Annotated in this window: 36 protein-coding genes (1 of these 36 running past the window's edge); 15 read left to right on the top strand and 21 right to left on the bottom strand. The window is 69.0% G+C overall.

The annotated features are described in order from the left end of the window. Nucleotides 1-158: 158 nt before the first annotated feature. The 4 genes from EIZ45_RS32155 to EIZ45_RS32140 all read right to left on the bottom strand — a co-directional run bounded on the left by EIZ45_RS32155 (nucleotide 159) and on the right by EIZ45_RS32140 (nucleotide 2766). Nucleotides 159-1478, bottom strand: coding sequence for an amidase (locus EIZ45_RS32155; RefSeq protein ID WP_134667446.1), 1320 nt, complete (start codon nucleotides 1476-1478; stop codon nucleotides 159-161). 11 nt (nucleotides 1479-1489) lie between these two features. After that, nucleotides 1490-2125, bottom strand: coding sequence for a response regulator transcription factor (locus EIZ45_RS32150; protein WP_037816759.1), 636 nt, complete (start codon nucleotides 2123-2125; stop codon nucleotides 1490-1492). Between the two features lie 102 nt (nucleotides 2126-2227). Continuing rightward, nucleotides 2228-2491 (bottom strand): hypothetical protein, encoded by a 264-nt coding sequence (locus tag EIZ45_RS32145; protein ID WP_134667447.1) that lies wholly within the window; start codon nucleotides 2489-2491, stop codon nucleotides 2228-2230. Next, nucleotides 2488-2766 carry a WXG100 family type VII secretion target gene (locus tag EIZ45_RS32140; protein WP_134667448.1) on the bottom strand — a complete coding sequence of 93 codons (279 nt, stop codon included), beginning with the start codon at nucleotides 2764-2766 and terminating at the stop codon, nucleotides 2488-2490. Before EIZ45_RS32140 ends, EIZ45_RS32145 begins: the two co-directional genes overlap by 4 nt. A gap of 320 nt (nucleotides 2767-3086) precedes the next feature. Between EIZ45_RS32140 and EIZ45_RS32135 the strand changes: the two genes are divergently transcribed. The 3 genes from EIZ45_RS32135 to EIZ45_RS32125 all read left to right on the top strand — a co-directional run bounded on the left by EIZ45_RS32135 (nucleotide 3087) and on the right by EIZ45_RS32125 (nucleotide 11159). Next, nucleotides 3087-6326 carry a BTAD domain-containing putative transcriptional regulator gene (locus tag EIZ45_RS32135; RefSeq protein WP_134736092.1) on the top strand — a complete coding sequence of 1080 codons (3240 nt, stop codon included), beginning with the start codon at nucleotides 3087-3089 and terminating at the stop codon, nucleotides 6324-6326. 63 nt (nucleotides 6327-6389) lie between these two features. Then, nucleotides 6390-10010: a BTAD domain-containing putative transcriptional regulator gene (locus EIZ45_RS32130; protein ID WP_205670188.1), complete on the top strand. Its 3621-nt coding sequence runs from the start codon at nucleotides 6390-6392 to the stop codon at nucleotides 10008-10010. Between the two features lie 69 nt (nucleotides 10011-10079). Then, a complete protein-coding gene (locus EIZ45_RS32125) occupies nucleotides 10080-11159 on the top strand; it encodes a dienelactone hydrolase family protein (protein WP_134667450.1) in 1080 nt (359 codons plus the stop codon). Here the strand turns inward: EIZ45_RS32125 and EIZ45_RS32120 are convergent. The 4 genes from EIZ45_RS32120 to EIZ45_RS32105 are packed head-to-tail and all read right to left on the bottom strand — an operon-like array spanning nucleotide 11145 to nucleotide 14732. Further along, entirely contained in the window at nucleotides 11145-11969 is an 825-nt protein-coding gene (locus EIZ45_RS32120; protein WP_043828178.1) for a carbohydrate ABC transporter permease, read from the bottom strand. The genes EIZ45_RS32125 and EIZ45_RS32120 overlap by 15 nt on opposite strands. Further along, the gene (locus tag EIZ45_RS32115) at nucleotides 11969-12853 is read right to left on the bottom strand and encodes a carbohydrate ABC transporter permease (RefSeq protein WP_205670189.1); all 885 of its coding nucleotides are present in this window, start codon (nucleotides 12851-12853) and stop codon (nucleotides 11969-11971) included. Before EIZ45_RS32115 ends, EIZ45_RS32120 begins: the two co-directional genes overlap by 1 nt. A 5-nt stretch (nucleotides 12854-12858) precedes the next feature. Next, on the bottom strand, nucleotides 12859-14124 hold the full coding sequence (locus tag EIZ45_RS32110) for an ABC transporter substrate-binding protein (protein ID WP_134667452.1): 1266 nt from the start codon (nucleotides 14122-14124) through the stop codon (nucleotides 12859-12861). A gap of 14 nt (nucleotides 14125-14138) precedes the next feature. Then, nucleotides 14139-14732 carry a LuxR C-terminal-related transcriptional regulator gene (locus tag EIZ45_RS32105; protein ID WP_037816773.1) on the bottom strand — a complete coding sequence of 198 codons (594 nt, stop codon included), beginning with the start codon at nucleotides 14730-14732 and terminating at the stop codon, nucleotides 14139-14141. 402 nt (nucleotides 14733-15134) lie between these two features. On the opposite strand from EIZ45_RS32105, the gene EIZ45_RS32100 reads away from it, so the two are divergent. Next, nucleotides 15135-16106 (top strand): glycoside hydrolase family 3 N-terminal domain-containing protein, encoded by a 972-nt coding sequence (locus EIZ45_RS32100; RefSeq protein ID WP_037816775.1) that lies wholly within the window; start codon nucleotides 15135-15137, stop codon nucleotides 16104-16106. Nucleotides 16107-16301: 195 nt separating this feature from the next. On the opposite strand, the gene EIZ45_RS46555 is transcribed toward EIZ45_RS32100, so the two are convergent. Next, nucleotides 16302-17714, bottom strand: coding sequence for a tetratricopeptide repeat protein (locus EIZ45_RS46555; protein WP_205670190.1), 1413 nt, complete (start codon nucleotides 17712-17714; stop codon nucleotides 16302-16304). Between the two features lie 99 nt (nucleotides 17715-17813). Here EIZ45_RS46555 and EIZ45_RS32090 point away from each other — a divergent pair, with 99 nt between their 5' ends. Beyond that, nucleotides 17814-18734 carry a PHB depolymerase family esterase gene (locus EIZ45_RS32090; RefSeq protein WP_134667453.1) on the top strand — a complete coding sequence of 307 codons (921 nt, stop codon included), beginning with the start codon at nucleotides 17814-17816 and terminating at the stop codon, nucleotides 18732-18734. A gap of 70 nt (nucleotides 18735-18804) precedes the next feature. Here EIZ45_RS32090 and EIZ45_RS32085 read toward each other — a convergent pair whose 3' ends face one another. Beyond that, nucleotides 18805-19956 carry an NAD(P)/FAD-dependent oxidoreductase gene (locus EIZ45_RS32085; RefSeq protein ID WP_134667454.1) on the bottom strand — a complete coding sequence of 384 codons (1152 nt, stop codon included), beginning with the start codon at nucleotides 19954-19956 and terminating at the stop codon, nucleotides 18805-18807. 209 nt (nucleotides 19957-20165) lie between these two features. Between EIZ45_RS32085 and EIZ45_RS32080 the strand changes: the two genes are divergently transcribed. Further along, on the top strand, nucleotides 20166-21530 hold the full coding sequence (locus EIZ45_RS32080) for a cytosine permease (RefSeq protein WP_134667455.1): 1365 nt from the start codon (nucleotides 20166-20168) through the stop codon (nucleotides 21528-21530). Here EIZ45_RS32080 and EIZ45_RS32075 read toward each other — a convergent pair. The 5 genes from EIZ45_RS32075 to EIZ45_RS32055 are packed head-to-tail and all read right to left on the bottom strand — an operon-like array spanning nucleotide 21499 to nucleotide 27787. Further along, on the bottom strand, nucleotides 21499-22371 hold the full coding sequence (locus EIZ45_RS32075; protein ID WP_134667456.1) for a hypothetical protein: 873 nt from the start codon (nucleotides 22369-22371) through the stop codon (nucleotides 21499-21501). The two genes, EIZ45_RS32080 and EIZ45_RS32075, sit on opposite strands and share 32 nt — an antisense overlap. Beyond that, nucleotides 22371-24857 carry an Hsp70 family protein gene (locus tag EIZ45_RS32070; protein ID WP_134667457.1) on the bottom strand — a complete coding sequence of 829 codons (2487 nt, stop codon included), beginning with the start codon at nucleotides 24855-24857 and terminating at the stop codon, nucleotides 22371-22373. The genes EIZ45_RS32075 and EIZ45_RS32070 overlap by 1 nt, the downstream gene beginning before the upstream one ends. After that, nucleotides 24850-25356, bottom strand: coding sequence for a hypothetical protein (locus EIZ45_RS32065; protein WP_134667458.1), 507 nt, complete (start codon nucleotides 25354-25356; stop codon nucleotides 24850-24852). Before EIZ45_RS32065 ends, EIZ45_RS32070 begins: the two co-directional genes overlap by 8 nt. After that, complete coding sequence (locus tag EIZ45_RS32060) at nucleotides 25356-26699, bottom strand: hypothetical protein (protein ID WP_134667459.1); 1344 nt, start codon at nucleotides 26697-26699, stop codon at nucleotides 25356-25358. Before EIZ45_RS32060 ends, EIZ45_RS32065 begins: the two co-directional genes overlap by 1 nt. A gap of 50 nt (nucleotides 26700-26749) precedes the next feature. Next, a complete protein-coding gene (locus tag EIZ45_RS32055) occupies nucleotides 26750-27787 on the bottom strand; it encodes a LacI family DNA-binding transcriptional regulator (protein WP_167756613.1) in 1038 nt (345 codons plus the stop codon). A 154-nt stretch (nucleotides 27788-27941) separates the two neighbouring features. Between EIZ45_RS32055 and EIZ45_RS32050 the strand changes: the two genes are divergently transcribed. The 5 genes from EIZ45_RS32050 to EIZ45_RS32030 all read left to right on the top strand — a co-directional run bounded on the left by EIZ45_RS32050 (nucleotide 27942) and on the right by EIZ45_RS32030 (nucleotide 32779). Next, entirely contained in the window at nucleotides 27942-29240 is a 1299-nt protein-coding gene (locus EIZ45_RS32050) for an ABC transporter substrate-binding protein (RefSeq protein ID WP_037816897.1), read from the top strand. Between the two features lie 2 nt (nucleotides 29241-29242). Continuing rightward, nucleotides 29243-30205, top strand: a complete 963-nt coding sequence (locus EIZ45_RS32045; protein WP_134667460.1) for a carbohydrate ABC transporter permease — start codon at nucleotides 29243-29245, stop codon at nucleotides 30203-30205. Further along, nucleotides 30202-31026, top strand: a complete 825-nt coding sequence (locus tag EIZ45_RS32040) for a carbohydrate ABC transporter permease (RefSeq protein WP_134667461.1) — start codon at nucleotides 30202-30204, stop codon at nucleotides 31024-31026. Before EIZ45_RS32045 ends, EIZ45_RS32040 begins: the two co-directional genes overlap by 4 nt. A 2-nt stretch (nucleotides 31027-31028) precedes the next feature. Continuing rightward, nucleotides 31029-32411, top strand: coding sequence for a GH1 family beta-glucosidase (locus tag EIZ45_RS32035; protein ID WP_134667462.1), 1383 nt, complete (start codon nucleotides 31029-31031; stop codon nucleotides 32409-32411). A 134-nt stretch (nucleotides 32412-32545) separates the two neighbouring features. Continuing rightward, nucleotides 32546-32779: a hypothetical protein gene (locus EIZ45_RS32030; protein WP_134667463.1), complete on the top strand. Its 234-nt coding sequence runs from the start codon at nucleotides 32546-32548 to the stop codon at nucleotides 32777-32779. A gap of 605 nt (nucleotides 32780-33384) precedes the next feature. Here EIZ45_RS32030 and EIZ45_RS32020 read toward each other — a convergent pair. Beyond that, nucleotides 33385-34233 (bottom strand): ion transporter, encoded by an 849-nt coding sequence (locus EIZ45_RS32020; RefSeq protein WP_134667464.1) that lies wholly within the window; start codon nucleotides 34231-34233, stop codon nucleotides 33385-33387. 729 nt (nucleotides 34234-34962) lie between these two features. On the opposite strand from EIZ45_RS32020, the gene EIZ45_RS32015 reads away from it, so the two are divergent. Further along, nucleotides 34963-36168 (top strand): glycosyl hydrolase family 8, encoded by a 1206-nt coding sequence (locus EIZ45_RS32015; protein ID WP_134667465.1) that lies wholly within the window; start codon nucleotides 34963-34965, stop codon nucleotides 36166-36168. 21 nt (nucleotides 36169-36189) lie between these two features. On the opposite strand, the gene EIZ45_RS32010 is transcribed toward EIZ45_RS32015, so the two are convergent. The 4 genes from EIZ45_RS32010 to EIZ45_RS31995 all read right to left on the bottom strand — a co-directional run bounded on the left by EIZ45_RS32010 (nucleotide 36190) and on the right by EIZ45_RS31995 (nucleotide 39346). Further along, nucleotides 36190-36726: a M15 family metallopeptidase gene (locus tag EIZ45_RS32010; RefSeq protein WP_134667466.1), complete on the bottom strand. Its 537-nt coding sequence runs from the start codon at nucleotides 36724-36726 to the stop codon at nucleotides 36190-36192. A gap of 84 nt (nucleotides 36727-36810) precedes the next feature. Then, nucleotides 36811-37608 carry a family 1 encapsulin nanocompartment shell protein gene (locus tag EIZ45_RS32005; protein WP_037816798.1) on the bottom strand — a complete coding sequence of 266 codons (798 nt, stop codon included), beginning with the start codon at nucleotides 37606-37608 and terminating at the stop codon, nucleotides 36811-36813. Beyond that, nucleotides 37605-38636 carry a Dyp-type peroxidase gene (locus EIZ45_RS32000; protein WP_134667467.1) on the bottom strand — a complete coding sequence of 344 codons (1032 nt, stop codon included), beginning with the start codon at nucleotides 38634-38636 and terminating at the stop codon, nucleotides 37605-37607. Before EIZ45_RS32000 ends, EIZ45_RS32005 begins: the two co-directional genes overlap by 4 nt. A gap of 95 nt (nucleotides 38637-38731) precedes the next feature. Continuing rightward, nucleotides 38732-39346: a TetR/AcrR family transcriptional regulator gene (locus EIZ45_RS31995; protein ID WP_134667468.1), complete on the bottom strand. Its 615-nt coding sequence runs from the start codon at nucleotides 39344-39346 to the stop codon at nucleotides 38732-38734. A 78-nt stretch (nucleotides 39347-39424) separates the two neighbouring features. Between EIZ45_RS31995 and EIZ45_RS31990 the strand changes: the two genes are divergently transcribed. The 3 genes from EIZ45_RS31990 to EIZ45_RS31980 are packed head-to-tail and all read left to right on the top strand — an operon-like array spanning nucleotide 39425 to nucleotide 42984. After that, nucleotides 39425-40273 carry an SDR family NAD(P)-dependent oxidoreductase gene (locus EIZ45_RS31990; RefSeq protein ID WP_235146591.1) on the top strand — a complete coding sequence of 283 codons (849 nt, stop codon included), beginning with the start codon at nucleotides 39425-39427 and terminating at the stop codon, nucleotides 40271-40273. Between the two features lie 28 nt (nucleotides 40274-40301). Then, a complete protein-coding gene (locus tag EIZ45_RS31985) occupies nucleotides 40302-41423 on the top strand; it encodes a DUF5938 domain-containing protein (RefSeq protein WP_134667469.1) in 1122 nt (373 codons plus the stop codon). Nucleotides 41424-41439: 16 nt separating this feature from the next. Further along, nucleotides 41440-42984, top strand: coding sequence for a long-chain fatty acid--CoA ligase (locus EIZ45_RS31980; protein WP_134667470.1), 1545 nt, complete (start codon nucleotides 41440-41442; stop codon nucleotides 42982-42984). On the opposite strand, the gene EIZ45_RS31975 is transcribed toward EIZ45_RS31980, so the two are convergent. After that, nucleotides 42981-43652, bottom strand: the 3' portion of a protein-coding gene (locus EIZ45_RS31975; protein ID WP_134667471.1) for an SDR family oxidoreductase. It continues 66 nt past the right edge of the window; only the last 672 of its 738 coding nucleotides appear in the window; its start codon lies beyond the right edge, outside the window; it ends in the stop codon at nucleotides 42981-42983. The two genes, EIZ45_RS31980 and EIZ45_RS31975, sit on opposite strands and share 4 nt — an antisense overlap.

Genomic DNA, 43652 nt, shown 5'->3' with positions numbered 1-43652 from the left:
GGTCACGCGGCCCGGGCAGCCACGACTCAACCGCACCCGAAACCTCGCCTTAGTGGCGCGAATCGATCATTTCGGCGTCGCTGGCGTCTCTTGCGGACGGTCAGCAAGCCGAATCGGCGGCTTAAGTTCCTAGCAGTGGCAGTTCAGGCAGGCGAGTCCTAAACCGTCCGCGGCCAGGGATTCGCCGATTCCAGTTCCGCCGCCAGCCCCAGCAGCACCGGTTCCCCGCCGGGGCGGGCTACTAGTTGCACGCACATCGCCAGGTCATGGACGGGGTGCCGGGCCACCGGGACCGAGAGCGCGGGGTATCCGGCCAGGTTCCACGGGCCGGTGAATGACGCCACCCTCGAGGACGGGACTGCGTTCGCCAGCCACGGCTCGCGGTGCCAGCGGCGGGCTTTCAGCGGCAAGGTCGCCAACGTCGGGGTCACCAGCACGTCGTGGGACTCGAAGAACTGCTCCGCGATCGCCTCCCATTCGTCGCGGGCTCGGTCGTTGACCAGGCGTGCCGTCAGGCGGCCGAGGCGGACGTGGACGCGAGTGCGGGGTTGCAGGCGCGACAGGTCGAAGCTGCCCGCGGCCTGCTCAGCCGGACCGGCGAACCAGCGGGCGACCAGGCCGCCTAGGGCGCGGAGTGGGTAGGCGGGGGTCGCGGAAGTGACCGTGTGGCCAGCCGAAAGGAGCGAAGCGGCCTGGTCGACGGCGGCGCGGAGCGGGCGCGGCAGGGGAGCTCGGGTGAACGGGACCTGGGTGGACGTCGCGATGCGCAGGGAACGCGGGGGCGTCAGGGTGGCCCATTCCGGGCGGTCGGCCAGGACGGACATCAGGAGGGCGGCGTCGGCGACCGTCGTGGTCAGTGGGCCGTGGGTGGAGAGGCCGAACCAACCTGGAGCGTCTTCGCGGACCACGTCGCGGCCGGGTTTCAGGCCCACGATTCCGCACATTCCGGCGGGCAGGCGAATGGATCCCAGACCGTCGGTGCCGTGGGCGATCGGGACCAGGCCCGCGGCTACCGCGGCCGCGCTGCCGCCCGAGGAACCGCCTGCGGTGAAGGCTGGGTTGCGGGGGTTGCGGGCGATCCCGGAAGGGTCGTCGCTGGTCGGGAAAATGCACAGCTCCGGCACGCGGGTCAGGCCGACGATGACCGCGCCGGCTGCGCGCAGGCGGGTGGCGATCAGGCCGTCGGCGGTCGCCAGGTCGCGGGGGCCTGCTTCTGAACCCCAGCCCTGGTATTCGCCAGCGACGTCGGTGACATCTTTGACCGCGACGGGGACGCCGGCCAGCGGCAGCGAAGCGAGGTCCGGGCGGGCCGCGACTTCGGCGGCTTCGGCTCGGGCCTCGGCGAAACGCACGCGGCGGAACGCGCCGACGACGCCGTCCGCTGCTGCGATCCGGGCGAGGGCTTCCTCGGTCACCTGGACCGGGTCCAGCTCCCCTGCCCGCACTCCGCGAGCGATCTCTACCGCCGTCTGTGCCATGGGTCAGAAGACTAGATCGCGCCGGCGCGCAGGGCATAGGCCACGGCGTGCGCACGGTTGTTCAGACCGCAGCGGGTCATCAGGCCGTACAGCACGTTCTTGACCGTCCGCTCCGAATAACAGAGCTTCGTCGCGATCTCCTCGGTGCCGTAGCCCTCGGCGACCAGACGCAGCACGTCGCATTCGCGCGACGCCAGGCCGGACAGCGTGAGGCCGTTCGGCTCCAGCACGTCGCGGCGCATCCGCTGCACCTGTGCGAGCAGCGCGCCCTGCAGCCGCGGCGGGAGCGTCGCCGTGCCGTCGCCCGCGGCCAGCACTGCCGCGACCAGTTCGCCGCCGCCGGTTTCGCGGCGCGGCAGGATCGCGACGACCCCGCATTCGACGGCCGTCATCAGGTCGCTCTCGCGGAAATGGTCGACCACGATCACCAGATGCGGTCCGGTCAGCTGCTCGGACTGCCTGCCGAGGTCCCGCACCTGCGACAGCACCCGGTCGGTCACGTGCTCCTCCATCACGAGGACCACGTCCGCCTGGCTCGCCGCGTCCTGGCCGAGCAGGACCAGTTCCGGGCGCGAACCCAGCAGGCTCGCGGCTCCGGCCCGGGTGATCGGGTCCGAGGCGAGCACTGCGACCTTGACGAGCTTCACGGTTACCCCCTTCACATTGCCTGGACGCAGTGTGGCGGGCGAGACTTCACGTTTTCTGGCGCGCTCGTGAAGGCCGGTGGAGAAAACCAGGGTTTTCCCTGCTCAGCGGCCTCTTTTCGGGTCTGGAGACGAGATCTCGCGGAAGGCTTGCGCCGCCCGGTCGAGGCATTCGGGCATCCGGTCGAGCGCGGCGGCCCACTCCCGTTTGGCCTCCCGGTAGCGGGCGCGCGCCGCGGCGGGCCAGGCGGCCACCTCGGGTTCCACCGCCGACTCCAGTTCCGCCAGCACCGCGCCGAGGTCGCCGGTCGTGCGGCGGATCCGGGACAACACTTCGGCGGCCTGCTCGAAGCCGGGATCGCCGCTCATCGACGATCAGGGCACCGCACGCGCTCATTTGAGCACTGTGCGGTGGTGGACGCGGCCGTACCGCGCGCGACGTCCACGAGATCTGCCAGACTTGCCAGAATGCGATCGAACTGCTGCTCCCAATCGTTCATCGCCTGGCCGAAGCGCACCGCCGCCTCGCCGCGCCACGACGCCTGCAGCGCCGCCATTTCGCTGTTCACCGTGCCGAAACAGGCGTTCGCCGCGTCGATCGCCGCCGCGAACCTCGCCCCCGCCGGGGCCGGAACCGGGTCCACGCCTCCTCCTCACCACCGCCGCGCCGAAGCCGCGAATCGAGCGCGCGGGTTCCTCATCGAGGCTGCCGCAGGGATTCCCGTCCGGAAACCGGGGAGCGCGGCCGATGCCCCTTTGTCGCGGCAGGTGTGCCTGCCGGACCGCCCGGCCGGTTTGCCCGGCGTTCACCGGCGGGCCTCTCCCCTGACCATGTCCACCGGACAATTCGCTGGACAAGACCGGCAAAAGCAACCCGGGGCGGTCCCGCGACGTCACCTTTTCGGCGTAAGCTCACCAGTGGCATCCGGCGTGTGACGATCCGTCAGCGCGTGAAGGGAGACCGATGTCGGCATCCGGCGGCGTCCCGGCGCCGGAAATCCAGCTGCTCGGACCGGTGCGAGCCTGGCTCGGCGACCGGCAGCTCGACCTCGGTTCCGCTCATCGGCGCACAGTTTTCGCAGTACTGGCCTTCTCGCCGAACCGCACCGTCTCCCGCGAAGTGCTCATCGACGCGGTGTGGGGCGACTCGCCCCCGGCCAGCGCGCAGGGGAGCATCTACACCTATATCTCCGGGCTGCGCCGCGTCCTCGAACCGGGCCGCCGCAAAGGCGCCGAATCGCGGCTGATCGCGTCCACCGGATCCGGCTACTCGCTCTGTGTCGAACCGGAGCAGATCGACGTCCACCGCTTCAGCGCGCTGCGCGACCTCGGCAACCGGCTGCTCGCCGAGGGACGCCGGGCCGAGGCGCGGAGCGTGCTCGACGAGGCTCTCGCGGAGTGGGACGGCACGCCGTTGCAATGTCTCTCCGGGCATTACGCGACCGCGCAGCGGGTGCGGCTGGAGGAACTGCGACTGGCGACCGTCGAACGCCGGGCCGAGCTGGCGATGGACTCGGGCGAATCCGCCGGGCTCGTCACGCAGCTCGGCGAACTCGCCGCGGAACACCCGTTCCGCGAGCCGCTGCACGGACTGCTCATGCGAGCACTCGACCAGGCTGGCCGGCATCACGAGGCGCTCACCGTCTATACCGAGCTGCGCGAGCGGCTGGTCGAAGCGTCCGGCACCGAGCCGGGTCCCGCGCTGCGGGAGTTGTACGAAAAGCTGCTGGCCGTCAACGATGCGGTCACGCCCGCGCCGGTCACAAAGGTCCCCCGCTTCCCGCTGCCGGTGCTGCCGCCGCGTCCGGCGACGTTCGTCGGGCGGGAAGACGAACTGCAGCTGCTCAGCGAGGCCGTCGCCGGTCTCGGCGGCGGCCTCGGCCGTTCGGTGTGGGTGAAGGGCGAACCGGGAATCGGCCGGACCGCGCTGCTGGCCGAAACCGTCGCGCTGGCACACGAAACCGGTTACCCGGCGCTGTTCGCCGCCGCGGACTCGCTCGACCAGGGCTTCGCGCTGCGTCCGCTGCTGGACGCGCTCGGCGTGCACCCGCGCGCCTCGGACCTACGCCGCGCGGAACTGGCGGTGGCGCTCGCCGAGAACCCGGACCTGGACCCGGTGCAGGGCATTCTCGGACTGGTCCGGCAGCTGTGCGCGGACGGCCCGCTCGTGCTCGTGGTCGACGATCTGCAGTGGGCGGACGAAACGACGTTGCAGGTGTGGCAGCACCTCGCTCGCGAAACCCGGCGGCTGCCGCTGCTGCTCGTCGGAGCGAGTCGTCCGCTCCCCCGCTCGGCCGCGCTCGAAGCGCTGGCCGCGGACCTGTCGTCCGGCGCGACCTCGCTGCTGCGGCTGGAACCGTTGCCGGACCACGAGATCCGGAAGATCGCCGCGGATCTCACCGGCGCGCCGCCGAACCGGATGTTCTCGGTGCTGCTCGGCCACGCCGCCGGAAACCCGCGCTACGCCACGGAAATCGTCGAAACCCTGCTCGCCAATTCGATGATCCTGCTCGACGGCGCGCACGCCATTGTGGACGGTTCGTCGTGCCGCTCGATCCCGTCGCCGCTCGGCTCGCGGGTCACGCTGTATCTGATCTTCCTCTCCAGCTCCGCGCGAGACCTGTTGCGCTGGGCCGCCTTGCTGGGCAAGGAATTCTCGCTCGCCGACATCGCGATCGCCACCGAACGCGCGCCGACCGCGCTCGTCGCCGCGGTCGAGGAGGCGCTCACCGCGGGAGTGCTGGTCGAGTCCGGCGATCTGCTCGCGTTCCGGCATCCGTTGCTGCGCCGCGTGTTGTACGAAAAGACGCCAGCCGCGATGCGCGTCGCGCTGCATCGGCAGCTGGCCGAAGCGCTCGATGGTGCGGGAGCGGGTGCGGAACGCGTCGCCGAACAACTGGCGGCCGCGCCCGCGCAGGTGGATCCGTGGATGGCGAACTGGCTGGTCGAGCACATCGGCACGGTCGCCGCGCAGTCGCCGCAGGTCGCGGTGGATCTGCTCAAACAGGTGGTCAAGCAGGCTGTGCTGCCCGCCGAGGCCCGCGAACCGCTTACCGCCACGCTCGCCCGGCTGCTGTTCTGGCTCGGCCGGGAGCCGGAGGCGGAGGCGCGTTCGGTCGTCGCGCGCACCCAGGACAGCAGGCAGGCCGCGGAAATGCGCTGGATCCTCGCCTACATCTATTACCGGCGCGGCGAATTCGCCGAAGCCTCGGCGGAAGTCCGTCGTACGCTGGCCGATCCGAAGGTGCCGGAGATGTGGCGCGGGCGGCACGAAACCCTGCGCGTGACCATCGAGCGGTTCGCCGTCGACCATCGGGCAGCCGCACCGGATCTGTCCGAACTGGGTGTGCTGGACGGGCTCGACAACGACGCGGACCTGAGCACCGCGCGCCGGCTGGCCGCGACCCGGGCGGTGCCCGGCGAAATGCACCTGGCCGGTGCGGTGCACTACTACTGGCGCGGCCGGTGGGGCGAGGCGCTCGCCGAACTCGACACGGTGATCCGGGGCGGTGCGGAAACCGCGTCGTATGTGTTGCGCAGCCCGGGATCGGCGTTGCTGGTGCACGGCGTCGGCGCGCTGATCGCAAGTCACCGCGACGAACCGGACGAGGCGCGCGCACATCTCGACGCGGCGGCCCGGCACCAGTTCCCGCACGGTCTCGAGCCGAACGGCGGCGACTACCTGCTCGCCGCGCGCGCCCAGCTCGCCGAACTGGAAGGCGATCCGGAAGCCGCGCTCGCCGCGCTTCTCCCGTTGCTGGGCCAGAACTATCCGCCCGCCGCGCGTCAGCAGTGGCTGCCCGACCTCGCCCGGCTCGCCATGCAGCTCGGCGACCAGCCGCACGCGTTCCGGGCGCTGCGGCTGATGGGCGACACCAGCGGGTACGACACTCCGCCGTCGCACACCGCGGCGACCGCGCACTGCCGGGGCCTGGTCACCGCGGATCCGGACGCGATCCTCGGCGCCGCCACGCACTACGAGGCCGCCGGACGGATGCTCAAGCACGCTCGGGCCAGCGAGGACGCCGCGATCCTGCTCGCCGAGTACCGCCGTCTCGACGAGGCGCGCACGGCTTTCCTCGCGGCACTCACCAGCTACACCTCGGTCGGCGCGGCTTGGGACGTGCGGCGGGCCGAGACGCGGATGCAGCCGTACGGCATCCGGCGGGCCAGTCCGGTCCGCGCGCGTGCGGCAGGAGAGTGAACCGGGGTGGACTCGCGTCCATGATCGACCGGTAAACTCGGTCAACACGGCGAATGGAACGGCATGCCAGGGGATTTGCGGGTGACGGCGCTCGGCCCGTTGCGCGCCTGGCGCGGGACGACCGAAATCTCGCTCGGACCCGCGCGGCAGCGGGCGGTCTTCGCCATGCTGGCGGTCGCCGCCGGACGGCCGGTGCCGCGCGCGGAACTGATCGCGGGCGTGTGGGGCGAGTCGCCGCCGGCCAGTGTCGAAGGCAGCGTGCACACCTACATTTCCGGGCTGCGCCGCGCGCTGGAGCCGGAACGCACCCGATGGTCCGCGTCGACGGTGCTCGGGTCCGGCCCGGCTGGCTACACGCTCGACCTCGCGCCGGAAGCGCTGGACTCGGCGAAGTTCGAGCAGCACCGGGAGAACGGCAAACGCGAGGCTGAGGCCGGGGCGCACAACCGGGCGGTGGCTGAATTCAGTGCCGCGCTCAAGCTCTGGCACGGCGAAGCGCTGTCCGGCGTGCCCGGCAACTTCGCCGAGCGGCATCGCGCATACCTGGCCGAGCTGCGGCTGGACACCCTGGACCGAGCAGCCCGCAGCAGGCTGGAAATGGGCGGCCACCAGGAGATCATCGCCGAACTGACCGCGCTCACCGCCGAGTATCCGCTGCGCGAATCGCTGCGGGCCTCGCTGATGCTCGCGCTCTACCGCAGCGGCCGGCATTCCGACGCGCTCGACGTGTTCCGCGACGCACGCCGCACGATCCGCGCCGAGCTAGGCGTGGAGCCCGGTCCGGGGCTGCGCGAACTGCACCAGCGCGTGCTCTCCGAAGACCCGGCGCTGGACCTGCCGCGGCCCGAGGTGCCGGAGCCGGTCGTGCGGGTGCCGCAGGACCCGTTGCTCGGCCGGGAAGCCGAGGTCGGCAAGCTGCGCAAGCTGCTCGACGGCGTCCGCGCGGGCCGCGGGCGGGCGGTGTGGATCGAGGGCGAGGCCGGGATCGGGAAGTCGGAGCTGCTGGCACACGCGTTCGGCGACGCCGGCGGTCTGCAGGTCGCCTGGGTCGCCGCGGACGAGCTGAGCATGCGGTTCCCGTTGCAGGTCATGCACGAATGCCTGGCGATCGACGCGCATTCGCCGGATCCGCGCCGCGCGCGCGTCGCGCTGAGCAGCGAGGAACCGGTGCGGCGCGTCGGCGACCCGGTGCTGGATTCGGTGGACCGGCTGCTCGCGCTCGTCGACGAACTCTGCGCCGAATCGCCGCTGTTGCTCGTGGTCGACGATTTGCAGTGGGCGGACGAGTCGAGCGTGCTGGTGTGGCACCGATTGTCCGCGGCTGCCCGGCAGCTGCCGTTGCTGCTGGTCGCCGCGACACGACCGGCACCGGAGCGGCCGGAAATGACTCAGCTGCGCCGCGGCGTCGAGACCCGGGACGGCATCGTGCTCGACCTCGGTCCGCTCGGCGAGGACGACGTTCTGTGCCTGCTGCAGCGGCAGATCGGCGCGGATCCCGGGCCGCGGCTGCGGGACCTGACCGCTCGTGCCGGCGGTAATCCGTTGTACCTCAAGGAAATGCTGGACGCGCTGGTGCACTCGGGCGCGGTCAAGCACCTCGACGGGCTCGCCGACGTCCCGGATCCGCTGCGGTTCGAGCCGCCGGAATCAATCGTCGCGGCGGTCAACCGGCGGCTGGAGCTGCTGCCCGACCAGACCCGGCAGGTGCTCGGCTGGGGCGCGATTCTCGGCATGGAGTTCGCGGTGGGCGACATCGCGGCGGTGCTCGGACAGCGTCCCTCGGACCTGCTCGGCCCGCTCGAAGCGGCCTTGGCGGACAACATCCTGCTCGACACCGGAACCCAGCTCGCGTTCCGGCTTCCGTTGCTGCGCCAGACGTTGTACCACCATCTGTCGCCGGAAACGCGGGCCGCGCAGCATCGGCAGGCGGCCGAAGCCCTGGCCAAGATCGGCGCGCCGGTGAAGCGGGTCGCCGAGCAGCTCGTGGCCGTTCCGTCCACTGTGGACCCTTGGGTGCTCGACTGGCTCGTGGAACACCAGAGCGCGGTGTCGAACCGGGCCCCGCTGATCGCGGTCGAGCTGCTGGAGCGCGCGCTCGCCGTGGTCGAGGACGACGATCCGCGCCGCGAACCGTTGCTGGTCGCGCTGGTGCGGGTGTTGTTCCGGCTCGAACGCAGTCCGGAAGACCTTGCGTTGCAAGCACTTGCGGTGTCGCGCGATCCGGACAACGCGGCGGAGATGCGCCACGTCGTGTCCGCGATGCGGTTCCGCCGCGGGGACGTGCAGCTCGCGGTGGAGACGCTCGGGAATCCGGCAGAGGATCCGGGAGTGCCGGAGCTGTGGCGGGTCCGCGGCCGCCATTTGCTCGCGAACTTCCGGCGCGGCGGGCTCGACGACCTCGACGTCGCGGAGAAGACCGCACATCGCGCGCGGGCCGAGGCGGACGGCGACCGCTACCTCACCGCGCATGCGCTGCAGACGTTGTGGCTGGTCGATTCCGTGCGGCGGCACCACGCCAGCGCGCTGAAGCACGTGGACGAGGCGATCGCGGCCGTCGGCGACGAGCACGAATTGGCTGACCTGCACCTGGATCTGCTGGACAACCGGGTCTTCACGCTGCAGAACCTCGACCGGCTGGACGACGCGAACCGGACGCTGCAGGAGGCCGCCGAGGTGACGCGGCGGCACAGCATGCCGAGCGGGTTGCAGGTTTCCGTTGCGGTGCACCGGTATTGGGAAGGCCGGTGGGACGAAGCGCTGGTCGAGCTGGACACGGTGACCGAGGACGGTCCGGCGATCACCTTCTTCGGCCTGCGCGAACCGGGTGCGGCGGCGCTGCTGCTGCACGGGGTCGCGGCGCTCATCGCGGCGCGGCGAGGCGAGCACGCGCAGGCGGCGGCGCTGCTGGACGCGGCGGAGGAACACGCGCCCGCGACCAGTGCCGAGCGGGAGAGTTTCGACTTTTTGCTTGCCGCGCACGCGCTGGTCGCCTATCAGGAGGGTGATCTGCAGAAGGCGATCACGGTGTTCGAGCCGATTCTGAATCCGACTTACGCGCAGATGATGTTGCGGCATCAGTGGTTGCCGCAGTTCGCGCAGATCGCGCTGGCAGCGGGCGACCGGGCCGCGGCGGAGCGGGCGCTGGCGGTGTGTGTCGAAGAGGCAGAGAAGGAACTCGAACCGGCGCGGGCGTTCGCGGCCGCGGAATGGTGCCGGGGGTTGCTGGGCGAGGATCCGGAGCCGGTGCTGCGGACGGTGGAGCATTTCCGCGCGGTGGGGCGGAAACCGGAGCTGGCCAGCGCGTTGGAGGACTCGGCGGTGCTGCTGGCTCGGGTGGGTCGGCTGGACGCCGCGCAGGCTGCGTTCGATGAAGCGGCTTCGCTGTACACGGAGCTTTCCGCGGCGTGGAATCTGGAGCACGCGGAGACGCGGTTGCAGGCGGTCGGCGTGCAGCGTGGGGCTTCGCTGACGTCGGCGCGGCCGGAGCACGGGTGGGAGTCGCTGTCGACGCTGGAGGTCCGGATCGCCCGGCTCGTCGCGGCTGGGCGGTCGAATCCGGAGATCGCGACGGAGCTGCGGCTGCCTCGACGGACGGTACAGGCGCACGTCGTGCGGTTGCTCGGGAAGTTGGATGCGCCGTCACGCAGCGAGCTCGCGACCGCTGTGGCGCGCCGGACCGGTTGACGAAAGTCGGGGGTCGCCCGCGACGGTCGGCAGGCGCGAGCAGCCCGGCCGGAACGGCAGAGTTCCGGCATGCGCTTCCGAACAGTCCTCGCCGCTGCCCTCCTCCTCACCGTCTTAGGGGCCGCCCCCGCCGCGGCGGAGACCACTTTCGAGCTGCCTACCCCAACTGGCCCGCACGCGATTGGCGAGCGCGATGTCCATCTCGTCGATTCGGCGCGGGGCCGGGAGCTGATGATCAGCGTCTGGTACCCCACTCGGCCCGGCGCTGGGCCGAAGGCGCCGTACCTGCCCGCAGCGGCCGCGGCGTACTTTGACCAGGGGGCGGCACCAGCGTTGGGGCTGCCGACCGGCAAGGTCGGCTGGGCGGCCGTCCGGACGCACGCCCGGGCGAACGCGCCGGTGCAGGGGCGGTGGCCGGTGATCGTGTACTCGCCGGGTTGGGCATCGCTGCGGGCGCTGGGCAGTGCGACAGCCGAGGATCTCGCCAGTCGTGGGTACATCGTGGTGACCATTGATCACACCGGTGAGGCACCGTTCGTCGTGTTTCCGGACGGGAGGGTGGTGTTCTCCCAGCAGAGCAAGGACCTGGTGGCGGGGATGCGGACGCGGGTCGCGGATGTCCGGTTCACTCTTGACCAGCTGCCCGGCATTCCCGGGCTCGGCAAGGCGATGGACCTGAGCCGGGTCGGGGTGATCGGGCATTCGTTCGGCGGGGATACCGCCGCCGAAGTGTCCACGGTGGACTCCCGGGTGGACGCTGCGGCCGATCTGGACGGGTGGCTCGCTTACGACGTCGACGGCAAGCAGCTCACTCGTGCTGGCGCGGACGGGGTGACGCGGCCGGTGCTGCTGATGGGGTCGTCGGGCAGCACCAGCGACGGTCAGGCGCGCAGCCATCGAACGTCACCGGCGTGGAAGTCGTTGTGGGAGCACACTTCGGCACCCAAGCAGGACATCACGCTGGCGACCGCGATGCATTACAGCTACACCGATGTCCAGTGGTTCCTGCCGAAGCTGGCGCAGCAAGTGCCAGTGGATCCGAAGGTTCAGGAGACCCGGATCGGGACGATTGATCCTCAGGTGAGCATCACCGTGCAGCGGTCCGCGATCGCCGGGTTCTTCGGACAGTACGTCTCACGACGTCCGTAGGCCGGTCGAGATGCTGCGCACCAGGTTTCGGCCGAGGAGCAGGAACAGGATGATCACCGGCAGGACACCCAGGGTCGCGCCGGTCAGCATCAGGGCGTAGTCGGTGAAGTAGCCGCTGGCCAGCTGGGACAGGACGACCTGCACGGTCGGCGTTTGCGCCGGGTCCAGGACTACCAGCGGCCAGAAGTAGTCGTTCCACGCACCGAGGAAGGTCACCATCGCTAGAACGGTCGCTTGTGGACGGATCGCCGGGACTGCCACGTGCCAGAACGTGCGCAGGATCGACGCTCCGTCCACAGTGGCCGCGTCCACCAGGTCCTGGTCGATCGAACCCTCGCACGCCTGGCGCATCCAGAACACCCCGAACGCGCTCACCAGCGCGGGCACGATCACCGCCTCGAGCCGGCCGTACCAGCCGAAATCGCTCACCACCAGGTAAAGCGGCACGACGCCCAGCTGTGCGGGCACCATCGCCGAGCCGACCACGATGAAGAACAGCGTGTTGCGGCCGCGGAACCGGAGCCGGGCGAAGGAAAATCCCGCGAAGCTGGACAGGACCACATTGGACACCATCACCGTCGTCGCGACGATCAGCGAATTGCCGATCGCGAGCCAGAAGTCCACCGTGGTGAAGACGCGCTGGATGTTGTCGAAGAGATGGCCGCCGGGCAGCAGCAGCGGAGAGGTCTCGCCGATCGCCGCGTTGTCCCGAGTGGACACCACGAACGACCAGTACAGCGGGAACAGCGAGGACGCGACCAGCCCCACCAGCACCGCGTACACCCAGCCCCCGGCCCGGCCCCGGCGGATCACGGCGCACCCACGAACCGGCGCACCAGCCGGTAGTTGAAGATCGCGAACACCAGGCAGATCACGAACATCACCCAGGACAGCGCCGCCGCGTATCCGGCGTCGAATTTGCCGAAGCCCTTTTCGTACAGATACATCGTGAGCGTCTGGAACTGCCGGTCATTGCCGCCCGCACCGCCGTTGCCGGTCGCGTCGAACAGCTGCGGCTCGGCGAACAACTGGAGCCCGTTGACCGTCCCGGCGACCGCGGTGAACGCGATCGTCGGGCGGATGCCGGGCACGGTGATTGACCAGAACGACCGCCAGCGCGAGGCACCGTCGAGCGCGGCGGCCTCGTACAGATCCTGCGGGACCGCTTGCATCGCGGCCAGATAGATGAGCGCGTTGTACCCGGTCCAGCGCCACATCACCATGCTCGCGACCGCGAGATGCGACGACCATTGATGCGACTGCCACGACACCGGCGGCACCCCGAACCAGCCGAGCACCTCGTTGACCACGCCGTAACCCGAGCTGTACAGCTGCGCGAACACCAGCCCGACCGCGACCACGGATACCAGGTTCGGCAGCAAAAGCCCGGCCCGCCACCAGATCGCCGCGCGCAGCGGCCGGTTCAGCAGCGCGGCGATGCCGAGTGCGAGGAAGAACTGCGGAATCGCGGCGAGCAGGAAGATGCTGACGGTGTTGAAAAACGCGTTGTAGAACCGCGGATCGCTGAACAGCTCCGCGTAGTTCGCGAGGCCGAGGCCGCCTTCCGGGCCGGACAGCAAATCCCAGCGATGCAGCGAAACCCACGACGTGTACAGCAGCGGGAACGCGCCGAACAGTCCGAAAAGGACAAAGAACGGCAGGATGAAGACGTAGGGGGTGAGCTTCCGGTCCACGACAGCTACTTGATCGCGTCGCGGCCCATCCGGACCGCGTCGGCCCACGCCTGCTCGACGTTCTCCGTCCCGTCCTCGATCCGGCCGAGCGCGCGGCCGAATTCGGGACGCACGTCCGCGTCGTGCAGGCCGCGGTAGTTCGGCCGCAGCCGGTCCGCCGACGCCGCGTAGATCTGGCCGACCGGCGCGTTCGAGAAATAGGGATCGGTGTGCGCGACGACCTGCGGATCCTGGTACACGCTCGGTTCGCTCGGCAGGATTCCGTCGGAAAGGAAAAGTCGTTTCTGCTGCGTGGGCGCGGTCAGCCACTGCGCGAGATCGTAGGCTTCCTTCGGGTGTGCGCTTTGCTTCGGCACGGCTAGGAAGGAACCGCCCTGGTTGCCGCTGTTGCCCGGCACCGTGGTGACGTCCCATTTGCCGCTGCCCGCGTCGCCGCCCGCTTCCTTGATCTGCGCGAGCATCCACGCCGGGCACGCGATCGTGGCGAAGGTGCCCTGTTTGATCGCGACGTTCCAGGCCTGGGTATAGGTGGTCGCGCCGGCCGTTTCGTGGGCTTGCGCGAGGCCGCCGGACAGCTGGAAGGCATTGCGCACACTGGGATTGCGGTCGGCGATGTAGGAATCGTCCTTGGCGGAGAAGTAGTTCTCCGGCGACTGGTTGAGCATCGCGGTGTAAACGGTGCCCGCCGAATCGGCGAACTTCACCTTCGGCAGCTTTTCGGTGAACCGGGCGGCGGCGTTCGCGTACCCCTGCCAGTCCGGCATCAGCTCGGCGACAGCCTTGCGGTCGGTGGGCAATCCGGCCTGCTGGAACAGATCCCGGCGGTAGCACATCGCGAGGCTGCCCATGTCGGTGCCGAGTCCGAAGACGTAATCGCCCGCGGTGCCCTGCGCCCACTTCCACGGCGCCCATTGCTGTTTGAGCTTGTCCGCGCCGTAATCGGCCAGGTTGACGAATTTGTCCTTGGCCCGGATGTACTTCGGGATGTACTGCTCCTCGACCGCGACGACGTCGGCCGCGCCGCGACCGGCCGCCAGCTGCGTGGCGAGGCTCTTGAAATGCGTGTCGAAATCGGTGACCCGGCTGCGGATCTCGATGTTCGGATGGTCCTTCTGGTACTGCTCGAACAACGGCGCGTAGCCGAACTCGCCGAACGTGGCCACGCTCAGCGTGATCTTCCCCGAGGACGCGGCGGAACCGCACGCGGCCGCCAGTAACAGGAATGCGGCGGCGAGCGCGGCAACGGCCGGGCGCCGGGTCAGCTTTCGCACGTGGTGAGCATCCTTCAAATCACTCCGGCGCGCAGCGCGTAGGCGACGGCGTGCGGACGGTTCCGCAGCTTGAGCCGGTTCGTCATTCCGTAGATCACGTTCTTCACGGTCCGCTCCGAGTAGCAGAGCTTGTTCGCGATTTCCGCGGTGTCCCAGCCCTCGGCCATCAGCCGCAGCACGTCGACCTCTCGCGGCGACAGGTTGGTGCGGTCGCCGCCCCGGCGCAGGGTCTCCGCCTGCTGCAGCAGGTCCCGCATCGAGGTCTCGCGCCCGGAGGCGGCGGCCACGATGCTGCGCACCAGCTGGTCGCCGCCGATCGCGTCGCGGGGCAGCACCGCGGCGACGTGCCAGGCGGCCAGCTCGGCGAGATCGTCGGCGTCGACGTATCCGGCGACGAACACGATGGCCGCGGGGGTCTCCGAGGCCGCGGCCCGCAGCGCCGCCTTCACCTCGCGGGTGACGCGGTTCGCGGCGAACACGAGCACCGCGGCTTCACCGCGCTGCTGGCCCGGCATCACCCGCACCTCGCGGCGCGTGCGCAGATGGTCGATGAGGCCCGCGAGGGTGATCGGGTCCGAAGCCCATGCCGCAACCTTGACCTGATTCATCGCTGCCTCCCCGGTGCAGAGCCTGTGCTTGTCGTGTGCCGGTCAGTGTGCCCACCGCGGCTTCACGAAATCTCTAGTCGGGACGCGCTCATTCTTCACAGCGTGAAGTTGGGCCCGCCGGTGGGGTTCCGTTACCGTCACGGAGACCTGTCCAGACCAGCAGAGGAAATGATGAAGGCGCACGCACGACCCCGCTGGAGCACCGCAGGAGCCGTCAGCGCGTTGACGCTCATATGTGCGCTTTCCGCGTGCTCCGGGGATCGTTCCGCTTCCGGAACAGCAACGCCCACCGCGCTCACCCCGCCGAGTGCGGGGAGCTCGCCGCAAGCCGCTCCACCTGCGTCAACCTCGCCGGCGCAGACTGTGCCGGGCCGGGGGTCGTGCGCCTCGGCGGTGTCGGCGATGGATCCGCGGGCACGCGTGGCGCAGCTGGTGGTGCCGGGCGTCAACGCGGGCGATCCGGCGGGCGTCGCGAACCTCGTGCGGACGCAGCAGGTCGGCGGGATCTTCGTGGGAGACAAAAAGACCACGCTGTTGCAAAATGGCGCGCTCGACGGGGTCCAGCGGGCGGCGAAGATCCCGGTTTCGGTCGCCGTCGACGAGGAGGGCGGCCGCGTGCAGCGCATCGACGACCTCGACGGCTCGCTCCCGAGCGCCCGGCAGCTGGCGGCCTCGAAGACGCCGGACGAGGTGCGCGCGATCGGCGAGCAGCGGGGCAAGCAACTGCGGGCACGCGGGGTGACGGTCGACTACGCACCGGACGCGGATGTGAGCGACGAGCCCGACGACGCGGTGATCGGCGACCGTTCTTACAGCCCGGATCCGGAAAAGGTGCGGCAGTACGCACTGGCGTTCGCCGAGGGCCTGCGCGCGGCCGGGGTGCAGCCGGTGCTGAAGCATTTCCCCGGCCACGGCCACGGTTCGGGCGACTCGCACCGGGGCACCGTCGTCACACCGCCGCTGGATCAGCTGCGCCGGGTCGATCTGGTGCCTTACCGCGACATCTCGGAATACGGACAGGTCGCGGTGATGGTCGGGCATCTCGAGGTGCCTGGGCTGACCGGGGACGAGCCCGCGTCGCTGGCGCCTGAGGCGTATCGGTTGCTGCGCAACGAGTTCCACTTCACCGGGCCGGTGATCACCGACGATCTCGGCGGGATGAAGGCGATCACGGACCGGTTCGCGCTGCCGGACGCGGTGCTGAAGGCGTTGCAGGCGGGGGCGGATCAGGCGTTGTTCTCCTCCGGGCACAACGACGTGGGGGCGGTCGTGGACCGGCTCCAGCGGGCGGTGGAGAGCGGGGAACTGTCCGGGGCACAGGTGCAGGCGTCGGTGGAGCGGGTGTTGGCGGCGAAGGGGTTTTGCCGTCCTTGACCTGGCGAGGGGGCTGGGTAGCGTCGGAAGACTGGGGCGGCGAGCGTGGCTCAATCCGGCGTTGCTCGCTCTCGCCGAGCGGAATTGCGCTCGGCGACCCCGGGCTTTCCCCGATCCCGGTACATCCGGCCAAGGGCATAGGCCCGAACCACCTCACCGCGGCGGAAACCGCCCTGCAGCAAGGCAAACCCTGACTCACTCCTGGATCTGAGCCAGCTCCGCAGCAGCGTTCACCGTCAGGGGATGGTCCTCGCCCAGCACCCTTCGGCACCTCGGCAGCAGGTCGGCCAGCACCTCAAGCGCCGCGGCCCGGTCGTCGAGGCGGAGGTGGATCCGCACCAGGTTCCCGGTAGTCCGCAAGGTGCCCAGTGCGTCCGGGCCCAGGGCGCGGCGGGTTCGGGCCAGGACGTCCTCCGTCTGGTCGCGGGCGCGTTCGTATTCGTTCAGCCCCATGTACGCCACACAGAGGTTGCTCGCGACGATCAACGTCAGCGGATCCTCCTCGCCCAGGACGCGGCTCGCCCGGGGCAGCAGGTCGGCCAGCAGGTCGCGCGCCTCCGCGTGTTCGGTGGTGCCGATCAGGCATCCGGCCAGGCGGTTGGCGGCGGCGAGGGTGTCCGGGTGGTCCGCGCCCAGCGCCGTGGTCCATTCGGCGTGGATGAGCCGGCCCAGGGCGGCGCCGGGATGAGCTTGGCCGGAGACGAAGAGGTAGCGCAGCACTCGGATGAGCAGCGCGCGGCGCTCCGGCAGCTCGTGGCCGCGCAAGTCGCCCGAGGCGGCCGCCATTCGGATGGCGTTGGCGACGCGGCGGTATTCGGGCCACGATTCCTTCAGGTCGGGATCCAGGTCCACGGAGGCCGGGGCGTCCGCGAGCGGAGCCAGCACGGGGTAGGACGAAGGCTGGTCCCAGAGCGAAACGGGTGCACCCGACGCGGCGAGCAGGTTCGACGGGCACCCGCGTTCGTGGAAGAGATCGCAGCCGGAGCTGAGCACCGTATGCGAGCGGCCGGAGTAGAGCGCCGGCACCGGGTACGCGTGGAACGGCTCGCCGTGGTTGTCGATGACCGTGGTGCCGTGGCGGCCCGCGCAGGTCCAGTCCACTTCCAACCGCCAGGCGACCTCGTGGGTGGTGGTGATCGGTTCGATCTCGAACTGCTCGACATCGGTGGCGCTGACGGTGAACGGGAAGTCCGGGCCCTCTGCGACGAGCCGCGGCGACGGGGCGTCGAAGTCGGTCGTGAAGGGGCGCGGTTTCAGGTGCCCGCCGACCCGGACCACCAGGCACGCCGGGCGCGGCGGGGTTCGCGAGACGACCGCGATCCGTGCGGATTGCAGGACGACGGCTCGGTTCGTTCTGGCTTCCACCGTGATGACGTGGACCGTCCCGCCGGGCACGGCGACCTGCGGCGGATCGGTGTCGAGCACCAGGTCCGCCAGTGTTCCGCCGGGTTTCAGGCGGACCGAGGCGATGAGCGGGTCGGCCAGGTCCGCCGGGCTGTCGCCCGACCGGCCGACGTTGATGTCGCCGTGCACCGCCCCGGCCATCACGACCTTGTCGAACTGGCCGCCGGTGATGCGGTTGACAGAGGACTCTTCCGCGTCCGTCACGGGAACGAGCCTAGCCGTTAACTCAATGAACGAAAGGTTCGTCCGGGGCCGATGCGGGGTGACTATTGTCGCGCTCGCCCGTCGATCGAGGAGGATCGGATGTCCGGACGTTTCCGTGCAGGCGTTGCCGTACTAGCGGCGGCGATCGGGATCGGGGTGCTCGCCGCGCCGGCATCGGCCGAAGCGGCATCGCCGACGACCGGGTGCGGGCAGGCGGTCGCCCGTCCCGGCGCCACGACCGTCGAGCATCTGACCTCCGGCGGGGTCGATCGCGAGTACCGGATCTACGTGCCCGCGCGGTACGACTCGCACCGGCGGTACCCGGTCGTCCTGTCCTATCACGGGCACGGCCGCACGGCGGAGTACCAGGAAGAACTGTCCGGCTTCTCCGGCTCGGACGTGATCGCGGTGTACCCGCAGGGCGTCACCGGCACCGACGGCAAATCCGCCTGGACCGGCGCGCCCTACTCGGCCCCGGTCGACGACGTCCGCTTCACCGCCGACCTGCTCACCTCGCTGCAGCACCGGATGTGCGTGGACCCGGCCCGGATCTACGCGGCGGGCAAGTCGAACGGCGGCGGGTTCGTCGGCGTGCTGGCGTGCCGGATGGCCGACCGGATCGCCGCGTTCGCCCCCGTTTCCGGCGCGTTCTACCCCCAGGGCGGCGCCTGCCAGCCGAGCCGGAAGGTCGCGCTGCTCGACTTCCACGGCACCGCCGACACCACCATTCCCTATACCGGCAATCCGGCCAAGGGACTGCCGTCCATTCCGGACTGGTTGAACGGCTGGGCCGCCCGCGACCGGTGTTTCCCTTACCCCGTCTCGGTTTCTCCGACGCGGAACGTGGTGAAGGAGTGGTGGCCCGGATGCTCGCTGGCGCATTACCGGATGGAAGGGGCCGGGCACGTCTGGCCGAGCACTCGCCCGAACAACGACTCCGACACCCCTACCGCCATTGACGCCACCCCGGTCATCCTTCAGTTCTTCAAAGCGCACCGCCTCGCCGGCGCCGCCCGCTGAGGTACGTGAGGGCCACCCTGAGGGAATCTGATTCCGTCAGGGTTCCCCTCACGTACGTTCACCGCGCGCCTCAACTGGCCGGTTCCCGCTTCTTGGCGAGCATCCGGCGGAACCCCTCGGCGACCACCTTCGCGGTGTCCTTGCCGTTGTCGGCGGTGATCCGCTTGACCATCTCCGCGGACTCCGCGGCGACCTTCTCGCTGCGGGCGAACATCCGTTCCTCGTGCCGGGCCAGCGCGGTCTCGACGTCGCCGGGATGCGCGGCGAGCAGTTCGGCGAGGTCGGAGCCGTCGAGCATGGCCAGGTTCGCGCCTTCGCCGTTCGGCCCCTGCAGGTGTGCCGCGTCGCCGATCAGCGTCACGCCAGGGGTTCGCTCCCACCGGGGCACGACCGGCAGCTTGTAGTGCTTGCGCACGATCGGCGCGGTGTCGCTGCCGGAGATCAGCTCGCGGATTTCCGGGGCCCAGTCAGCGAACTCGGCCGCGATCCGGGCGAGAGCGTCCGAGGTGTCGAGGCCTTCAAGCGCGTCGAACCACTCGGCCGGTTTCTTGAGCATCGCGTAGGTGTGCAAGGCGTTGCGTTCGCAGTGCACCATGATGCGCCGGTCCGGTCCCGGCGAGCCCATCCCGCCGCCGCCCACGACCTTCGCGGCCTCCGGATGCCGGTTCTCGGCGTCGTACAGGTACGTCTCGACAAAGGTGAGGCCCATGTACTCCGGCACCACGTCGGACAGCAGCGGCCGCACCCTCGACCACGCGCCGTCGGCACCGACCAGCAGTTTCGCGACAACCGAACCCCCGTCGGCGAAGGACACCTCGTGGCCGCCGTCAACCGTGCGGACGCCGCTGACCTTCCGGCCCCACTGGACGGTGCCGTCCGGAAGCGAGTCGAGCAGCATCTGCCGCAGTTCGCCGCGCAGCAGTTCGGGACGGCCGCCGGTGCCGTCGTCGGGATGGTCCAGCAGGACGGTGCCGTCGGGATCGAGGACCCGCATCTGCTGGCGGCCTTCGAGGATCAGGCCGCGGAACTCGTCCATCAGCCCGGCCGCCTCGACGGCGATCTGGCCGTTGTAATCGTGAATGTCGAGCAGTCCGCCCTGGGACCGCGACATCGGCGACGACTCGGCCTCGTAGACCGTGGCCGGGATCCCGTGCAGGTACAGGACCCGGGCCAGGGTCAGTCCGCCGAGGCCGGCGCCGATGATGGTGACTGGAGTCTGCATTGTTCTCCCCTGGTGAGCTGGTGACCTCCGAAGAGTGGCGGCCGTCGCTGGCACCGGCCGCACACTTCGCTGGCAGTCCGCTGCCAGGCGCTGACAGCTGGTCAAGGTCTGGGATCCGAGACAGAATCGTCCGGCGGCTACTTGGCCGCAACGGCACGCTGACGTTGAGTTCGTCCAGCGCATTCACCGAAGAACCGCAGGAGGGGCACGTGGCGGCCACACTGGAGCGACGCTCGATCGACCCGGTCCCGGAGTCCGAGCGGCACGGGCACCCGCGCAGCCTCTTCACCCTGTGGTTCGCCGCGAACACCCAGATCACGTCGGCGGTCACCGGCGCGCTGACCGTGCTGGTCGGCGTGCATCCGCTGTGGGCGATCGTCGCGGTCGTGGCGGGCAACGCGCTCGGCGGCATTCCGATGGCGCTGCACGCCGCGCAGGGGCCGAAGCTCGGCATTCCGCAGATGATCCAGTCGCGGGCACAGTTCGGGGTATACGGCGCGGCGCTCCCGCTGGTGCTGGTCGTGGTGATGTACCTGGGCTACTTCGCGAGCGGTTCACTGCTCGGCGGCCAGGCCGTCGCCCAGATCACGCACCTGCCGACGGACGCCGCGATCGCGGTCTACGCGCTCGCCTCGGCGCTGATCGCGATCGTCGGATACCGGCTGATCCACCGGTTCGGCTGGCTCGCGTCCGCGCTGTCCGTGATCGTCTTCCTCTACCTGACGATCCGGCTGATCAGCGGGCACGACCTCGGCGCCGTGCTCGCCGCGCCGCACCTGGACTTCCCGAAGTTCCTCCTCGCGGTCTCCCTGACCGCGTCGTGGCAGCTCACCTTCGGCCCGTACGTCGCCGACACCTCGCGCTACCTGCCCTCGGCGACGTCGGTGCGCGCGACGTTCTGGTGGACCTACGGCGGCACGGTGCTCGGCGCGGTGTGGGCGATGTCGTTCGGTGCGCTGGCCTACGCGATTGCCGGGAAGGCGTTCAAGGGCCATGAAGTCGCGTACGTCGTCGGCCTCGGCGGTGAAGCCCTGCTCATCCCCTTGCTGCTGGCCATCGCGCTCGGCAAGTTCACGGTGAACGTGCTGAACATCTACGGCGGCTACATGACCGTCGCGACCGCCCTGACCGGTTTCGGCCGCCGCGCCGCGCTCTCCCAGGCGACGCGGATCGGCTACATCGCAGGCGTCGGCGTGGTCGGCGCGGTGATCGCCATCCTCGGCCGCGGGCAGTTCCTGTCTAACTTCGTGCTGTTCCTCGACTTCCTGCTGTACTTCCTGACGCCGTGGAGTTCGATCAACCTGGTCGATTTCTATCTGCTGCGCAAGGAAAAGTACGACCTCGACGCGCTCTACGACCCGAACGGCCGTTACGGTCGCTGGGCCTGGCCCGCGCTGGCCGCGTACGTGCTCGGCATCGCGGTGCAGATCCCGTTCGCCAACGTCGAAGGCATTTTCGTCGGGCCGATCGCTCCGTTGCTTGGCGGTGCGGACATTTCGTGGTTGCTCGGGCTCATCGTCCCGGGCGCGTTGTACGTGGCGTTCATGCGCCGGTCGGTCGCACTTCGAGTGTGACCGTCCGGGCTGAGTCCGCGCCTTGATCCGCGCTGGAGACGGCGAATGCGGTCAACGGCAATCCGCTCTCCGCGGCCAGTACTCGGACCGCCGAGGACGCGCGAGCCAAGGAGACCGTCGAACCGCCGCTTGCCGGGCCGCCGGGGACTGCGACGCCGTGGCCGATCACGGTGACGCGAATGGACTGTCCCTTGAGGACAGGAGCCCAATCGGTCAACGCCGTTCGCCCGGCTGCGTTCGGAGTTGTCGCGTTAGGACTGAACAGGCTGCGGTCGAAGCTGACGGTGACCGCGCCGGAGCCGGCCTTTGTGGACACACCTGGTGCTGCCAGCGTTTGCGCTAGCTGCTTCAACCTCTCCTGCCGTTCCTTCGCGGCGGTGGCGTCACGGGATTCCTGGCCGTGGAGACGATCCAGCTCTGCGCGGAGACCGTCGTCCGACTTGGCCGCGGTGACGACCGGAGGGGGCGGCTGTCGCGTAGTCAACACCACCCCACCCGCGATCGCGCCGCCGATCAGCACCACCGCACCGGCGGTCAGCAGATACCGGCGAACCGGTCGTCGTCGCAATCGTCCAGAGTGGACTTTCGCGATCACCCGACGTCCCGCCTCCGCAGCGGAATTGTCCGGTTGCAAAGCCAGGACGGCTGCCCACGCCGCGTCCGCCGCCGCTAGATCGCCGGACTGGGCGTGTACGCGAGCCAGCAGGTCGAACCGCGCGGGATCGCCCGCCGAATCCGGTTCCAGGAGCGCGACGGCGGCCTCGTAATCGCCGCGTCGGGCTAGGTCGGCGCCTTCGGCGAGGACGAGTTCCCGTTCCAGTGCCTGCGAAAGCCCGCTCATCACCGCTCCCCGCGCAGAATGCCGCCGCCTGGCTGGCCTGGCCGGTCGTCGGGGAGCAGACGGCGCAACCGGCGGTTGACGTCCGGCAGCGCGGCCCAGTTCGACGTCGCGACCACGTGCTCGCCCTCCCGGATCAGCTCCCGCGCGCGGGCCGGGTCGGACATCGTGTCGCGCGCGGCCCGCAGGGCGTTGAACACCTCCAGGTCCAGCGAACCGTCCCGGCGCAGCAACAGCACTTGCAGGTCCAGCGCCCGCTCGGACAGCCGCTCGCCCGCCTCGACGTCGCGCGAGTCGGCGATGGTCGCGTACCGGCGCTCGATCTCGGCCAGTTCGGTCCGGTCCTCGTCCGCGCCGACCCGGTCGACCAGCTCGCGGCAGTGGTCGATCTGGTCCCGCAGCCGTTCCAGCACCTCGGGTACGCGCAGCTCCGCCTCGATGTCGTCAAGATCCGCCTGCACGTCGCGCATCCGCCGTTCCGCGGCGACCGCGGCCCCCTCGTCGGTGCCGCCGGAGCGCACCTCGTCCCGGGCCGCCGCGACGCTGCCCTGTTCGTCCAGCCGGTTCAGCAGCCCGCGCGCCCGGTCCGACCTCGTTCCCTCGACCTGCGTCCGCACCTGCTCGTGCCGCGCTTCCAGTTCGTTGAGCAGCCGCCGCAGCGTCGGCGGATCCGGCACGTGCTGCTGTTTGAGGTCGATGACCGCCTCGAATTCGTTGTCCAGCAAAGGGACCTCGGCCACCACGGACACCTGCCGCGAATCGTCCATCTCGAAGGTCATCACGACCTCGCTGCCGCGCGGCAGGTCGAACCGCACGTCTTTAGCGCGGATTTCGATGACGCCCACCTGCTGGTTCCGCTCGCCGCGGCGACGTTCGCCCTCCGCGACCGGAATCCGGATCACCGAGGAAGTGTTGCCGCGCAACAGCGTCGCCGTGGTGAAGAACGTCTGCCGTTTAGCCGCCGGCAGCGGCGCGTTCTTCATCAGCATCGGAGTGAAGGAACCGTCGGCCTCGGTCAGGCCGACCGTGTTGACCACGGTCTGGCCCATCATTTCGTTGAGCTGGTGGGTGATCGTGAGCGAGTCCGGCTGCACCGGAACGCGCGCACCGGTCGGGTCGAGCAGCTCGATCTCGAACCGGTTCGTGCTCAGCTCGTCGAGCACCGCGTCGACGGTGAAAGTGCCGTCCGCGGAAAGCGAAACCTCGGACGTCCGGTAGACCGGCCTGCGCTGCGGTGCGCTCAGCGCGATCCGGAACCGCGACCAGTCCGCCGAACCGTCCGTCGAACAGCGGCCGGACACTGGCACGCTCGGCAGGCTGGTGGTGGCCGGGTAGGACAGTTCCAGCGAGTACTCGCCGCGTTTCGCCGGGCGCACCGTCCTCGGGCGCGCCACAGTTCCGGCGTACGCGGCGGCACCACGCGCCACCACCGTGCTCGGATCCTGACTGTGGTCGAGCGGAATGCCGAGCCCGACCGACGGATCGGCCAGCAGCTCGCGCAACCCGGGCGCGAGCGTCGGACCGCCGACCAGCAGCAAGCGGTCGATGTCCGCCGGGCGCAGGTTTGCCGACTCCAGCGCGGTCCGGCACAACTGCACGGCACGGAGATAAAACGGCCGCGCGACCTGATCGACTTCCTCGCGGCGCAGGGTGTACTCGAACATCTCCTCCTGCCCGTCGCCCCGGTCGAGGTCGAGCAGCACTTGAGTCTGTTCCGCCTGGGAGAGCTGGATTTTCGCGGTCTCGGCGGTACTGCGCAGCCGGGCGAAGTTCCGCCGCCAGCGCGGGTTGTCCCGGCGGAAATCGGTGAGCCCGAGTTGTCGCACCACCTCCGGAGCCAGCACGTGGTCCAGCACGGCTTGGTCGATGTTGCGTCCGCCGAGGTGCGTGTCGCCCGCGTGGTGCAGCACGCTCAATTCTCCCTCGGCAGTGCTGACCACCGCGGAGTCGAACGTGCCGCCGCCGAAGTCGAACACCATCCAGTGCGCGCCTTTGCTTTCGTTCTGGAACCCGAACGCGAACGCCGCCGCGGTCGGTTCCTGCAACAGCGGGCAATTCCCGGTGAACCCGGCCAGTTTCGCCGCTTCCTGCGTCGCCTCGGTCTGGTTCAGCAGGAACGCGGCGGGCACGGTGATCACCGCCGCGTCCGGCATTTCCCGCGGAGCAACGGAACTGCGCAGCGACCGCAGCACTTCCGCGGACAGTTCCACCGGCGTCATGCTGACCCCGGCCTTCGGGAATTCCCGCCGCGCGTCCGGCAATCCCATCGACTGCTTGAATTCGACCTGCACACTGTCCGGGTCGTCCTCGAGCCTTCGCCGCGCCCCCGCCCCGACCTCGATCACGCCGCGCCGGCGGCACCAGACCGCGGAAGGCGTGTAATCCATCTGCATGTTGTTCTTGATCACCGAAACCGCACCGTCGTCGAGCACCGCGATCGCGCTGTTCGTGGTGCCGAGGTCGATCCCGAAATCGATCGTGTCACGCATCCGTTTCCCCGTTCCCCCGGGCGGCCGGGCGCCCGACGATGACCTGTCCCATTTGGATCCGGCGGCCGGTCAGGTAAATCGACGGCCGCACGGTCTCCACCACCCGCTCGACGTCCAGGTCCGGTTCGTCCTGGAACAACAGCACCTCGAGCGCCATCCCGGAGCCGAACGGGATCCGGTCGTGGTCCTGCACCAGCACGCCCGCCGCGTCGAGCGCGTCCTGACTCGCGCTGAGGAACCGGCCCGCCTGCCGCGCCACCCGGTCCTCGGCACCGGCGAGCTTCCGCCGCGCCCGCCACAACGCCGTCGCCGCCTCGGCCAGGTCCGATTCGGACAGTGGCGGCGCGTCGTCCTTAGTGGTCAATACCGCGGCGAGCTGTTCGAGTAATTCCCGCAACCGAGCGCGTTCTTCTGGCTGGAGGCCGGGTTCGGCGATCCGGAATTCCTTGTGCTGCTTGCGTTGCCGCGCTTCTTCGCCCCGCCGGTCTCGGTCTCGCATCACAATCTCCTCCGCAGCCGAACGAACGGGGCGACGTACAACAGCGCCGCCGCCACGGCGACAGCCAGCCAATACGGCAGCTCAACCGGACTGAGCACCAGGTAAACCACGAAGTCCAGCCCCAGCAGAACCGGGTACCGGCCCGGCTCGACCCACGGCCGGGCCGCGAGGAGGCAATTCGTCAACGCCCCGGCGACCGCGCCGAGAAAGATGACCGCCAGCAGCGCGCCTTCCGGAAGCTTCAAAGCCAGGAACACGGAAGCTGCCAACGCGTGCAGCAACGCCCCGAAAATCCGCGCCGCCGACGGTTCCCGCTCCGGCGGCGGAGCTGGCGCGTACACCGTGGCAGCGAACTCGTTGCGCGCCACGGCTTCCAGCGTCTCCGGATCGAGGCTGTATCGCCGGGCGACCGCGAATACGTCCCGGATCAGGCTCGCGGACGCGCCGCGCACCTCCGCGAGCGCGACCCCAATGTTGTTCGCCACCACCGCGATCGACTCCGAAAGCGAGGCGGTCCGCCGGAATTCCGCCCGCGGGACCACCTCTTCGAGCCGGTCGAACAGCGGCTCGACGTCTTTGACAGCCCGCTCTGCGGCCGCCTGCACCCGATTGCCGTCCAAGTCACCTCGAAGGTCTTTGAGCAATGCCTCGACCCGCCGATACGTCCCGTCGGCAATAGCCGCCCGCGCGTCCTCGACCGCGTGCCGATCAGCCTCGAACAACGCGAGATACCCGGTGAACCGCTGCGGCTCAGCCGATCTCGTGGCTACTTCGATCAACGGCGCGAGCAACGCGTCCGGCAACGCCGTCCGGAGCCCGTCCACAGTGGACTCGTCAAGCCGCCGATCGCCCAGCTTCTCGACGCGGTGGTTCAGATGCCGCCAGAAGGATTCGCTCCGCAGCACCACCGTCCAGCAACGGGCGGCTTCGGTCCACAAGGGAGCCGGGTGGTCGTCGGTGCGGTCGGCCTCCGCGTCGAGGGCTGCCGCGTACGCAGCGACCGCGTTGTCGTGCGCGCGGTGGAGCTGGAGCGGGCATTCGCAGTCGACTGGCATGCCCCAGATCCAGAAGACCTCGTCGACGAACCGGTGTTCGGTGTTGCCGAGCGCGTCGAAGGCCGCCCGCACCTCGTCGACGGTCGCGTCCGCGGGCACCCCGTCCGGCACCGCGCCGCCGACTTCGAGCACCCCTAGAACTCGAAGTCGCCGCTCCCGCACCTCGCGCCGGGTCGCGACCGCGGTGAGGCCGACGAGCCGGAACGGGTTGCGCCGGTACAGCTCGGGGGTCGACACCTCCCGCACCCGCGCCGCGGCGGCCCGGCCGCGCCCCTCGTTCGCTCCCATGCCCGGGAAGGTAAAACGACCCGGCTGGGAGGGGTCCCGGAAGAACCGGGCTAGCTGGACCCGCTCGACTCGCGGACGACCAGCGACACCGGCAGGATCTGCGCACCCGGCGCGACGTCCTCGCCGTCCAGCAGCCGCATCAGCGTCGAGACCATCGCGTGGACCTGCTCGCGCGGATCCTGATGCACCGAGGTCAACGGCGGGGTCATGGCCGGAGCCAGCGCGGCGTTGTCGTCGAAGCTGGCCACCGCGACATCACCGGGTACGTCGCGTCCGGCATCCGACAGCGTGCGCAACGCGCCCACCGCCATCATGTCGCTGCCGACGAACACCGCGTCGAGATCGGGCACCCGTTCCAGCAGCGCGGCCATCGCTTTCGCGCCGCCAGCCAGGGTGAAGTCGGCTTCCTCGGCTAGCCCGGACGGGTCGATCCCCGCGTCCACGAGCGTCTTGCGCCAGCCGGCGAGCCGGTCGATCGGCGCGCCCTGATCCTGCGGACCCGCGATAGTCGCGATCCGGCGACGGCCGGACTCCACCAGATGCGTCACCGCCTGCCGGGCGCCGCCCTCGTTGTCGAAATCCACCAGGTGCACGCCCCGGCGCAGATCGGCGGCCGGTCCGCCGAACACCGTGGGCAGCTTCAGCAACCGCAACGCCCGGGGCAGCGGATCGGCGCGGTGCGGAGCGAACACGAGGACGCCGTCGACGTGTCCGCCCTCGAGAAACCGCACAGTCCGGCCGAGATCCTCCCGGGTGTCGCTGAAGAGCAGCACCATCTGACAGCCGACGTCGGCCAGTTCCCGGTAGCCCGCGCGCATCACCGCGGTCCGGTACGGGTCGTCGAGCAGTCGCGCTTCCGGCTCCGAGAGCACCACCGCGATGGCACCGGTCCGCCGGGTGACGAGCGAGCGAGCCGCCTGGTTCGGCGAATACCCGAGGTCGCGCGCCGCGGCCAGCACCTTTTCGCGCGAGCGCGCGCTGACGTACGCGTCGTCGTTCAGCGCCCGCGACGCGGTGGACCGCGAGACCCCGGCGAACGCCGCGACGTCCTCCAGCGTCGGCCGCTCGTCCTCGGACCGAGGCGCCACTCCGCCCACCCCCTGACTGTCGATCGGGTCAGCTTAACGGGGTCTGCCCGGGAGCGCTCCCGGAGACTCTGGCCTTGACATCCCTCGTTACCTGCAACACACTCGTTCGGCATCTGGGAGCGCTCCCAGAACGACTTCCAAGGGGTTGACGACGGTGACAACGTTCCGGAAGGGCCTGGTGCTGGCACTGGGCATCACGATGACCGCGGTGAGCGCCGCGGCGTGCGGCGGTGGCGGCGGCGACGTGCCCGCGGCGGCCGGGCCGAACGAGCACGTGGACCTGACGCTCGCGACGTTCACGGAGTTCGGCTACGAGGCGCTCATCCCGGAGTACGAGCGGCTGCACCCGAACATCAAGATCACCCACCGCAAGACCGGTCAGGGCGGGCCGTACGCCCAGGACATGATGACGAAACTCGCGGCGGGCTCGGGACTGGCCGACGTGCAGGCCGTCGAGGAAGGCCACCTGTCGGACATCCTCAGCAAGTCCTCGAAGTTCAACGATCTGAGCCAGATCGGGCCGTCTAGCGTTTCGCCGGACCGGTGGCTTTCGTGGAAATACGACGCGGGCAAAGACAAGAACGGCAAGCTCATCGGCTACGGCACGGACATCGGCCCGCTCGCCATGTGCTACCGCAAGGACCTGCTCGCCGCGGCCGGGCTGCCCAGCGACCCGCAGGCGGTGAAACCGCTGTTCGCCACCTGGGACAGCTATTTCGCGGCCGGCGCCCAGTACACCGCCAAGACCGGCAAGGCGTGGTTCGATTCGGCGGCGCAGAACTTCAACTCCATGGTCAACCAGCTGCCGGTCGGCTACCTCGACACCAACGACAAGCTCACCGTGGAGAACAACCAGGGCATCAAGGACGCCTGGGCGAAGGTGACCGACGCGGTCGCGAAAGGCGAATCGGCGAAGCTCACCGCGTTCAGCAACGAATGGAATTCCGGGTTCAAGCAGAGCGCGTTCGCGACAAAGGCCTGCCCGGCGTGGATGCTCGGGGTGATCAAGGAACAGGCCGGGCCGGACAACGCGGGCAAATGGGCGGTCACCGCGGCGTTTCCCGGCGGAGGCGGCAACTGGGGCGGGTCGTATCTGACCGTGCCGAAGCAGAGCAAGCACCCGCGGGAAGCCGCTGAACTGGCCGCCTGGCTCACCGCGCCGGAGCAGCAGATCAAGGCGTTCGAGGCCAAGGGCAACTTCCCGAGCCAGGCGAAGGCGCTGGAAAGCCCGCAGCTGCTGAACGCCACCGACGCGTACTTCGGCGGCGCGAAGATCGGCGAACTGTTCGCCGAGCAGGCGAAGAAGGTGGCGAAACCGCAGTACAAGGGCCCGAACGACGGTCAGATCCAGGAAAACGTCGCCAGCCCGGCGCTGCAATCGGTGGAACAAGGAGCCTCGGCCGCGGACGGCTGGCAGCGGCTGGTCGACGGCGCGAAGAAACTCGCCCGCTGACGATGACAGTCATCGACAAGGTCGCTCCGGAAAGCCGGGCCGCGCCGCGGCCCGGCCTCCGCGACCGGCTGGCGCGCTGGGATGTCAAGGTCTCGCCTTATCTCTACGTGGCACCGTTCTTTATCGTGTTCGCCATCGTGGGCATGTTCCCGTTGCTGTACACGGCTTATGTGTCGCTGTTTCATTGGGAGGCTGGCGACGACAATCCCGATTTCATCGGACTGGACAACTTCAAGGAACTCTTCACCGATGCGCAGTTCTGGCACGCGCTGGAAAACACAGTCAGCATCTTCCTGCTGTCCAGCGTGCCCCAGCTGATCATCGCGGTGCTGCTCGCCGCGGTGCTCAGTCTCCGGTTGCGCGGCGCGACCAGCTGGCGGGTCGGCATCCTGCTCCCCTACGCGGCGAGCCTGGTCGCGCTGGGGATCATTTTCGCGAACCTTTTCGGGCCGCGCTACGGTCTCGTCAACGGCGTGCTCGAGACGTTCGGGCTGTCCCCGGTGGACTGGCAGGCCAATCGGTTCGCCAGCCATGTCGCCATCGCGATCATGGTGAACTGGCGGTGGACCGGGTACAACGCGCTGATCGTTCTCGCTGCCATGCAAGCGATTCCGAAGGAATTGCACGAGGCCGCGCTGATCGACGGCGCGGGCACCGTGCGCCGGTTCACCCACGTGACGCTGCCGCTGCTCAAACCCACGCTGATCTTCGTCACCATCACCTCGACGATCGGCGGGCTGCAGATCTTCACCGAGCCCAAGCTGTTCGACGCGATGCCCGGGTCGAACAACGGCGGCTCCACGCATCAGTTCCAGACGGTGACGCTGTATCTGTACCAAAGCGCTTTCGAGAACTTCAATCTCGGCTACGCGTCCGCGATCGCCTGGGTGCTTTTCCTGATCATCATCGTGATCGCGCTCGTCAACTACTTCGTCACCGGACGGCTCGCGGGGAGGCGAAAATGACCGGGCTCGGCAAACCGCGCAGGGCGACCTACGGCGTGCTGATCGTGTTCGTGCTCGGCTCGCTGTTCCCGTTCTACTGGTCGTTTCTCGTCGCCAGCCGCGACAACGGAATGCTCACCGAACGGATCCCGCCGCTGCTGCCGGGCGGCAACTTCTTCGCCAACGCGGCGCGGGTGTTCGACACCGTGCCGTTCTGGCGGGCGCTGGCCAACAGCGTCATTGTGTCCGGCACGGTCACGCTCACCACGGTGCTGTTCTCGTCGCTGGCCGGGTTCGCCTTCGCCAAACTGCGCTTCCGCGGCCGCAACGGCTTGTTCGTGTTCATCGTGGTGACGCTCGCGGTGCCGACCCAGCTCGGCATCATCCCGTTGTTCATCGCGATGTCGAAACTCGGCTGGGCGGGCGGGCTGCAGTCGGTGATCGTGCCGAACCTGGTCACCGCGTTCGGCGTCTTCTGGATGCGACAGTACACAGTGGACGCTCTGCCGTACGAACTGATCGAAGCCGCGCGCATGGACGGCTGCAGCATGATCCGGGTCTTCTGGAACGTGTGCCTGCCCGCGGTCCGCCCGGCCGCGGCGATCCTCGCGATGTTCACGTTCATGACGTCCTGGAACGATTTTCTGTGGCCGCTGGTGGTCCTCGACGCGGGCAATCCGACCGTGCAGGTGGCGCTGGAGAAACTGCAAAGCGGTTACTACGTCGACTATTCGCTGGTGCTCGCGGGCACCACGCTGGCCACGATTCCGATCCTCATCGTCTTCCTCCTGCTCGGCCGCCAGATCGTGGCCGGGATCATGCAAGGCGCCGTGAAAGGGTGACCATGTCCGCACAGCCGATCCCCGACGTGCTCGCGTTCCCGGACGCGTTCGTCTGGGGCGCCGCCACGGCGGCCTTCCAGGTCGAAGGATCGACCACAGTGGACGGACGCGAGCCGTCCGTCTGGGATACCTTCGCCGCGCGCCCGGGCGCGGTGGCCCGCGGCGACACCGGCGACCCGGCGGCCGACCACTACCGCCGCTACGCCGACGACGTGGCGCTGATGCAGTCGCTCGGGCTCACCGCGTACCGGTTTTCCCTGTCCTGGCCGCGAATCCTGCCGCACGGCACACCGGAACCGCGCGGACTGGACTTCTACGACCGGCTCGTGGACCGGCTGCTGGCCGCGGGCATCCAGCCGTGGGCGACGCTGTATCACTGGGATCTTCCGCAATCGCTGGAGGATCGCGGCGGCTGGACCGCGCGCGACACCGCGTACCGGTTCGCTGAATACGCCGAGGTCATCGCGGGCCGACTCGGCGACCGGGTGGCCAGCTGGTCGACGCTCAACGAACCGTGGTGCGCGGCGATGCTCGGCTACGGTTCGGGCGTTCACGCGCCCGGCCGGACGTCCCCGGAAGCTGCTGTGGCGGCGGCACATCACCTGCTGCTGGCGCACGGGCTGGCGATGGACGTGCTCCGGCAGCACACGAGCTCCCCGTCCGGGATCACGCTGAACCTGTACCCGGTCGTCGCGGACTCGCCGGACGACGCCGACGCCGATGCCGCCCGGCGGATCGACGGGCTGCAGAACCGGTTGTACCTCGACCCGCTGCTGCGCGGCGGCTACCCCGCTGACCTGCGCGAAGACCTGGCCCGGTTCGGCTTCGACGCCGTGGTGCAGGACGGCGACGAGGCGGTGCTCGGCAAGCCGATCGACTGGCTTGGCGTGAACTACTATCGCGGTTACCGGGTGGCCGGGTCGGCGCGGCCGGGCAGCATCCCGGCGGGCCGGGAGTGGCCGGGAGCCGACCGGGTGCACTTCGTCCCGGACCCGGCCGCGCCGCGCACGGATTCCGGCTGGGAGGTGCGTCCCGGCGGGCTGACCGAGTCGCTGGTGCAAGTGCATCGGGACTATCCGCCGGTGCCGTTGTACGTCACGGAGAACGGCGCGGCGTATCCAGACCCGATCCGCGACGGCGAGGTCACCGACGACGACCGCATCGCTTTCCTCGACGCGCATCTGCGGGCCGCGCACGACGCACTGGCCCACGGAGTTGATCTGCGCGGGTATTTCTACTGGTCGCTGCTGGACAACTTCGAATGGGCCGAGGGGTATGCGAAACGCTTCGGCCTCGTGCACGTCGATTACCGCACTCAGCAGCGCACGCCGAAGCGCAGCGCACGGTGGTACGCGGAGGTGATCGCGCGCAACGCGTTGCGGTGACCTACTCCCGGGTTCACTAGCACCGCCGGGAAAGACTTTCTCTTCGGGTTTCGCGTCACGGGTTCCGGGCGCGGCCGTCGGACCAGTGCCGGGGCCGCCCCGAACGGCCCCGCGAGCGGAGACTGGAGTGTCCGATGACGGTGCGAAGCCGGGTGACCGACGAGGTCACCACGTGGCTGACCGGGGAATTCGCGGGCCGGGTGCCCGCCGAGGCGATCAAGGTGGTGGTGCGGGCGGCGGGCCGGGACCTCGACGGCAGGGTTGTCCCCGATGAGCACGGCGACCTGCTCTACCGCGTGGCGCGGGCCCGGCTGGTGCGGATGCTCTCCGCGCCGGACGAGCCGCACATCCCGCGTTCTCGCCGGTAAGGCGTTTGTTCCCCGGATCCGTGCGGGTCCGGGGAACAGCTGTGTCCGGGCCTTTCGGTGGCCCGAGGTAGCCGAGCGCGCGCCGACCGTGTTCGTCGCGCGCCGGGAGCTGCTACGAGCCCGGCACCCGGCTGCTCAGCGGCGCGTGCGAACGCTCCGGCGGCCACCAGACCTGCGCGGGCGGCGGGGGAACGTCGTCGTCTGGAAGTTCGAGTGCGTCCGCGCCGCTCTGCCAGCGGTTCCAGTGCACGGAGCACAGTCCGCGCCACAAGGAATCCTCCGTGCAGTCCCGCCGGCGACACCTGCGTACCTGCTGCCCGCTATCAATCACGTCCACGACTCCAAACCGCGCTCAACCTCCCCGCCGGCTCCAGTCTGCCTCGGCTCCGGCGGGAACGCCCCGTACTCGCGCCAACACAACCCTTGTGCAGCAACGGAACGAGAGATCTCACCCTACTCCAGGCGTCTGTGCGCGCGCCGCGCGACCACAGTGCACTCTTTCAGCGGTTGACGCGTTCGCCGCCCGGCCTCAACGGTGAATCTCCTGTGCTGCAACGGAGAGTGCGCACCCGACGGCGCACGGTAGGTATGTCCACAATGGATGATCAACGCCGCGGATGCTGGGCGTCGTACTCGTGCGCGGCGGTGCGCTGGGTGCGGGTGCGCAGGAGCTGCTCGTCCGGGGACTCGTCCACATCGGCCAGTCCGAGCGCGACCGCGCGGCGGATCTGCTCCCGGTTGTCGCGGACGACGGAGGAGAAGAAGTCGTCGATGCGCGGGTCCAGAAGGACTTCCAGCAGGACCCGGAAGGACGTGTCGACGGTGGCGCGGACGATCTCGTCGTGGAACGGCAGCCTGCGCAGTCTGCCCAGCTGCGGGTCCTCGGAGATCTTTTCGGTGATGATGGCGCGGAGTTCGGTCTTGTTTTCGCTCAGGGACTTGGCAAGATTCTCCGGGTAGTTCCCGGTTTCCAACACCTTGACCACCTCGTCGAGGACGGCGATGGTGACGGGTTTTTTGATGGCGCGGACGATGGGTTCGGAGAGTTTGTCCACCAGGCGGTAGGTGAACTGCTCCCCCACCGCGCGGTCGGCGGCCCTTCCCAGGCGGATGATCAGCAGGATTACGCCGATGACGTGATGGTTCGCGGTGAAGGCCGGATGGGCGACCGGGATCATCGCGAAGATTTCGTACCAGGTGCGGGCCAGGAAGGCGGCGCGCCAGCCTTGTTTGCGCCAGCGGTGGAGGAGTTCCAGGAAGAAGATGCCGCAGATGACGCAGTCGGCGAGGAAGAACCACTGGCTGATGTTGGGCGGGGGCGGGCCGATGAGGAGCCAGGCCAGCATGCCGGTGGAGACGACTGCCAGGGCGAGCATGATCCAGTCGTCGGCCCGGACGTTGCCGGGGAGGACGCCGCTGTTGAGTTCGACTTGGGCCGGACGGCCGGTGGTCATGCTGGCTCCCTGGTGCTGGGGTGTTGCTGGGGGTGATGATTCCATGGGTCTTGGGTTGGGGCAGGGAGGAAGCGCCGGGACTGCTCGTGCTTCGCACATCGCTCGATGAGGGTNCGCCGGGACTGCTCGTGCTTCGCACATCGCTCGATGAGGGTTGCGGTGGGGCACCCCGAAGCTTGATTGTGCTGACGGTCTGAGGGTGCTTGTCAAGGCGGGAAAGATGCCTTGACAAGCACCCTCAGACCGCAGGAGAGCTTCGTATCGGGGTGCGGGGGTGGTGCGGGTGCACCGACAGTTGAGTGCACCGGCGGCGGTTTGCTTGGGGTGGGGGCTAGCGCCCCAATGTGGCATTGGGTGCATGCGACGCACCCAATGTGGCGTTCGGTGCATCTGACGCACCCAATGTGGCATTGGGGCGCTTCCCGAGCAGGCGCGGGACGGGCGGAGGGCCGTGAGGGGAACCCTCACGGAATCAGATTCCCTCAGGGCGACCCTCACGTACGCCAAAAAGCCGTGAAGGGCTCCTTCAGGGAATCTAAGTCCCTCAAGGAGCCCCTCACAGACCGGCCGCGAGGGAATCAGCGGCTGTGAGGGTGGCCCTCACGGAACGCTACGGAACCGGTTCACCTTCGAGTTCAGGGCCGGACATCTTGACACCAAACACCCGGTACAGCAGGCTTTTCTCACGCCGCCTAGTTAGGAAAGTTTACTAACAAGGAGACCCCGAAAATGCCCGCTTCCCGGAAGGTGGCGTTGTTCGCTGCCGCTTCCGTTTCGCTTACTGCTGCGTTGGCTGGTGCTGGGCCTGCCACTGCGGCGTCCGTCGCGCGTCCGTTTCCAGCGCACGTCACCTATCAGACTGGTGTCCGGCCTTCCGTCAGTCAGGCTGAGCAGGACAACGCGGTCAAGAGACAGTACGACTCCTGGAAGAAAACTTACCTCCGCCAGGCTTGCGGCGGTTACCTCGTCTGGGCGACTGACGACGCGCCCAACAAGGGCACGGTTTCCGAGGCCCAGGGCTACGGGATGAACATCGTCCCGTTGATGGCGGGCTACGACGACCAGGCCAAGACGATTTTCGACGGGATGTGGAAGTTCGTCCAGGACCACCGGGACAGCAAGGGGCTCTTCCAGTGGGTGATCGACGGCAAGACCTGCAAGTACGCCGACGACGGTACCCCTGACTCGGCCACCGACGGCGATCTCGACGTCGGCTACGGGCTGATTCTCGCGGACAAGCAGTGGGGCGGCTACAGCGCCGCCGCCAAGGACTGGCTTGCCAAGATCTACAAGTACGACGTCGCGTCCGACGGGCATCTCAAGATCGCCGACGACGCGGGCAACGACGACACCCGGCCCTCCGACTTCATGCTCGACCACCTGCGCGCGTTTGCGAAGTACGACACCGCGCACGACTGGAACAAGGTCGTCACCCGGACCGAGCAGCTGATCACCCAGTTCACCAGCAAGTATTCGCCGAACGCGAATCTGCTGTCCGACTTCGTGGTCGGTGCGAACACCAACAGCCCGAAGCCCGCGCCCGCGGATCATCTGGAGAACCAGCCGGACAACATCGTCGGCTACAACTCCGTTCGGGTGCCTTGGCACATGGGCACCGACGCGCTGCTGTACGGCGGCAAGGTCGCGACCGAGGTCGCCAAGAAGGAATCGGCCAGCTACAAGAGCCACTCCGGCGCCAACCCGGCCAAGATTTACCCGCACACCAAATTGGACGGGACGCCGACCAAAACCAGTGATCAGTCCGAGGTCGCGGCGAATCCGGTGGGGGTCGCGGCGATGGTCGCGGGCGACCAGGCGTGGACCGATTCGCTGTGGAAGTACATGGCGACCAATCCGTACGACGACACTTACTACGGCGAGACCATCAAACTGCTGGTCTACCTGGTGATGTCCGGCAACTACTGGGCCCCGTGACCCCAGCCGCCCGTACGGACGTCAACCGGCGGCGTCCGTACGGGTGGGCGGGCAGGTGCCGCCCGGAGTGGTCAGCAATTCGAAGTGCCACATCTCGTTCGCGTACACCTGGCACAGGCCGTATTTCGCGCCGTGCTGGATGAGCCAGTCGTCAGCCCGGGTGGGGGCGACGTCGACCGCCTTGCCGGACACGTGCGTCGATTGTTCCGGCGTGTTCACATACTTCCGCGCCTTCTCCAGGCTGCCGTACTTTTCGATGCCCGCGTCGAGCAGTTTCTGCTGGTACTCCTTCGTCCGCCAGCCCGACGCGATCTGAATGTCCACATTGCGCTGACGCGCGTCCGTTGCCGCCTCCTGCAACGCTTTCCGCAACGCCGGATCGAGATTTCCGACGGCCGGGTAGCTCGTGTCGGACGGCCTCAGCGTGACGCCTTCGGGAGCACCGCCTTGAGCCGGGTCGTGGTCCGGATCGCCGTCGAGCACCGGGAGGCCGGAGCACCCGGCGACGACGATCGCGGGCAGCACGAGCAGCACGATTTTGATCTTGTTCCGCAGCACGCCGCAACTATCGCGAGCGGGTATCCCCGGAAGGTTCGGCGAATGTCCGCGCTGCGTAACAAGACCGCAGGATCAGGTAACGCCTCAGGCGGTCAGCCCGATCCCCGCCTCGGCGGTGTTGACCAGGAAGGTCAGCGTCTCGTAGAAGTACAGCTCCACAGTGGACGCGTCGTGGCTGGAGTACCCGATGGACAGATCCTGTCCGAAGTGGAGCTCGTAGTCGCCGCCGCGGGTGGACAGGACGCAGGCGCCACTGATCGCGGGCGTGCGGATGAGTTCGCCGTCCACGATCTGCTTCAGGTGTTCCAGCACCGGATAACCGTGGTTCGCCGCCTCGTACGCGGCGGTGAACTCGTCGTCGCTCAGCAGAACGGTGTACGGACCGGCCACGCCCGCGTCGCGCAGTTCGGCGATCGCGTCGCCGATTGCCTTCGGGTAGCGCGGGGCCTCGGGCGGCAGCGCGATCGGCGAAAGCGACGAAGCCGGGCGGATGCCGGTGATGCCCGCTTCGGCGAAACCGTCGACCACGATCCGGTCCTCGGCGTACGCGATCTGCTGCGCGGCGTCCTTCACCGGCTGCCAGTCCGCGTCTTTCGCGCCCCACTCGACCGAATCGACTTCCTCGCGCGACACCGTGAACGGCACCCGCAGTTCCACGATCCGCTGTGCCGTGCGCAGGCTCGTCGCGACGCCGTCGAACTTGTCGCCGACGCGCTCGCGGCGTCCGGTGCCGATCGCGGCGAGTGCCGGGTCTCCGGTGACGACGACGTCGACCACCCGGCGCGCCGCGGCGAACTCGGCGAAGGTGCGCTTCGCCTCTTCCTCCAGGTCCGCCCACGCGGCGGCGGAGATCGGGGCGAGTTCGCGATGCAGGTTGTTCATGACCGAGTGCTCCTTCGCAGGCTTCCGATGCCCAGCGACGACCCGGCGGGCGTCGCGGCAGCCGGCGGTTCCGGCTCGGGCGGGGCGTCCGGCGGATCTTCGAGGAAGTCCGCGGTCGGCACGTAGAACAGCGCGCCGGTGTGAGGCGTGGAGAAGTCGAGAATCCGGTCGTAGGTGCCCGGCGGCGACCCGACGAACATGTTCTCCAGCATTTTCTCGATCACCGCCGGAGATTTGGTGTAGCCGATGAAATAGGTGCCGAACTCGTCGTGCCCCGGACGGCCGAACGGCATGTTGTCGCGCAGGATGTCGAGTTCGTTGCCCTCGTCGTCGGTGATCACGTTGAGCGCGATGTGCGCGTCGGCGGGCTTTTCCTCGTCCGACATCTCCACATCGGACAGTTTGCGCCGTCCGATCACCAGTTCCTGCTGCTCGGTGGTGAGCGCGTTCCACGCCGCCATGTCGTGCAGGTACTTCTGCACGACCACGTAGCTGCCGCGGTTGAACGGTTCGTCGTCGTCCACCAGCACCGCCTGGTTGACGCCGTTGCCGGTCGGGTTCTCCGTGCCGTCGACGAAGCCGAGCACGTCGCGCGCGTCGAAGTACCGGAAGCCCTGCACCTCGTCGAGCACCTTCACCGAACCGCGCAGCCGGTCCATGATCAGCGATTCCAGCTCGAAGCACAGGTCGAGCCGCTCGGCGCGGAGGTGGAACAGCAGGTCGGCCTCGGCGGTGAGGACGCTCGTGTGCTTGTCGCCGGAGAAAACCGGCAGCTCGTGCAGTTCCGCGGGTCGCGGACCGCCGTAGATCCGGTCCCACGCCGCCGACGAGATCCCGGCGACGCAGGTCAGCCCGGCCCCCGCGTCGCGGAACCCCACCGCGCGCTGCAGCCCGGCGAGATCGGCGAGAAGGTCTTTCGCGACCTGCTCGGCACCGGCGTCGACCTGCACCATCAGGAAGATCGCCGCCCTGGTCAACGGTGCGGAAACGGCCTGCGGCTCAGGCGGTTCAAGGTCCCCCGCTTGCACGCTCGCGCACCCCTTCTCGCCCGGTGACCGTCCGAGCGCATCCTAACCACGGACGGGCGGCCGCACCCGGCATCGCCACTCCGGAGGGGTAACCGTCAGACGAAGTGCGTGAGCAGAGCCGCGACATCGGCCTCCAAGCCGTCCGCGGCCGCGTCCTGACCGGCGAGCCGCTGCAGCAAAGCGCGCTGGAACAGGCCGTCGAAGGCGGCGTACGCGACCTCTGGCGACACCTGGGCCGGCCGGCCGGTGAACTCGGCGTAGCGCCGCACGACGCGCCACACCATGTCCTGGCGCTGTTCGTCGATGTCGAGCACATCGTCGCGGAAAGACTCTTCGAACAGGCTCTGGTTGCGCAGGTCGTACCAGAGACGGTGCATCGCCGCGTCGGTCCGCAGCGTGCCTGCCATCGCCGCGCCGAAGCCGTGTTTCAGCTCCTCGGCCGAGCCCGCCTCCGCCACTACGTCGTCGTAGCGGGTCACGCAGACCTCTTCGAACTTGCGGACCGCGTAAGTGAGCAGCTCGACCTTGTCCGCGAAGTAGTAGTGCAGGACGCCGTGCGAGAAGTCGGATTTCTGGGCGATTTCGCGCAGGCTCGTGCGGGCATAGCCCAGCTCGGCCAGTGCCTGCAGCGCGGACTCGGCCAGCTGCTCGCGGCGCTGGGCGAACTTGTCCACGGCGCGGCGGGAGATGCGCTCCTTCGCCTGTGTCACACCCGGCAGTCTAGCGCGCCACGGTTTCTTGACGAGCGTCCAAGAAAATCTTGACGACTGTCCAAAATTAGCTACGGTGTGACCTACACCGCACTCGCGGCACGTCTCAAGGAGGAGATGTCGATGGGTTCGTACGACCTGACCGGGCGCACCGCGCTGGTCACCGGCGGCGCGCAGGGCCTTGGCCAGGGCATGGCCGAGGCGCTCGCGAAGGCAGGCGCGGCGGTGGTCGTCGCCGACGTCCAGGAGGACCTCGGCCGCCAGACCGCCGACGCGATCAAGCAGAGCGGGGCCAGCAGCGGATTCGTCCGGCTGGACGTCACCGACGACGACAACTGGGCGCGGGCTGTCGAGGCCGTGGTCGGCGAGCACGGCGGGCTCGACATCGTCGTGAACAACGCGGGCGTGGAAATCACCGGGCTCGTCGCCGACCTCGACCCGGCCGACGTGCGGAAGATGCTCGAAGTCAACGTGCTCGGCACCTCGCTCGGCGTGAAGCACGCGTTCCGCGCCATGCGTCCCGGCGGCGTCGCCGGACGCGGCGGCGCGGTCGTGAACATCGCCTCGGTGGCCGCGACCATCGCTTTCCCCGGCATCGCTGGCTATTCGGCGACGAAATCGGCGGTCGACCGGCTCACCCGCGTCGCGGCGATGGAGTCCGGGAAACTCGGCTACGGCGTGCGAGTCAACTGCGTGTACCCGGGCCTGGTTCCGACGCAGATGGGCAACCAGCTCGCGGCCGACGTGGTCGACGTCGGGCTGTTCCCGAGCATCGAGGACGCGATCGGCGCGGTGGTCGCGCAGACCCCGGCCGGACGGCTCGGCGAGGTCGCGGACATGGCCGACGCCGTGGTCTTCCTCGCCTCCGACGCCGCCCGCTTCATCACCGGCGCCGGCCTCCCGGTCGACGGCGGCATGGGCATGTGAATCCCCTCCAGCGAAAGGAACACCAGTCGTGACCAAGCCCGTCGTCGTTTACGGCGCGTCCGGCTACACCGGCCGCCTGATCTGCGAATACCTCCGCGAGTACAACGTGGCATTCACCGCCGCCGGCCGGGACAAGGCCCGGGTCCAGGCCGCGCTCGACCACATTCCCGGCCTCGACACCGTGGACCACGAGGTGGTCGAGGTATCGCACGAAACCGGCCCGCTCACCGAGCTTTTCCAGGACGCGTCGGTCGTGTGCAACACCGTCGGCCCGTTCAGCGAGTACGGCCACGAGGTCGTCCAGGCTTGCCTCGAATCCGGGACGCACTATCTCGACACCACCGGCGAGCAGGATTGGCTGATTTCCGCCGAAGAGCGCTACGGCGCGGACATGGCCGCCAAGGGCCTGCTGCTCTCCCCCGGCATCGCGCAGATGTACACCACCGGCGAGATCGCGGCGAACCTCTGCCTCGAGACTCCCGGACTGGACACTTTGGACATCCTGGTGTTCTGGAAGGGTTACCCCACAGTCGCTTCCACGCAGACCATCCTGGTGAACGCCGCGCTGTCCGCCGCGTATTACCTGGAGCAGAACGAATACGCGCCCTGGCCTGCCGACGGCGGGCTGCAAGAGGTCACCGTGCCGGGGCACCACGAGATCGGGCTCGCGCTGCCGTGGGGCGGCACGTCGCATCCGGTGTGGTTCAAGAACGATCCGCGCGTGGCCAACGTGAAAGCGGTCGGCGGCGTGTTCGACCGGGCACTGATGCAAGGTGTGCCGCAGATTGTCGCGGCCGTCCTGGAGCAGGTGAAAGACCTGCCGCTGGAAGAAAAGCTCAAGGTGCTGCACGAGCAGGCGGCCGCGGTCCGGGACGAAATGCCGCCGAGGGAAAACCAGCGGATCAATACGTCGCTGGACTCGGTGCACGCGTCCGGCCCGCTCGGTCGCGCGCACTGCGTGATCCACGGGACCTGCAACTACAAGCAGACCGGGCTGATGCAGGCGTACGCGGCGTATTCGCTGCTGCAGCAACCCCCGCGGCGCGCCGGGTTCGCGTCGGCGTGCCAGGCGTTCGGCCACCGCGAACTGCTCGGCGTGCTGCGGTCGTTCGGGCTGGTTTCGAATCCGGTTCTGACGGTGCAGTCCTGAGACGGGGAGACGAGCGGTGCGACTGACCGACTATCTCGACAAGGGCGCCTCGCTGGGCCCGTCGGCCCCGTGTTTGACCACGGACGGCGGATCGCTCAGCTACGGCGAGGTCCAGCAGCTGTCCTGGCAGGTCGCCAGGGCGCTCGCCCGTTCCGGCGTGCGGCCGGGCGACAAGGTGGCGATCCTCTCCGCCAACGACCCGGTGTCGTTCGGGTGCGTCTTCGGCATCAGCCGGGCAGGGGCGGTGTGGTGCCCGGTCAACCCGCGCAACGAAGCGGCGGAGAACCGGGAGCTGCTGGACCTGTTCGACTGCACGTGCCTGCTCGTGCAGGAGTCGTTCGCACCGCTCGTCTCCCGGATCGCCGATCAGCTGCCGAAGCTGACCACGGTGGTGTGCCTCGACGGCTCGTTCCCCGGCGCGATCCCGCTGGCCGAATGGCTCGACGGGCTTCCCGGCACGCCGTGGCAGGCCGGTCCGCCGGACGACACGGTGATGCTCGTGGGCACCGGCGGCACCACCGGACGGCCGAAAGGCGTGGTGCTGACCGGGCACAACGTCGAAACCATGTCGGCGCTGACGTTGATGAGCTATCCGTTCCAGCCGCGCCCGCGCTACCTCGCGCTGGCTCCGCTCACGCACGCCGCCGGGGTGCTGTGTTTCCCAGTTCTGGCACTGGGCGGCGAAATCGTGGTGATGCCGTCGCCGGATCTCGGCCGGTTCCTCGAACTGATCGAACGGCACCGGATTACCCACACCTTCCTGCCGCCGACGCTGATTTACCTGCTGCTGGACCATCCTGAACTGTCCGCGACGGACTTCAGTTCGCTGGAATGCCTGTGGTACGGGGCCGCGCCGATGTCCGCTGCCCGGCTGGAGGAAGCGATCGCCCGGATCGGGCCGGTGCTCGGACAGCTGTTCGGGCAAAGCGAAGCGCCGATGATGATCTCGACCCTGGCTCCCGCCGACCATTTCCATCCGGACGGTTCCCTGGCGCGCGAACGCTTCACCTCAGCGGGTCGTCCGACGCCGCTGACGCAGGTGGCGATCATGGCCGAAGACGGAACCCTCCTGCCGCGCGGCGAACGCGGCGAGATCGTGGTGCGCGGACCGCTCGTGATGCCGGGGTACTACCGGAACCCCGACGCCACCGCGGAAGTCAGCAGGCACGGCTGGCACCACACCGGCGACATCGGCTACCTCGACGAGGAGAACTTCCTGTACGTCGTGGACCGGGCGAAAGACATGATCATCACCGGCGGGTTCAACGTCTACTCGGCCGAGGTGGAGCAGGCGCTGATGACGCATCCGGCGGTGCAGGACTGCGCGGTGGTGGGCTTGCCGCACGAAAAGTGGGGCGAGCAGGTGACCGCGGTCGTCCAGCTGCACCAAGGACGTACCGCTGCCGCTGATGAACTGCGGGCCACGGTGAAGGAGCTGCTCGGCAGCGTGAAGACTCCGAAGGAGGTCTTGCTCTGGCCGGACCTGCCGCGGTCGAAGGTCGGAAAGGTACTGAAGACCGACGTGCGGACGCAGCTGCTGGCCGAACGGCCGGGCGATTAGAACTGTCCGCCGCCGGCGTGCAGCGTCTGGCCGGTGACCCAGCGGGCCTGGTCCGACGCCAGGAACCCCACGATGTCCGCGATGTCGCCGGGTTCGGCGATCCGGCCGAGCGGCGTCTGCTTCGCGCTGTACTCGACCACGCCCGGCGGCCCGTCGGCGAGGAGCGCGTCGGTGCGGACCGCGCCCGGAAGCACGCTGTTCACCGTCACCCCGCGCGGGCCGAGTTCCTTCGCCAGCACGCGCACGAACTGGTCTCCGGCGGCCTTCGCGGCACCGTAGATCCCGGTGCCGGGCCGGGCTGTCTGGACCACTCCGCTCGACATCACGACGATCCGGCCGCCGTCGCGCACCCGCCGGGCCGCCTCGCGCAAGGCGACGAAGGTGGGCCGCAGATTAGTGCTGAAGATCAGGTCGTAGATCTCGTCGGAGGCCTCGGCGAGCGGCACGAACCGGGCGATCCCCACGTTCGCGACGACCACGTCGAGACCGCCGAATTCCTGTTCCGTGCGGTCGAAAAGGCCACGCAACTCGGCGTCGTCGGTGACGTCCGCGCGCAGGGCGACCGCCTGGCCGCCGTCCGCGCGGATCTTGGCGACGACGGCCTCTGCCGAGTCTTGATCGGAGCGATAGTTGACCGCGACCGAGAACCCGTCGGCACCCAGCCGTTC

The sequence above is a fragment of the Amycolatopsis sp. CFH S0740 genome, assembly GCF_004522315.1.
Lineage (GTDB): Bacteria > Actinomycetota > Actinomycetes > Mycobacteriales > Pseudonocardiaceae > Amycolatopsis > Amycolatopsis nivea.
This window is presented reverse-complemented; position numbering and strand designations above follow the sequence as displayed.

What these genes read in the sequence shown, in the direction of transcription:
- EIZ45_RS32155 (WP_134667446.1), bottom strand. Translation starts at nt 1,478, where the DNA reads ATGGCACAGACGGCGGTAGAGATCGCTCGCGGAGTGCGGGCAGGGGAG.
- EIZ45_RS32040 (WP_134667461.1), top strand. Translation starts at nt 30,202, where the DNA reads ATGACCGGGCTCGGCAAACCGCGCAGGGCGACCTACGGCGTGCTGATC.
- EIZ45_RS32105 (WP_037816773.1), bottom strand. Translation starts at nt 14,732, where the DNA reads ATGAATCAGGTCAAGGTTGCGGCATGGGCTTCGGACCCGATCACCCTC.
- EIZ45_RS32005 (WP_037816798.1), bottom strand. Translation starts at nt 37,608, where the DNA reads ATGAACAACCTGCATCGCGAACTCGCCCCGATCTCCGCCGCCGCGTGG.
- EIZ45_RS32070 (WP_134667457.1), bottom strand. Translation starts at nt 24,857, where the DNA reads ATGCGTGACACGATCGATTTCGGGATCGACCTCGGCACCACGAACAGC.
- EIZ45_RS32090 (WP_134667453.1), top strand. Translation starts at nt 17,814, where the DNA reads ATGTCCGGACGTTTCCGTGCAGGCGTTGCCGTACTAGCGGCGGCGATC.
- EIZ45_RS32015 (WP_134667465.1), top strand. Translation starts at nt 34,963, where the DNA reads ATGCCCGCTTCCCGGAAGGTGGCGTTGTTCGCTGCCGCTTCCGTTTCG.
- EIZ45_RS32135 (WP_134736092.1), top strand. Translation starts at nt 3,087, where the DNA reads ATGTCGGCATCCGGCGGCGTCCCGGCGCCGGAAATCCAGCTGCTCGGA.
- EIZ45_RS32020 (WP_134667464.1), bottom strand. Translation starts at nt 34,233, where the DNA reads ATGACCACCGGCCGTCCGGCCCAAGTCGAACTCAACAGCGGCGTCCTC.
- EIZ45_RS32100 (WP_037816775.1), top strand. Translation starts at nt 15,135, where the DNA reads ATGGATCCGCGGGCACGCGTGGCGCAGCTGGTGGTGCCGGGCGTCAAC.
- EIZ45_RS32060 (WP_134667459.1), bottom strand. Translation starts at nt 26,699, where the DNA reads ATGGGAGCGAACGAGGGGCGCGGCCGGGCCGCCGCGGCGCGGGTGCGG.
- EIZ45_RS32065 (WP_134667458.1), bottom strand. Translation starts at nt 25,356, where the DNA reads ATGCGAGACCGAGACCGGCGGGGCGAAGAAGCGCGGCAACGCAAGCAG.
- EIZ45_RS32035 (WP_134667462.1), top strand. Translation starts at nt 31,029, where the DNA reads ATGTCCGCACAGCCGATCCCCGACGTGCTCGCGTTCCCGGACGCGTTC.
- EIZ45_RS32085 (WP_134667454.1), bottom strand. Translation starts at nt 19,956, where the DNA reads ATGCAGACTCCAGTCACCATCATCGGCGCCGGCCTCGGCGGACTGACC.
- EIZ45_RS32130 (WP_205670188.1), top strand. Translation starts at nt 6,390, where the DNA reads ATGCCAGGGGATTTGCGGGTGACGGCGCTCGGCCCGTTGCGCGCCTGG.
- EIZ45_RS32045 (WP_134667460.1), top strand. Translation starts at nt 29,243, where the DNA reads ATGACAGTCATCGACAAGGTCGCTCCGGAAAGCCGGGCCGCGCCGCGG.
- EIZ45_RS32145 (WP_134667447.1), bottom strand. Translation starts at nt 2,491, where the DNA reads ATGAGCGGCGATCCCGGCTTCGAGCAGGCCGCCGAAGTGTTGTCCCGG.
- EIZ45_RS32125 (WP_134667450.1), top strand. Translation starts at nt 10,080, where the DNA reads ATGCGCTTCCGAACAGTCCTCGCCGCTGCCCTCCTCCTCACCGTCTTA.
- EIZ45_RS32075 (WP_134667456.1), bottom strand. Translation starts at nt 22,371, where the DNA reads ATGAGCGGGCTTTCGCAGGCACTGGAACGGGAACTCGTCCTCGCCGAA.
- EIZ45_RS32030 (WP_134667463.1), top strand. Translation starts at nt 32,546, where the DNA reads ATGACGGTGCGAAGCCGGGTGACCGACGAGGTCACCACGTGGCTGACC.